Raw genomic sequence first — 57,357 nt, 5'->3', positions numbered from 1 at the left:
TACTCGCCCAAGCACATCGCCTCGGTGTGGGGCTACTACGACTTCCTCAAGGGACCACTGGCCGGTCTCAACACCGGCCTCGGGGTGCGCTACCACGCCGATATCCAGGCCGACCGCGACAACACCAAGTCGGTCCCGGACTACACCCTGGTCGACGCCACCCTGGGCTACGACTTCAGCCAGGTCGGGCTGACCAACGTCAGCGGCCGCCTCAACGTCAGCAACCTGCTGGACGAGGACTACGTGGCCTCCTGCAACTCGCTCGAATTCTGCTACTTCGGCGCCGAGCGCAGCGTCAGCGCTACCCTGAGCTATCGTTTCTAGCCACTGACCCAAATGAAGGAAAAGCGCCCCGTCCATGAACGGGGCGCTTTGCGTTTCGGCCCGACCGCTATCCTCGCCTGCTGCTGCATCGGAATCCGCTGCAAGGCCTTGTTGGAGGGCAGCCCACCGCCCCTACTCCCAACGGGCAAGCTGCCTCAGATGGTCATCGCGGGCACGCTCCGGCGACTCCGGCACCAGGCGCACCTCGGTGCCAGGCAGGCACTGGGCCAGATGGGCGCAGGCCAGCGGGGTCAGCGCCCCCAGGCGCGGGTAGCCGCCGATGGTCTGGCGGTCGTTCATCAGAATGATCGGCTGGCCGTCCGGCGGTACCTGCACCGCCCCCAGCGGAATGCCCTCCGACACCATACCGCTCATGCTGCCCTCAAGCTGCGGCCCGGTCAGGCGAATCCCCATGCGATCGGCGCGCTGATCCAGCGTCCAGACGTCATTGAAGGCGCGATACAGGCTGGTGCCCGAGAAGCTCGCGATCTGGGCCCCGGGCACCAGCGACAGCGCCAGTGGCCCGTCGCTTGCCGTGACCAGAGCCCCCTGCTCTCGATCAGCGTCCCGCTGCCCATTGTCGGCGTCCCGCCGTGGCAGGCGACGATCGCCGCCCGAGGGCCGATCCTGCTTTGGCGTCAGCACGTCGCCCTGGGCCAGCGGCTTGCCGAAACCGTCGAGGCCACCGAGCCCTTCACGCACGGTGCTCGTGACGCTGCCCATGATGGCGCTCGCCTCGATCCCGCCCGGCAGTGCCAGATAGGCGCGCAGGCCACTTTTCGGCCTCTCGAACACCAGCCGCTGACCACGCTTGAGCGTTACCGGCTCTGCCAAAGTCATGGGTTCGCCGTCCAGAGTCGCGCCCAGGTCGGCCCCGGCCAGCGCCACACTCATGTCGGCCTCGGCCACCAGCGCAAGGCCGCCCACCATGATCTCGATGCCGGGGGCGTCCGGGGTATTACCCAGCAGCCAGTTGGCCCAGCCCAGCGCCACCCAGTCCATGGCACCGCCCTGGGTCACGCCCAGATGGCGCACACCCTGACGGCCACCATCGACCACCAGCGCCAGGGGACCTGCGCGTTCCACCTTGAGACTCATGCGCCGCTCTCCTCGGCCGGTGGTTGGGGAGTGGTGTCGCCACCCTGCGCCTCGAAGGTGGCACGGTCGATGGCCACAAAGCGCACGCGATCGCCGGGCTTGAACAGGGTGTAACCCTCGCGCTCGCGATCGAACAGCCGGGTGGCGGTGCGTCCGATCAGGTTCCAGCCGCCAGGCGACGGCGCGGGATAGACGGCGGTCTGGCGATCGGCGATGCCGACGCTGCCCGCGGCCACCTTCTGGCGCGGTGTCTTGAGTCGAGGCGTAGCCAGGGCGTCCTCGACCAGCCCCATGAAGCCGTAGCCGGGGGCAAATCCCAGCGCGAACACGCTGTAGTCGTGGGCGCAGTGGCGCTCGATGACCTGGTCGGCGGTGATGCCTGCGCGCTGAGCGATCAGCTCAAGCTCAGGGCCGACGCTTGCGTCATACCACACCGGGATCTCGTGCAGGCTGCCGTCCTCCGTCGCCCGGGGCGAAAGGTTCGTCAGGGCCTCGCCGAGGCGCGCTCGGGCCTCGCCAAGCGACAGTCTGCGGATATCGAGCTGCACCAGCACCGTGGTGTAGGACGGCACCACCTCCAGGGCATCCTCGCCCAGCCGTTCGCGGATGGCGTCCACCGCCGCCAGCACCCAGGGCATATGCGACTCGTCGATGGCGTCGAACAGCCGCACGATCAGGCTGTCGAAGGCGACTGTCTCAAGACGTGGGCTCGGCGTCATGCCCCCTCCAGCTGGTCGAAGGCCTCACGGATGGCGCGCACCGCCGCCACCGAACTCTCGTTGTCGCCGTGCACGCACAGAGTATCGGCGGGAAGGACCAGTTTGGTGCCGTCGCGGGCGGTCAGCGCCTCGCCCCGGGCCAGGGTCACCGCCTGGCCGACGATGGTGTCCTCATCGTGATGCACCGCGTCTGGCTCACGCCGGGACACCAGCCGACCTTCGCCGTCATAGGCACGGTCAGCGAACACCTCGAACCACAGGCTGACGCCCTCCTCCTCGGCAAGCGCCCTCACACCGGCGGTGTCGGCGGTGGACATCACCAACAGCGGCAGGCTTTCGTCATAGGCCTTAACCGCGCGCATGGTGGCGCGCAGCAATTCCATGTTGGTGGCCATGTCGTTGTAGAGCGCGCCGTGGGGCTTGACGTAGCCGACCCTGGTGCCCTCGGCACGACAGACGCCGTCGAGGGCACCGATCTGGTAGAGCAGCAGGTTCTCGGCTTCGCTCGGGGACACCGCCAGGCTGCGCCGACCAAAGCCCACCAGGTCGGGATAGCCGGGGTGGGCGCCGACCAGCACGTCATTGGCCACTGCGTAGCCTACGGTGCGTCGCATCACGTCAGGGTCGCCGGCGTGGAAGCCGCAGGCGATGTTGGCGCAGTCGATATAGGGCATCACGTCGGCGTCACGGCCCATCTTCCAGGCACCAAAGCTCTCGCCAACGTCGCAGTTGAGTCGGGGTATCGGCATGGGGGCAGCCTCTGTTGTCGACGTCCTTTGGTGAACCTTCGCCAACGGACGTCAGGTGGTTAACGAACCTGTTATTGTCGTCTTCCGCTGTCTTCTGTCGCCATCGTGGCGTCCAGCGCGCGCTCCGAGCACTTGCCTTCGAGCCCTTTCGCGGATGCTTCGATCGCGTTGCCGGGGCGCCACACAATATTCTCTTGTCAGTTGAATCTAACGCCCGAGTCGATTCCCGACAAATTCGGCAAGAAGATTGACGCCACGATCCTCCCCGGCCAAGAATCAGTGATATACCCCTTCACCTACTCCGGAGTTTCCCCATGGCCGTCAGCGACCCCTTCCATCTTGCCATTCAGGTCCGTGATATCGACGAGGCCCGCGAGTTCTATGGCAACTTTCTCGGCTGCCCCGAAGGCCGCAGCTCCGAGTCCTGGGTCGACTTCGACCTCTACGGCCATCAGTTCGTCTGCCACCTGAACCCCGGTCTCAAGGACGCCGCCGACGCTGCCCACAAGAACCCGGTGGACGGCCACGGTGTGCCGGTGCCGCACTTCGGCGTGGTACTGGAAATGGACGCCTGGGAGGCCCTGGCCGAGAAGCTCAAGTCCCATGGCGTCAAGTTCGAGATCGAACCCTACATCCGCTTCAAGGGCGAGCCCGGCGAGCAGGCCACCATGTTCTTCAAGGACCCGTCCGGCAACGCACTGGAGTTCAAGGCGTTCAAGGATCGCGAAAGCCAGCTGTTCAAGAAGGCCTGAGAGCCCAGCGGCATCGGCAAGGCGGCTTGATCTTCAACGCCATCCTGCCCGATGCTGCATAGTCAGACTGATACCTCCATCACGACACGTCGTTTTCACCGCCACGTTTCTACAACAACAAGGTAGGCATCATGACTCGATACTCCTCCCTGGGGCTGGCCGTTGCCGTGGCCACGCTCTCCACCGCCACTGCGTTCAGCAGCGCCCAGGCCGCCGAATGGAATCTGGCGACGCCCTACGGGGATGCCAGCTTCCACACCGAGAACACCAAGCAGTTCGCCGAGGACGTGCGCGAGGCCACCGAGGGCGAGCTCGACATCACCGTGCACTCCGGCGGTTCGCTGATCAGCCACGGCGAGATCAAGCCATCGGTGCGCCGTGGTACCGTTCAGGCCGGCGAGATCTTCATGTCGATCCTGTCCAACGAGTCGCCGGTGTTCGAGCTGGACACCCTGCCGGGGCTCGCCGGCAGCTACGACGAGGCCTGGGAGCTGTGGCAGGCGAGCAAGCCGGTGATCGAGGAGCTGTTCGCCGAGCAGGGCATGAAGCCGCTGTACGCGGTGCCCTGGCCGTCACAGGGTATCTACACCGACTTCGAGTTGAATGACCCCGCCCAGTTCGAGGGGCTCAGGGTAAGAGCGCCCAACATCAATACCCAGCGCCTGACCGAGAACCTCGGCGGCCTGCCCACCGAGACCGAAGAATCCGATATCCCCACCGCCTTCTCCACCGGCCGGGTCGACGCCATGATCACCTCGGTGTCCACCGGCGAGTCGATGGCGGCCTGGGACTATGTCTCCCACTTCTCCGACGCCAACCTGTGGATTCCGAAGAACATCATCTTCGTCAATCAGAAGGCCTTCGATCGCCTGGATGAGGCGACCCAGCAAGCGCTGATGGAAGCGGCGACCGAGGCCGAAGAGCGCGGCTGGGAGGCCAGCAAGGCCGATATGGAAGGCAGCGCCCAGGCCCTGGAGGAAAACGGCATCACCATTGGCGAGCCCAACGAGGCAGTGGCCGGAGCCCTTTCCGAGGCCGGTGACAAGCTCTTCCAGGACTGGGAGAGCCGCGCCGATGACCGGGCCAAGGCGCTGATCGAGGACTACCGCGCCAATACCGAATAGCGCTCGGGACGAGCGGTGAGGGGTGTCCTCGCCGCTCGTTCGTTGTCCCGTTCACGGCCTGTCTTTCGCAACACGCCACGTCGCGACGCCGTGCAAGAAGGGTGCGGTCAACGACTCACGGACAACGTATCGCTCCACTGACGCCAAGGATCGCCCATGAAGTTTCGCCTGATGCCGCTTTACCGCCTTGGTGGGCTGGGTGCGGCCGCCTCCATGGTCGCCATCTGCGGCCTGATCACCATCCAGGTGCTGTTTCGCCTGCTGGATGCCCTGCTGGTGCTGTTCGGCAGCGCGCGTCTTGGCCTCGAGATCACCGGGGTGTCGGAACTGGCGTCCTTCCTGCTGGTGGGCGCGACCTTTCTCGGCATGGCCTACACCTTCAGCCACCACGCCCACATCCGCATGTCGCTGGTGATCCAGCGCCTGCCGGCGGCTGTGCGCGCCTTCACCGAACTGTTCTGCCTGGCGGTGGCTTCGGCGCTCAACGCGCTGTTGTGCGTATCGCTGTGGCAACTGATGCACGAGAGCCTCGAGTTCGACGACGTCTCCTCGGGACTGCTCGCCGTTCCGCTGTGGATTCCCCAGCTGGCGTTGCTGGTCGGCATGGCGCTGATGAGCCTGGCCCTGGCCGAAGCGCTGATCCACACCGCCAGACAGGCGCTGACGGCGCCGCGCCGCTTCGAGGCCCCGGACGAGGAACCCAGCCATGACTGACTCGAGGATTCCTGTTCGCCTGCAGCGCCTGTCTCGCCAGGAGGGCTTGCCGAGATGCTGACGATCAGTCTGGTCACCCTGCTGGCGCTGGCGGTGCTGCTCGGCAGCGGCGTGTGGATCGCCTACGCCCTGCTCGGCACCGGCTTTATCGTGCTGACGCTGTTCTTTCCGCTCGAGCCCGGCCCGATCCTGGCCTCGGACTTCTGGGGCGCCAGCTACGGCTGGGACCTGACCGCGCTGCCGATGTTCGTGTGGATGGGCGAGATCCTGTTTCGCTCGGGGCTCGCCAACAACATGTTCCAGGCGCTGTCACCCTGGCTCGGGCGTATTCCCGGACGCCTGTTGCATTCCAACATCATCGGCAGTGGGCTGTTTGCCGCGGTCTGCGGCTCCTCGGCGGCGACCTGCGCCACCGTCGGCAAGATGACCCTGCCGGAGCTTGAAAAGCGCGGCTACGACAACGATCTGGCCATCGGTACCCTGGCCAGCGCCTCGACCCTGGGGCTGTTGATTCCGCCGTCGATCATGATGATCGTCTACGGCGTGGTCACCGAACAGTCGATCTCTCGCCTGTTCATCGCCGGCGTCGGGCCGGGACTGATGCTGCTCGGTCTGTTCATGACCTACGTGATCGGCTGGTCGCTGCTGGTGGGCAATCGTCGTGGCGCGGTGGGCAAGCGCGACAGCGACATGCCGCTGCGCCAGAAGCTGTCGGGAAGCCTGCAACTGCTGCCGCTGCTGGCACTGATCGGCGGCATCCTCGGCAGCATCTACGGCGGGCTTGCCTCGCCCACCGAGGCCGCCGCCTCGGGGGTCGTGCTGTCGATGCTGATCGCTCGAGCCAACGGCCACTTCAACAGCACTATCTTCAAAGACGCCCTGTTCGCCGCGGTGCGCACCTCCTGCATGATCGCCTTCATCATCGCCGGGGCCTCGTTTCTGTCCTCGGCCATGAGCTTCACCCAGCTGCCCATGGACCTGGCCGAGAAGATCGGCGCCATGGGTCTGTCACCGGCCTGGCTGCTGGTGGTGCTGACCCTGTTCTTGCTGGTGCTGGGCTGCTTTCTCGACGGTATCTCGCTGATCCTGCTGGTGACCTCGATCATCATGCCGGTGATCGAGACCGCCGGCTTCGATCTGATCTGGTTCGGCATCTACCTGGTCATCGTGGTCGAGATGTCGCAGATCACCCCGCCGGTGGGCTTCAACCTGTTCGTGATCCAGGGCCTGACCGGGCGTGACATCATGTCGATCACCCGCGCCACGCTACCCTTCTTCCTGCTGATGATCGTGGCCATCGTGCTGATGAGCCTGTTCCCGGGCATCGCCACCTACCTGCCCCAGGCGATGAGCGGCTGATAGACTAGTTGACAAGATGCTAGGCAGACAGGGGTACGCTACATGAACAGCAAAGTTGAAAAGTACGGCCTCCAGGCCGTGGAACGCCCGCGAATCAAGGCGACCAGAAAATTGGACCTCTCGGGTCCCGAGGGGCAGCAAATCGTCAAGTCGGAGACCAAGCTGGCGTTACGCACGCACAGAAATACCTTCCGGAAACTGGCCGACATGTAATGGAGATCATCCAGTTTCCATTTGAAAGAGTCATTGAGATCAACACCTTGATTCTGGCCACCGAGCCAGGGATGCAAGGTTCTGTGGATGTTGGAAAACTTCAGGGAGCACTGGGTCGTATTGACAATGCCATCGTCTACAGCGGGCTTGATGATGTGTTCGAAATTGCTGCCAAATACACTGCAAGTATCGCTGTCGCCCACGCGCTCCCCGACGCCAACAAGAGAACCGGCCTTGCCGTGGCATTGGAGTATCTTTCACTCAACGAATACGAACTTACGGCAGATAACGACCTTCTGGCGGACGCCGTCAGAGATCTGGTTCTCGGAAGCATCACCGAAACCGACTTCGCCGATGTCCTGTACGCCCAGTACGTGAAAGAGGCTCATGACTCTCCGTCTTGAGTGCAATAGCTCTCGTTTACCTCTTCTACGGAGATTTTCCAGACAATCGCTCCACCTCGCCACGCTACCGTTCTTCCTGCTGATGATCGTGGCCATCGTGCTGATGAGCCTGTTCCCGGGCATCGCCACCTATCTGCCACAGGCGATGAGCGGCTGAGGCCTACGACTGCCCTACCCATCAGGCCTGGTGGCGCTGCCTGAGCGTCTCGATCACCTCTCCCAGACGACGCCTGGCCTCGCCGTCTGGCTGCTCGGCGACCAGATCATCCAGCACCTGGACCACGTCGGCATCACGGCGAGCCCGCGCCGCCTTGCCAGTCTTGTCGCCCGCGTCATTTGCCAGCAAGGCGCAGATCACCCGGTCCAGGGTGCCGAACAGAAAATCGATGCTGTAGCCGGCGAGAAAGCCCAGGGCGGCGCCGCTCAGCGCCACCTGTGCGCCCTGATCGGTGGGAATCTGGGAAACGAACAACACGATGGCGCCACCGGAGAGCGTGCCCAGCACGATGCGATTGACATGTTCACCGATCCGCGCGGGATCGAAGGTGCGACTGTACAGCCGGGTCGCGGTCACCCGCAGCACAAAGGCGAAGGCCCCGAGGGCACCATAAAGAAAGGGCTCGGTGTGGCGAAGTCCCTCGTAGATAAAGTCGAGCGCGGTATTCCAGTGGGTCCAGTCGAGCCCAGAGGACGGCCGGCCCGTATCGATGGCGTACATCAGCACGTTGGAGCCGATCACCGCCATCACCACCGCCCCGGTCCACCACCAAAGGCGAATCAAGTACTTGCCGGTGCGGCTGTCGCGCATTCGACCATCGCTGTCCGGGCGCGTCGCCGCCAGGGTACGTGGCGAGATACCTGGGTAGAGCCGAGACAGGCGCCGGTAGCAATCCACCACGCCGGCCAGTTCTTCGGTGGTCAACAGCTCCTTGCGATCGGTCTTTTCCTTGGCCACGAAGTAGGCAGTCAGGTCGATCTCCGGCGGGTAACCTTCGAACTCCTGGGCGTAGTCCAGCAGCGCCGTGGTGTCGTCGAGCAACTTGCGGATACGCTCTCCGCAGCCATCTTCACTGCCGCTGCCGCTGCCGTTGCCGTTGCCGTTGCCGTTGCCGTTGCCGTTGCCGTTAACATTGTCACTATCGCTGCCGCCGTCGGCATCATCGTCCCTGCGATCGCGACGAGGCCCCTCCTGCTCTGAACTGCTCATCGACAGTGTCCTCCCTCGCTTGCCTGGGTGCGCTCGTCCACCACACAGATCAGGCCGTTGATGGTGTAGCTCTCGCCATCGGTGTGAACGACGATGTGGCGATTCTCGACGTAGGCCCCCAGGTAGCTTCCACCTTCGCCCTGGCGCGTCTGGAACAGCAGCGGTGCCGGGCTGAGCTTGGCCAGGCGATCCAGCGGAGCCTGACGCGGCAGGCGATAGCGTAGGTTCACTCCGCCATCGCCGACGCTGAGCACGGCCACCTCGGGTCTCAGCGTCTGCACAAAAGTGTCGCTGGTGCTGGTGTCGGAACCGTGGTGATTCAGCTTGAGCACGTCGACGTTGCCCACCTGGGCGGCGACGAAGGCTTCCATGGGTACGCTGCGAGCGCCGCCGCCGGTGAGGTCGCCGCCGGTGAAGTAGCGAAAGCGCCCGTGCTCGATGATCAATGCCACGCTGCGGGCGTTTTCACGCCGCGGATGAAGTGACTGCTCACCGACCTCGCAGAAACCGATATCCCCGGCCAGGTGCCTGCCGCCGGCAGCAGCCACCTGGATACGGGTGTCGGCGCCCAGTCGCAGCTGGGGATGATCGGGACGACAGTCGGGGATAAGCTCGACCAGCCGCGCCCCCACGGCCCGGGCCGCCGCCAGGTACTCGCCGTACTGGGTGTCGCGGCCGGTGGGAGACAGCACCTCGGGCTTGATACCGGGTCGCTCCAGCACCGTCTCGACGGTGACGCCCGCCTCGATGAGTTCATCGAAGCCACCGATATGGTCGGCGTCATAGTGGCTGGCGAGAAAATAGTCGAGTCGATCGATCCCCAGTGCGATCAGGGCCGGCGCCACCACCCTGCGGCCATCACCGCGATTTCCCGCATCGATCAACAGACTCTGACCGCTGCCGGTATCCACTACCAGGGTGGCGTCACCCATGCCCACGTCGAGGTGCAGGATGCGCAGGTCGGCGAGGGCCGGTGTCGTTGCCAGGCAACCCAGCAGCATAGCGGCCCGGACCAGGGCACTCGGACGCCAAGCCGCCAGTAAACAAGCCGCCTGTAAACAAGACGCCGACACTCGCAAGGCCCGCATCGCCAAGGCAGGTGCAGCCATGCCCGGTACAACAAAGCCCGGTACAACAAAGCCCGGTACGACAAAGCCCGGTACGACAAAGCCCGGTACGACAAAGCCCGGTACGACAAAGCCCGACAGCAGACGATGGAACGCCCGGCGACGGACTCCGCCCCCGAGCAGTACGCAGCTCATCCTTCACGCCTCATGCAGCATAGGAAGTTACTACTTACTTACCCTAGACTGCACAGACGGCGCTGGCGAGCCGTATCCTCCACACCGGAACCGGTTCCGGGGCCGATCCCGGGGCCTGTTCATGGGCCGGCACCGGGCCCGCGGCCAAGCCCCGCGCATCGCGACAGGTCAGGGCGACAGGTCAGTGCGCCAGGTCAGGGCGACGTGGCTGCCACCGTCGCCGCCTCGCCGGTCTGCACCTGCCACTGGGCGGCGTAGCGCCCGCCCCGGGCGATCAACTCGGCGTGGTCTCCACGCTCGACCACCTGCCCCCGCTCCATCACCACAATCTGGTCGGCGTGGACGATGGTCGAGAGCCGGTGGGCGATCATGATCACGGTACGCTCACCGCCGATACGCGACAGCGAGCGCTGGATCGCCGCCTCGGTCTCGTTGTCCACCGCACTGGTGGCCTCATCCAGCACCAGCACCGGGGGGATCCTTGAGCAGCGCCCGGGCCAGCGACAGACGCTGACGCTGCCCGCCGGACAGGCGCACGCCGCGCTCACCGACACGGGTATCGAGGCCGTCCGGCAGACGCTCGATGAACTCCCAGGCTTCGGCGGTACGTGCCGCGGCGATGACCTCCTCGTCACTGGCCTCGGGACGAGCATAGGCGATGTTGTCACGCACGCTGCCCTCGAACAGGTAGACGTCCTGGCTGACCAGGCCGATGGCGTCGCGCAGCGCCCCTTGGCGAAGCTCCGCCACCGGGGCGGCGTCGAGCTCGACCTGCCCCTGGTCGGGGTCGTGAAAGCGCAACAGCAGCTTGATCAGGGTCGACTTGCCGGAGCCGGTGGGCCCGACCAGCGCCAGGGTGCTGCCGGCGGGTACCGCCAGCTCCACAGCATCGATGCCGGCGCCGCTGCCCGGGTAGTGAAAGCTCACTTCTGAAAAGCGCACCTCGCCACGCACCGGCGTCTCGAGCTCACGGCGTCCATCGTCGCGCACCCGGATCGGGGTAGCGATCAGATCGAGGATGCGCCGGGTGCTGGCCATGGCCCGCTCGAACAGGTCGATGACCTGGGCCAGTCCGGTCAGCGGCCACAGCAGCCGCTGGGTCAGGAACACCAGCACGCCGTAGGCGCCGACGTTGAGCTCACCGGACAGCGCCTGCATGCCGCCGACGATGAAGGTGGCCAGAAACCCGGTGAGGATCGCCATGCGGATCACCGGAATAAAGGCCGAGCTGATACGAATGGCACGGCTGTTGGCGTCCACGTAGGCCTCGCTGTCGGCCTTCAGCCGAGCCGCCTCGCGGGCCTCTGCGGTAAAGCTCTTGATGGTGGCCATGCCCTGAATATTGTTGGACAGCCGGCTGGACAGCACCCCGACCTTCTCACGCACGTCGGCATAGAGGGGACCGGCCTTGCGCTGAAACACGAAGGCACCCCACAGGATCAACGGCACCGGGGTAAAGGCCAAAAGCGCGATCAGCGGCGACAGCACGAAGAACACCGCCCCCACCGCCACCACGGTGACGGCGACCTGGATCAGCGAGTTGGCACCGCCGTCGAGGAAGCGCTCGAGCTGGTTGACGTCGTCATTCATGGTGGCGACCAGCTCACCGGACGAGCGCGACTCGAAGAACCCCATGTCCAGGCGCTGCACGTGCTCGTAGGCGTCCTGACGCAGGTCGGCCTGCAGGCGCTGGGCAAGGTTGCGCCACAGGATCTGATAGAGGTACTCGAACAGCGACTCGCCGGCCCAGATAAAGAAGGTCAGCACCCCCAGCACAATGATCTGGGAGCTGGCCGAGACGAAGCCGAGCCCCGCCACGAAGCTCTGCTCCTGGTTGACCACCACGTCGATGGCCACCCCGATCAGGATCTCGGGGGCGATATCAAACAGCTTGTTGATCATCGAACACAGGGTGGCGGCGACGATCCGTCGACGATAACCGCGGGCGTAGCGCAACAGGCGCCCTAGTGCCTGCAGGCTGGATGAGCGGGACACGGCGTGAACTCCTTGCTGTCGCACCACAAGGGCGACGACCAATCCAGACGGCGCCCCAGCCGGGGCACCAACGAAAAGCGCCGCGGCCCTGGGGGCCGCGGCGCGGGTCTTGCGCTAGCACGGATGACGTCGAGACATCGACGTCAGGCCGGCTTCGCTCAGGCAGTGGCGGCCTGGTAGCGACGCTCGACTTCGTCCCAGTCCACCACGTTGAAGAAGGCGGCGATGTAGTCGGGACGCTTGTTCTGGTACTTCAGGTAGTAGGCGTGCTCCCACACGTCCAGACCCAGCACCGGCGTGTTGCCGTGCATCAGCGGGCTGTCCTGGTTCAGGGTGTTTTCCACCACCAGAGCACCGTCCGGAGTGACGGAGAGCCAGGCCCAGCCAGAGCCGAAGCGGCCCAGCGCGGCCTTGGTGAAGGCATCCTTGAAGGCGTCAAAGCCGCCCAGTTCCTTCTCGATGGCCTCACCGACCTTGCCCTTGGGGTCGCCACCACCGTTCGGGGACATCACGGTCCAGAACAGCGAGTGGTTGGAGTGGCCGCCGCCGTTGTTGATGACCGGCTGGCGCTTGTCTTCCGGCAGACGCTCCAGGTTGGAGATCAGCTCGTCGACCGGCAGGTCCTCGAGACCGGTGCCTTCCAGGGCGCCGTTGAGGTTGGTGACGTAGGTGTTGTGGTGACGAGAATGGTGGATCTCCATGGTCAGCGCATCAATGGAGGGTTCCAGTGCGTCGTAGGCGTAGGGCAGTTCCGGCAGAGTATGTGCCATGGTGATACCTCCTTCCTTGTCTAAATTGGGCTGGGTTCAGGGGGGATAATCGTATCCCACTCACCAGCTTACGTCATCGTGGGCCTCATACTATAGGCAAGACGCGTTCTTCTCGCTAGCGTGCTCCACGCCAAACGCATTGCCCGCCTGGCGGTGTCGGCATCCCTGCCGCCGTTGAAGAGGCCCGATGTCGTGGACCACAGGGTGTCATCCTTTACGCCCCTTCTACAAGGGTTGATCAATAGTCTTTCAGCGCAACGCCTCCCTGACGTGCATCATTGACAATAACAAACAAATTGATAACCATTCCTATCCATTGTCTTTCCTGCCCGGTCGCCCGGACCAGCCTGCCCGGACCAGCCAGCCCAAGCCACCCTGCCCCAGTCACCCAGCGGAGCCGTCTTCATGTTCGATCTTCAGTCCGCTTCCTTCGCGATCCCGGGCAAGACCCTGCTGTCGCCGACCAGCCTGAGCTTCGATGCCGGCCGGGTCCACGGACTGATCGGCCACAACGGCTCGGGCAAGTCGACCCTGCTCAAGCTGATGGCTCAGCAACAGCCGGCCAGCGAGGGGCGCATCCTGTTCAACGGCCAGCCGCTCGAAGCCTGGGGTCGCCGCGCCTTCGCCCGCGAAGTGGCCTATCTGCCGCAACACCTGCCCAGTGCCGAAAGCCTGACCTGTCGCGAGCTGATCGCCTTTGGTCGTTACCCCTGGAAGGGGCTCCTGGGTCGCTCGCGGCGCGACGATCACGAACACGTGGCCCGAGCCATGGCGCTGACCCACACCGAGGGCTTTGCCGATCGCCTGGTGGACACCCTGTCCGGCGGCGAACGCACCCGGGTGTGGCTGGCCATGCTACTGGCCCAGGGCAGCCGCCTGCTGCTGCTCGATGAACCGCTGGCGGCGCTGGATATCGCCCATCAGGTGGAAGTGATGACCCTGGTACGCAAGCTGTCGCGGGAGCTCGACCTGGGCGTGGTCATCGTGTTGCACGACATCAACATGGCCTCACGCTTCTGTGATCGCCTGGTCGCCCTGCACAGCGGCCGCGTCATCGCCGAAGGCGACCCGCAGACGCTGATGACCGGCGACCTGCTCGAGGACATCTACGGCGTGCCGATGCAGGTGATGCCCCATCCCTCCGGCGAACACGCGGTGGCGCTGGTGCAATGAGGTTGTCCTTGAATGTCCGCCGTGCTCTGACTGTCCGCCCTTCTCTGGTGTCCCTGGCTTCCCTGCGCTTGCGTTCTGGCCTTTTTCGCTCGGGTCGTTGCCATAGCCTGGCGTGGCTGGCGCTGTCGGCCTGGCTGCTGGCGTCTCCGGCCAGTGCCGCGCCGCGTATCGCCAGCCTGGACTGGACCCTGGCCGAGACGCTGATCGCACTTGACGCGCCACCGGTGGCGCTGGCCCAGGTCGACGACTACGAAAGCTGGGTGGGGCTCGAGGCACCGCCAGGTGCCACCGACATCGGCCTGCGTACCCAACCGAACCTGGAACTGCTGTCCGAACTCGACCCCGACGCCATCGTGATCTCGCCGATGTTCGCCAACCTGGCGCCGCGCCTTTCATCGATCGCCGAGGTCAAGCAGCTCGCCATGTACAGCGGCGAGGGCACCTTCTGGTCGCAGTCGCTGGCGCTGACCCGACAGCTCGGCGAACTGGTGGATCGCGAAAACGCCGCCGAGGCGCTGATCGAGGAGACCGAGGCCTACATCGCGGACATCGCCGCTCGACTGCCCGAGGACACCCGCCCGCTGTTGCTGCTCCAGTTCATGGATGAACGCCACGTGCGCCTGTTCGGTGAGCACAGCCTCTACCAGGCGGTGCTGAAGCGCATGGGCCTGACCAACGCCTGGCAGGGCACCACCAACGCCTGGGGCTTCAGCCTGATCGGCATCGAACAGCTGGCCAACTATCCCGAGGCCCGCATCGTGGTGGTCGAACCCTATATCGCCGGGGTCCGCGAGGCGCTGGCCGACAGTGGCCTGTGGCGCCATCTGGGCAGCGTCCAGCGCGACGACGTCGTCACCCTGCCACCGGTGTGGAGCTTCGGCGCCCTGCCCTCGGCCAGGCGCTTTGCCACCCTGCTGGGTGACGCCCTCTCCAGCAACATGCCAGATACCAGCGCTCCCGATTCCCACACCCCCGACACCAGCGCTCCCGATACCAGCGCCCTCGACACCAACGAAAAGGCCACCACACCGGATCAGGCACAAGGAAATACCGATGCTCGCCGCTGAATCCCGCGTCCGCCGTACCTCCGCGCTGGGCATCACCGGCCTGGTGCTGGCGCTGGCCTGCATGCTGGCCGCCTTCTACTCCCTGGCCGAGTTGGGCGGCCCACAGGCGGCGCTTGCTGCTCTGATCGATTCGGGGGCGCTCGGCGCCAATGAACCGCCAGACCCGGATACGCTGGTGCTGCACTACAGCTGGTGGCCGCGCCTGGTAATGTCGCTGAGCGCCGGCGGCGCCCTGGGGCTGGCCGGGGTGCTGATGCAGCAGGTGCTGCGCAATCCACTGGCCGCCCCCACTACCCTGGGGGTGGCCAGCGGCGCCAACCTGGCACTGATGGTCGCCACCCTGATGGCGCCTGGCCTGCTGGTGCTGGGCCGCGAGTGGGTGGCGCTGGCCGGCGGTGGCCTGGCCATGGGACTGGTGTTCGCCCTCGGCTGGCGCCGTGGCCTGTCACCCGGCGTCGTGGTACTCGGCGGCCTGGTGGTCAACCTCTACTTCGGCGCCCTGGCGGTGGTGCTGCTGCTGTTCAACCAGGAGGCGCTCAAGGGCGTGCTGGTGTGGGGCGCCGGCTCGCTGGCCCAGAACGGCTGGGACGGCGTGCTTTACCTGTTGCCGCGTCTGGTGATCGCCGGCGCCCTTGCCATCTGGCTGCTGCGCCCGCTGGCGCTGCTGGAGCTGGACGACGCCAGCGCACGCAGCCTCGGCGTCTCGCTCAAGTGGCTGCGCCTGGGCGGGCTGGGTCTCGCGGTCTTCATCACCGGCTGTGTGGTGGCGGTGGTCGGCATCATCGGCTTTATCGGCCTGGCGGCGCCCAATATCGCGCACATGGCCGGCGCCCGGCGTCTGCCGGCGCGGCTGGGTTGGTCGATCGCGTTCGGCGCGCTGCTGCTGGCGATCACCGACCTGGTCCTCCAGGGCGGCGTCGACGCCCTGCCTACCCTGCTGCCCACCGGGGCGACCACCGCCGCCCTGGGGGCACCGCTGCTGCTGTGGCTGATCCCGCGCCTGCGCCTGACCGCCCGGCGTCCACCGCCCAGCTCGAACCCGCAGGCCCTGCGTGCCGAGGCACCCGGGCGCCTGCTGCTGGTGCTCGCCGTGCTGCTGGCCCTGGCGGCCCTGGTCGGCATTCTGATCGGCCAGTCCAGCAGCGGCTGGTCGTCGAGCCTCGACGGCGACGTTCTCGACTGGCGCTGGCCGCGCATCTTCGCCGCCGCCGGCAGCGGCGCCCTGCTGGCCATCGCCGGCACCCTGATCCAGCGGGTCACCGCCAACCCCATGGCGAGCCCGGAACTGCTGGGCATCAGCGGTGGTGCGGCGATTGCGCTGATTCTCACCATCTTCCTGGTGCCAGCACCGAGCAACCTGACGCTGGTGGGCGCCGGCACCGTTGGCGCGCTGGTCGTGCTCGGCGTGCTGGTGACGCTCAATCGCGCCAGCGGCTTCCAGCCAGAGCGCCTGCTGCTCAGCGGCGTGGCGATCACTGCGCTGTTCGACGCGGTGCGCTCGATCGTGCTGGCAGGCGGAGACCCACGTGGTCAGCAGGTCATCGCCTGGCTGTCAGGGTCGACCTACTACGTCGACCCGGTCTCGGCGCTGGTGGTGCTGGGTATCGGGGCGCTGGCCGCCGTCGCCGCCCAGGCGCTGGCTCGCTGGCTGGATATCCTGCCGCTGGGCGCTGCCACCGCCAAGGCGCTCGGGATCCACGTCGAGCGTGCCCGCCTGGGCCTGCTGGCGACGGTGGCGATACTGACCGCGGTGGCCACCCTGATCGTCGGTCCGTTGTCCTTTGTCGGCCTGCTGGCGCCTCATATGGCGCGTCTGATGGGGCTGTCCCGGGCTCGCGCGCACCTGGCCGGGGCAGCGCTGATCGGGGCGCTGCTGATGGTGCTGGCCGACTGGGTCGGCCGCCAGCTGCTGTTTCCCCAGGAGATCCCGGCAGGCCTGGTCGCCTCGCTGATCGGCGGCAGCTACTTCATGTGGGGGCTGCGAAAGTTGTAAGCTAAAGGTGTCTTCGGTGACAAAACCGCTCCGCCAACGAGGGAATCCCGATGCACGACAGCCTGCCCCTGCTCCGTCCTTCCCTCGCCCGTCTGGCCCTCGGCGGTAGCTGCTACTGGTGCCTGGAGGCGGTCTATCAGTCGCTGCGCGGGGTCGAATCCGTCCACCAGGGCTGGGTCGCCGCCGACGGCGAGCACTCCGACTTTCATGAAGCAGTGGTGGTGGACTATGACCCCTCGCGACTGCCCCTGGACGTGCTGATCGAGATACACCTTTACACCCACCGGGCCACCGCAGACCACCAGCGCCGCGACCGCTATCGCTCTGCGGTCTATGTGCTGACCGAGTCTCAGGCAGCTTCTGCTCGAGACACCCTGGCCCAGTTGCAGGATGACTTCGACGCGCCCCTTCTCACCCGAGTACTGCCGCTGGTGGACTTTCGCGCCTCGAAGGAGGACTACCAGGACTACTTCTACAGTGACCCGTCGCGGCCCTTCTGCGAACGCTGGATCACCCCAAAACTCAAGCTGTTGCTCGAGCGCTTTAGCGACGTCGCCGACGACGAGCGCCTGGCCCGGGCCGGGGTAACGGCGGAGGGCGGCCGGGGCCTGGGCTAGAGAGCTAGAGAGATAGAGAGATAGAGAGATAGAGAGATATGGCTATAGAAAGACAGGAATAGCGATAGCACTCGGCCCGCCTAGGCCCGCAGCCCTTCTACCGGCAGCCTCCATACCAAGACGCCCGACCGGGAAAACCGGTCGGGCGTCTCGATTCAGAGAGTTGGTCAGCGGGCCTGAAAGCCCGCCACTGGATCAGAAGCGGTACTTGATGCTGCCGACCACGCTGCGCTCCTCGCCGTAGTAGCACCAGTAGTCGCAGCCGGAGACATACTCCTCATCGGTCAGGTTGTTGACGTTGACCTGGGCGGTCCACTGGGGCGTGATGTCATAGCTGACCTTGGCGTCCCACAGGGTGTAGGAGTCCACCACAGTATCAGAGTTCTGCGGCGTATCGACTGTCTCGCCCACATAACGCACACCGCCCCCCAGGTTCAGACCGTGCAAGGCGCCGGGGACCGCGTAGTCCAACCACAACGAGGCCTGATTACGCGGGATCAGGCCAGCGCGCAGGTTGCGCTCCTCACGACTGATATCGACGCGTACGTCGGTATAGGTGTAGGCGGCGGTGACCTTGAGGTCGTCGGTGACATAGCCCACCCCCTCGATCTCGAAACCCTGGGACTCGCGCTCTCCCCCCTGTCGTTGACTGGAATCACCGCTGGTATAGAGGGTATCGCTTTCCTCAAGGTCGAACACCGCAGCAGTGATATAGCCATCCAGCCAGTCCGGGGCATACTTGACGCCGACTTCCCACTGCTCGCCTTCACTGGGACGATAGGCGCGACCGTCCGGATCGGTGCCAACTTGTGGCGAAAAGGACTCGCTGTAGCTCAAGTAGGGCGAGATGCCGTAGTCGCCCAGGTACATCACGCCACCGGAGAAGGTGGTCTCGTCCTCGCTGCCGCCACCGTTGTCTTCACCGTCGATGCGGTTGGTCACGTCCACGCTGTCATGACGCAAGCCGGCCAGGAAGATCCAGCGATCATCCAGACGAAGCTGGTTCTGGGCATAGAAGCCGAGCTGTTCCTTGCCTTCCTCGTGATCGGTTCCGCGTCTGGAGCTCGGGGTAAAGTTGCCGTGATCCTGATTAAAGATATCGAAGGGGCCACCAAAAGGATACTGACCGAGAAAGCTATTCTCATATACGTCATTGTTTTGATAGTCGATATCAAGGTCCTGGTAGTCGACGCCGACCAGCAGGGTGTTCTCGGTGCGATCGCTGTACCAGCGGCCGATGGCGCGGGTATCCACCGTGACCGCGTCGAAGTCGCCGTCGCGATAGGTCAGGCCTCGTGGAACTTCACGATAAACATCTGGCTCAGGGAAAGGTTTCAGTACAAAGACGTCGCGCTCGAGCAGGTCCAGGTGGCTGTAGCGGAAGTTCTGCTCGATGTCCCAGGTATCGTTGAGACGGTGGGACAGTTCGTAGCCCAGCGCCCACTGCTCGTGTTCCTGGCGCTCGTAGTCCGGCTCTCCCAGGTTGTCCTTGGGGTCGAGCTTGCCGAAGGGCGTGTTATCCACGGTGCCGTAGGGCAGCTTGAAGCCGTTGGTAGGCGTGCCGTGGTCCTTCAGGTAGCTGGCCAGGAAGGTGACGCTGGTATCCTGCGACAGATCGAGCTCCAGGCTCGGCGCCAGATAGACCCGCTGATTGTCGGTGTCCTCGATCTGGCCATCATTCTCGCGGAACAGTCCGACCATGCGATAGCGCACATCATCGCGCCCTGCCACAGGCCCCGAGACGTCGACGCCCACCTGCTCGTGGTCGTCGCTGCCGTATTGCAATTCGATCAGCCCCTGAGGCTCGTCGGTGGGACGCTTGCTGATGGCGTTGATGACACCCCCGGGAGGCGCCTCGCCATAGAGGATCGAGGCCGGCCCCTTGAGCAGTTCGACGCTCTCGAGGCCGAAGGTCTCGGTGCTCCACCAGAAGTAGCCGCCCTCACGAAACTGACGCAGGCCATCCTGGTACAGTGAGTCCTCGCCATTGAAGCCGCGAATATAGAACCACTCGGCCTTGTTGTCCTGGCCGAACGGCTGGGATACCACACCACTGCGGTATCGCAGCACCTCGTCGTACTTGTTGACCTGGCGGTTATCGAGTTCCTCGCGGGAGACCTGGGAGGTAGCACGAGGCGTCTCGAGCACCGGGGTCTCGACCTTCAGCGCCGAGGTGCTCACCACCATGGTGTCGCTCGTCACCTCGGTGACAGCCTCCTCCTGGGCAAACGCCATCCCCGCCCCGGCAAGTGGGGCCAGCCCCAGCGCGAGGCGCACGGCGATGGCAAGCGGACGGCGGGAGACAGGACTGCCGGGCAGGGAGTCGGTGAACCGTGGGCTGGCGGAAGGACGGGGACTGGCGGGTTGCATGCGGTGGGCCTCGGAGCGCATCGAAGACGACAACAAACGGCGTTGAACGTTCGTAAAACATCTTCGGCATGCTAATTGTTTTCATTTTTACACGCAATCAAGACCAGCTTTCGTTTATAGAAATCCCGCCAAAGGCCGATGTCGATCAAGGGCTGCGAAACCACCTCGCGCCATCAGCGACACCAGAGCGTCCCGTCAACCGCAGGCAGGCGAAGGCCCGAGCCAGTCATGGACGGGGCCCAAGGATGTCAGGCAGGGGTTGTGGACGAATCGCTGAATGGGAAAGGAGGCAAGGGCAGCGGCTGCATCGCTGATGAACTGATCCATTCGAAGGGCGGCCGCCGGATTGTCCTCGGCAATATAATCGACGGCGTGATGCCGGTCGGCCTCGGCCTCAGGCGTCCAGACGACCCTCACTCACTGGACTCGTCGGCCTGCTGCAGCAGGTGTTTTCGACGCAAGACAGCGTCGGCTTCGACCTCCTCGTTCGAACGACCATGCCCTGCCCGCCTGGAAGCCCGCGCCGCTTCCACCTTGCTGCGCAGAAAGTCGTCATGCTCACGCACTTGACGTTGGCGCTCGATGAAGTCGCGCATCAGCTCTCGCGCCACCTGAGACGCCGGCCGGTGCACCGCCGCCGCCTCGGCCATGAAGGCTTCGTGCAGTTCAGCCTCAAGCTTCATGGTAAACACGGCTTGCTTGGTCATTGTTGTGTCCCCTTCATTGCCACTTCGTACTGACCAAGTATATACAAGGTCAACACCCGAGACACCGTGAGGCTCCGGATGTGCAGACCACCGCCCGCAAAGTCGAGGAGCGCAGGCATTTTTCGGACAAGCCCTACAGCGGATCGAGCCGGGCCACCGCATCCCGACTGGCGGCCTCGCGGCTGGACCCGGTGAGTTCGACAAGCTGCCCCGAGCGCATCTCGAACAGGCGGTCGGCGTGCTGAAAGTAGTGGTCGTCGTGGCTGATGGCGAACACCGTCTTGCCCATGTCCTTGAGTCGCGGCAGTAGCTCACGATAGAACACCCGCCGGAACTGCGGGTCCTGATCGGCGGCCCATTCGTCGAGCAGCAGGATATCTCTCTCCTCGGCCACCGCCATCAACAGCGCCAGCCGCTTGCGCTGCCCCTGGGACAGCTCCGGGTTGGTGACCCGCTGGCCGTCGAAGTGAAGCTTCTCGCGCATCGCCAGGTACTCGAGCCAGTCCTCGACCAGCGCGGGGTCGGCCTTGTCACCGCCAGGGCCTATCAGGGTGTCGAACTGGTGGAAGTCGGTATACACCGCGGAAAAGCGCTGGCGATAGGCGCCCAGCTCATCGGCCCCCACCTCCTGGTCGTCGATCAAGAGACGCCCCTGGTGGGGCCGGTAGAGACCGGTCAGCAGCTTCGCCAGGGTCGACTTGCCGCTGCCGTTGCCGCCGATCAGAAATACCAGCTCGCCACGCCGCAGGGTCAGGTCCAGCGGCCCCACGGCGAAGCCCGGGCCTTTCGACGCTCGCCCTGCCCCGTCTTCTTCGTCGGACGCTTTAGCGGGCTCGGGGTAGCGAAAGGCCACGCCTTCAAGGTGCAACCGCTGCCAGCGCTCGCCATCTGCCTCCTGCACCCCGAAGTCGCCCTTGGCCTCGGCCAGATCGAGTCCACGCAGTTTGTCGAAGGCCACCTGGGCGCTTAGCAGCGTCGGCAGTGCGCCCACCGCCGAGATCAGCGGGGTGCGCAGGAACAACAAGGTCAACGAGAAGGTTGCCGCCACCTCGGTGGTGGCCCAGCCAAGCCCATTGGCCAGATAGAACACCACCCCGATGGCGCCGAGCATCATGATATTGGAGACATTGACCGCGCTCAGGTGATAGGTGTCGGCGCGGATGACGTGGTGACGATAGCGGCGGGCATCACGATCGTAGGTGTCCTCGAACAGGGCTCGCGCCCGGGCGCGATTGAGCGCCAGCTCCTTGCGTCCATCGATGACCGCCTGATAGTGGCGATAGAGCGAATCCTCGGTCGCACGAACCTGGGCCAGATGGCGGTAGACCCGCCCTACCAGCCAGGCCCCTCCTGCCATGGTCAGCGTGACCCACAGCGCGGTGACCAACAGCAGCCCGGGGGACAGCCAGCCGAGATACAACGCCGAGCCCAGCGTCAGCACGATGCCCTGAACCAGCTCGGGCAGACGTACGAAAGCGATGGTGATATTGCGGATATCGCTGGACAGACTGGCCAGTAATTCGGCGCTGCCCAGGCGTTCGAGGCGCTCGATATCGGTATCGAGGATCTGCTTGACCAGACGGCCTCTCAGGCCATAGACAAAGTGATGGCCCAGGGTGGTCAAGGCCAGCTGAGAGGCCAGAGTCACGGCCAGCAATGCCACGATCACCCCGAGAAACTGCGGCAGCACGCCGAGCGCATCTCCGGACACCTCGATCAAGCGGCGGTTGATAAAGGCGATGGCGCCGATACCCAGTCCGGCACTGGCAAGGCTCAGCAGCATGACGCCGATAAAGGGCCAGCGATAATGACGAAAGACGACGCTCAACAATTCCACGAAACAGGACCTCGAGGGGCGGGCCGGACGGCGCTTTCGCACCGCTTATACGGTGTCGATCGTCGCCCTGGCCATGATAATGCGGGCAAGGGGCCGGTATTGTCCCAGAGGCAACACACCATGGAAAGCCGCATGCGCACCTGACTTTTCAAACAGGGATCATCCCTGAAATAGCGCCAGGTCGGCTCTCTCGAGCACGTTTGAAACAAGCTCTGTGGTGGCGTCATCGATAGGCAACAGAGCCTTGCATGTTTCTTTCACAAGACTGGCTTGAAATCTTGTACATAACCTCCACAATGATTCGTGCAACATCGCAAGTCGCAGCACAGGAACCCGCTGCGACCGATGACATCGCTGGAACCATCCGCGAGAAGGAGAAATGGAATGATCCGCAAGAATCTGCTGACTACCGCTATCGCAAGCACCGTCTTCGCCGGCACCATGGCCGTGGGCACCAACGCCTTCGCCGAGCAGAACACCGCTCAGAATAATGGCGCCGGTAACCAGCAGCAGGCTCAGGGCCTCTACTCCGCCGATGAGCTGATGGACGCCGACGTTTTCGCCAAGGGTTCGAGCGAGGATGAAGTGGGCGAAGTCGAGGACATCCTTCTCGACAATGACATGAAGGTCCGCGCCATCGTCGTCGAAGCGGGCGACCTGCTTGACCTCGGCGGCAGCGAGTATGTGGTCGAAACCGGCAACTTTACCGTGCAGACTGCCAACGGCGACAGCCTCGACAACATCGAGTACAGCGTTCATCTGGACATGACTCAGGACGAGGTGTCCCAGCTGCCCGAATACACCGATACCTGGTGGAACCAGACCAAGTCCAGCGTTCAGCAGGCCTGGATGGACACCAAGGAAGGCGCCCAGAGCGCCTGGCAGACCACCAAGTCTGCTACCGCCAACGCCCTGACCAGCGCCGGCAACGCCATCGAAGGCGCGGGCGACAATGCCCAGGACGCCGCTCAGGACGCTACCAACTAAGAGCGATCCGAAGCTGACGGGCAGCGCCCGTCAGCCAGAGTACACACCCGGCCTTCGCGCCGGGTGTGTTGCGTCTGGCTCCCCGAATTCGCTTCCCTAAAGGCCTGCATACCCGTTCGGCCCCGCCGACCAGGACCTGGCGACTAGGCCTCGCCGACTAAGCCTCGCGCCAACCAGGCCCTGCCGACCAAGACCTGGCGACTAGGCCTCGCGCCAACTAGGCCCTTCTGACCAAGACCTGCCGACCAAGACCTGCCGACGATTAAGCTCTCCGACTAAGCCCGGCCAGCAATGGCTTGCCGGTCAGCGGGTCTTCCACCAGCGAGCAGTCCACGTCATAGAGTTGCCTGACCAGTGCCGGCGTCACCACCTTTTCCGGCTCGCCCTCTGCCACCAGGCGCCCATCGCGCATGGCGACCAGGTGATCGGCGTAGCGGCAGGCGCTGGAAAGATCGTGGACCACCATGATCACCGTACGCCCTCGTTCCACCAGCCGATGCAGCAGTTCGAAGACCTCCAGCTGGTGGCCCAGATCCAGCGCCGAGGTGGGCTCGTCGAGCAGAATGATCGGCGTCTGCTGGGCGATGGTCATGGCGATCCAGGCGCGCTGGCGCTGACCGCCGGACAGGGTATCGAGGGCGCGTTCGGCCAGGTCCTCAAGCCCCGCCGCGGCGATGGCGCGCGCCACCACCGCCTGGTCCTCCTCGCTCCACTGGCGATACCAGGCCTGGTGGGGCTGGCGCCCGAAGCGAATCAGGTCGCTGACGCTCAGCCCCTCCGGGGCCGACGCTTCCTGGGGCAACAGGGCGATGCAGCGGGCCAGCTTGCGCGCCGCAAACCGCTTGAGGTCCTGGCCTTCGAGCCAGACGCGCCCGCCACTTGGTGCATGCAGGCGGGACAGCCCGGCCAGCAGCGTCGACTTGCCGCAGCCGTTGGGGCCGACGATGGCGGTGAGCTTGCCCCGCGGGATCGTCAGGTCGAGACCATCGATGACCTTGTGACGGCCGTGGCAGAGCACCAGATCCTCGACCACATAGGGATGCGGCACTGCGGTGTCCCGCTGCTGGCCCGAATCCGGGTGCGAAGCCACCTCGGCCCGGGGAATCCCATCGGATCGTGAAGACAGCGTCAGTGACATCAAGGTCCCCTTGCACAAGCGCCCCCGGCCGCCATTGGCCCGGGAGCGGGTCAATATGAATTCAGCGGCGAATCAGTATCCACAGAAGCCAGGGGCCACCGACCACGGCGGTGACGATGCCCACCGGCAGCTCCAGCGGCGCCAGCATCAATCGTCCCGCCAGGTCGGCCAGCACCATCACCGCCGCCCCGGCCAGGGCCGCAGCGGTCAGCGGGACCTGCCGGTTGCCGCACAGATGGCGCGCGATTTCCGGACCCAAAAGCCCCACCATGCCGACCGGCCCCGCCACCGATACCGCCAGCGCCGTCAACGCCACCGATACCACCAGCACCTGCAGCCTGCGACGCTTGAGCGGCGTCCCCAGGCCGAGTGCCACGGCATCGCTGAAACGCATCAGGCTAAGCGAGCGCGACAGCCACAGCGCCACCGGGGTGAGCAGCGCAAGACCGATGGCGAGAACGACGACGGCTCCGGCCGGCCGTGAGTTCAGGGTGCCCACGGTCCAGGGGTAGGCGGCGTTGGCCGCATCGATGGCGGCACGCGACAGTATCAGCTGGGTCACCGCGGCGAAGATCGCCCCGACGCCGATGCCGGCGACGATAAAGCGATAGCCCTTGGCACCGCCCCCGGCGGCCAGACCGAAGGTCAGGGCCGCTGCGGTGGCGGCCCCGGTCAACGCCATGGCAGAAGGCGCCAGGCTCAAGCCCATCCCCACCACCGAGGCCACCGCAAAGGCGGTGGCGCCGTTGTCGATGCCGATGATGCCGGGCGTGGCCAGACGGTTGCGCGCCAGCGTCTGCATCAGGCACCCCGACAGCCCAAAGGCGGCGCCGCTGGCAAGCGCCGCCAACAGCCGTGGCAGGCGTAGCTGTTCCACCACGAAGGTATCGAGCATCGCGCCCTGTCCATTGATGACCGCCCAGATTTTACCCGGCGACAGCGGTTTCTCGCCGAGGCACAGATAGGCCAGGCTCGCCCCGACCAGCAAGACAGCGAGCAACAGGGCGCCAAAAAGCTGGCGTCGATCGACCAGCAGGCTGAACCGCCCACCGCGCAGCAGCCACATGCCGTCGGGGGTGGCGCTGGCATCGCGGCGGTCGTGACAGTCGCGATATTCATCCGGCGAGCGGGTGGCGGCGGCAGACAAGGAACGATCATCCAGCATGGTCACAGGCTCGGCAGACGGCGGGCGCGAACGACGCTGATCAGCACCGGCGCCCCGCATAGCGCGGTCAGCACCCCCAGCGGCATCTCCGAGGGCGCCACCAGGCGGCGCGAGATCACGTCGGCGGTCAGCACCAGCAGAGGCCCCAGCGGCAGGCACAGCCACAGGGTGCGACGCAGCTCCGGGCCGGCGATGGCACGGGCGATAAAGGGCACCACCAGGCCGACGAAGGCGATCGGCCCGGCGATAGCGGTAGCCCCGCCCACCAGCAGGGCGACGATCAGGATGGCCAATAGCCGCAGTCGCCCCGGATGGTGACCGAGACCGGCGCTGGCGCGCTCGCCCAGCGCCAGGCTGGCCAGCGGCCGCACCACCATCACCAGCACCAGCGCCGCCAGCGCCATGCTTGGCAGTACCGCCAGCAGGTCGTCGAGCCGCCGTCCCGACAGGCTACCCACCACCCAGAAACGAATCTCGTCGGCGGCGCGCCGGTCGGTGATCAGGATCAACGAGGTCATCGCGCCAAGCAGCCCCGAAAAGCCTGCCCCCGCCAGCACCAGGCGCACCGGATCGGCGCCGAGCCCACGGATGCGGCTGACCCCGAGCACGCACAGACAGCCGAGCAAGGCCCCCAGCTGGGCCACGCCGATGCGCAGCTCCAGCAGGCTGCCACCCAGCAGCAACATCAGCGCGACGGCAAAGGCGGCGCCGGCGCTGACGCCGAGCAGGCCCGGCTCGGCCAGGGGATTGCGGGTGATCGACTGCAGCAGGGTACCGGAGACACCCAGCGCCACCCCGACCACCAGGCCGACCAGGGTCCGCGGCAGCCTCAGGTCCCACACCACGAAGCGTGCCTCCTCGTTGCCCAGGCCCAGCAGCGCCTGAAACGACGGCACCGGACCGATCTCCCCGGCACCCACGACAAGGCTCGCCATGATGGCGAGCCCAAGCAGAACGACAAGGCCGAACAGGATTCCTGCGGGTACGCTGCGCTCTGCACTCACGGTGTCACGACGCCCTCCAGGGCCTGCTCGATGTCATCGAGCACCGCCTGGGCAGCGATGGGACCGCTGGCACTGGTCCACAACTGGCCGTCCACCGCCACCACACGGTCGTTGCCGACCACCGCCAGACGCTTGAAGGCGTCGCTCTGCATCGCCTGATCCAGCGCCTCGGCCCCGTTGGCGTCCAGGGTCGCGACGAACAGCCAGTCACCGTCGACCCGGGACAGCGCCTCCAGGCTCAGCGGGTCGCTGTGGGGCCGTCCCTGCGGCACCAGCTGATCGTCCTGGACGTCGAGGCCGGCGGCGGCGAGCAGGCCGGTGGTGAAAAGCTCGGTGGACATCACCAGCGGCCCCTGGGGCATCCAGCGAATCAGGAAGGCGTTGTCCTGGGACGTCTCTGCCTCGAAGGTAGCGGCGAGCTCGGCGGCGCGCGCTTCGACCGTCTCGATGGCGCGATCGATCTCGCCTTCGTGGCCCAGCGCCCTGCCGAACAGCCGCGCCTCGTCCTTCCAGGCCTCGGGGGCGAAGCCCTCGGTCGCCGGTACCACGGTGGGGGCAAGCTGCGACAGCAGCGCGTAGGTATCCTCGGACAGTCGCGAGGAAGCCAGGATCAGGTCCGGCTCGAGCCCGACCACCGCTTCCACATTGACCTCGCCGGCGGTGCCCACGATCTGGATATCGGGGACCTCATCCTTCAGGTAGTCGGCCACGTCCTCGGCGGCGCGGGTCGCCACCGCGCCCAGTGGCGTCACCCCGGCGGCCAGGGAGGTGTCCAGTGCCCCTTCGTAGAGCGTAACAACCCGCGCGGGCTGGCCCTGGATCTCGACCTCACCGAAGGCGGTGTCGAGGATGCGAGGCTCCTCCTGGGCGCTGGCCACCCCCAGGGTAGCCAGGCTGAGTCCGAGTGCCAGGCCAATCCCCGGGCCTACTTTCTGGCCCAGCGCGAAGGCGCCTCGGGCCAGGGGTGACATTCCACGCATGCTCATCTTCCTTGTCGGTTCCCCCGCACCAGGGCGGGGCATCACTATTGACGCTTATAGTAATCAATCTCGTTTGAGAATGCCTGCCCTTCTCGTCCAGGCTCGCGCAACGATGCGTTCGATCATGGCGGACAGGCATTCCCATTTCTGCCCTTGGTCCCTCCGAGGATCAGAAATCGACGTTCAGGCCCAGCCACAGCCGGCGGCCATCCTCGACGTAGCCATACTCGTCGTAGTCGATGTCTTCATCGAACAGGTTGTAGATGCCGACGTTGACGCGGGCGGCGTCGGTCAACTGATAGCCGAGGCCGGTGTCGACGAAGGTGTAGTCCGGCGCGACGATTTCACTCTGGGACGGGCCGGTGGTGGGCTGACTCTCATCGCCACGGTAGGTGACCCGGGTCCACTGGGACAGGCGATCGTTGATCTCCCAGTCGAGACTGGCCGAGAACTCGTGCTCCGGCAGCTGGGTCAGGGGCTCGCCCTCGTACTCGCCACTTTTCTGCTCGGAGTCGGTGTAGGTGTAGCTCGCCGACAGCTCGAGCGAGTCGCCAAGCGGCGTCGACAGCGACAGCTCCACCCCCTGGGTGACCGCTTCGTCGACGTTGACCCGATAGGTGGGGTTGCTGCCGAACTGGTTGGGGCCGTCGGTACAGACGTCGGCCGGACACTCGATCCGCGTGATCTTGTCGTCGAAGTCGTTGTGGAACAGCGTGGCGCTGGCCGACAGCCCGCCAGCCCCGTTATAGAGAAGGCCCAGCTCCTTGTTGAGCGAGGTCTCCGGCTCGAGATCCGGGTTGCCGTAAACGTCACCGCCGCGGCTGACCTGGCCCCAGTCCGGGGTGATTTCCCTGAGGTCCGGCGAGCGATAGCCGGTGGACACGCCACCCTTGAGGGTCCAGTCCTGGGTCATGTGCCACACGCTGTAAAGCCGTGGGCTGATCTCGGAGCCGTAGTTCTCGTCATGATCCATGCGCACGCCACCGGTCAGCGACCAGTCATCGAGCAGCATCCATTCGTCCTCGGCGAACAGCGCCCATTGGCTGTTGCGGACATTGGTGAGATCCGAGATCTGGTTCGAGGTACGATCGTCCAGCTCCTCTTCCTCGAAGCTTGCGCCGACGGTGACGATATGGGCACTGAGCGGCACCACCAGGCTCGACTTGGCGTTGGTGTTGGTGATCTCCATCTCGCGTGTCTCGTTCTCGGACACCTCGCGCTGGACATAGGTCTCGCTGGTGCCGAAGGAGAAACGCCCGGTATGGGTCAGGGCGACGTACTCCTGGGTGTAGTCGTCGAAGCTGTCCTCACAGCCGCCACGACAACCGTCCGGATCGACGCTGTTGCCCACCAGCGCCTCGCGCTGCTGCTCGGTGCGACTGGCCTCCAGCGCCAGGTCGTGGTTGACGCTGGGTGTCAGCGACAACCTCGCGGTCAGGCTCTGGACCTGCTTGTCCTCGTAGCCATAGAGGATATTGTCTTCATCGCGCTGGGTCGCACGGCCGTAGAGGGTCAGCCCGGCCAGCCCCTCGACCAGCGGACCAGAGGTATAGAAGTTGGCCTGGCGGCTGTCGCCGGACGCGCTGTCTTCCTGCAGCATGGTGTCGAGTTGCAGGTTGCCGTGCCACTCATCGGCCACCTTGCGGGTGATGACGTTGATCACCCCACCGATGGCATCGGAGCCGTACAGGGTGGCCATGGGACCACGGACCACCTCGATGCGCTCGATGGCCTGCAGCGGCGGCAGCCAGTCCTGCTCGAAGCCGGCGCTGCCGTTGGGGCGGGTCTCACGAGTACTGACGCGGCGCCCGTCGATCAGCAGCAGGGTGTACTCCGCGGGCATGCCCCGCATGCTGATGTCGTAGCCGTTGTCGCCACCACCGCCGCCGGTCACGATCACCCCGGGCACGTCACGCAGGGCGTCGGTGACGTCCTGGTAGTAGCGCTTCTCCAGATCCTCCCGGGTCACCACGCTGATCGAGGCCGGCGCATCGGCCACGCTCTGATCGAAGCCTGAGGCGGTGACCACCACGTCATCAAGCGCCATGTCTTCGGCGCCGAGCGCCGGCACTGCGCCACACAGGGCGATCCCCGACAGCCCCGCCGCCAGGCGGCGAATGTGAAGCGACAGAGGGTGAAGCGACAGGGAACGAGGTGACAGGCTGCGAGATGACAGAGGTTGAGCTGACAAGCGCTGAGGCAACATCTTCTTCATGACTCCGAAAAGGGGTGGCAAGCCACCCGGTGGCACGCGCAATGGCTGGCGTTTCAGGACCGCCGCCCTGGGTCGAGACGACCTGCGCACAACGATGAATGTGAATATTTATCATTTAGATTCTTCCATCAAAGTTGCACAATTGCTCGTGAACGTGACGTTGCAACTCTCGCAACCCCCTCCCGAAGCTGGCTTGCCTGTCTTGTCTGTCTTGCCTGTCTTGCCTGTCTTGCCTGTCTTGCCTGTCTTGCCTGCCTTGCCTGCCTGATTCGCCCGCCCCTACTCGCCTTGCCCGCCTGCCCTCCCGGCTTGCGTCGCTCCACGCGCAGGAAGTGCACGGCTGGCATGCGGTAGAGGCCATCAGCACAAGGGAGAATGATTTTCATCCGCACGATCCCGTGGCATACTGGCGGTTCGTGTTGCCCCTCTTCCCGCTTGCGTGATGCCATGCCAGATCTCGACGAACTGCTTGCCTTCAACCGCGTCATGGAGACCGGAAGCCTGACCCAGAGCGCCATCCAGCTGGGTCTGGCGAAGTCGACCTTGAGCCGGCGAATCAGCCAGCTCGAGTCGCGGCTGGGCCAGCCGCTGCTCAAGCGTCAGGCCAACCAGCTCCTGCCCACCGAGGCCGGACAGCGCTACTACGTGATCAGTCGGGAAATCCTGGAACTCGCCGAACAGGGTCAGCGCACCCTGGACAGCCTGCGCGAGGACGTCAGCGGCGAGCTTCATGTCGAAGCCCATCGCACCCTGACGCGAAGCTGGCTGGGCGGCGTGATGGAGACCTTTCTGGAACGTCATCCGGCGATACGCCTGACGCTGAGTACCGGCGAAACGGCGCCACGGGATCCCGACTTCCAGGGCATCTGCGTATGGCTTGGCGAGACCGACGAGGGCAACCTGCGCCAGGAGCGCCTCGGCGCGCTGGAGCGCGGCATCTACGCTCATCCGGACTATCTGGCGAAGCACGGTACCCCGGAGGCACCCGACGCCCTTGGCCATCACGCCTGGATCGACCTGATGGGCGACAGTCAGGGCGGCATCACCCTTTCCCACCGTCACGGCGGCACGGTGCACTTCCAGCCACCGGCGTCACGCTTTCGCGTCGACCAGTCGATGCTGCATATCGACGCCATCGCCCGGGGACGCGGGCTCGGCATCCTGCCGGTGTGGACCACCGAAGCCCGCGAACGCCATCACCCCGGCGAACTGGTGCGCTGCCTGGAAGACTGGTCGCTGGCACCGCTGCCGGTGACCCTGCTTTACGGTTTTGGCCATCAGCCGCGCAAGGTCAGCGCCCTGCTCGACCATCTGCGCGACGCCGTGCCGGACGCCTGGCGAGCCCTGGAGACCACCGCCCTGCCCCGCCGTCAGGTGGGGTGAGCCCCTCCCGCCTTGCTTGCATGTTTGCTACGCTTGGTCTCGGTTACACGATTCACAACCGCACGGTTGAATCCCGGGGAGGCCCAGCATGGCGCTCAAGGAAGTCGCGCTTGGCGGTGTCTATTTCAGCCCACTGCTGGTCTACGCCCTGATCGGACTGCTGCTCGCCGCAGTACTGCGCTTCGCCCTGCACCGCCTATGCGGCACCTCTCGGCTGTGGTACGAGGCGTGGCTGGACACCTCTCTTTTCGTTCTGTGCACCGCCGGGGTCGCCTGGTGGGGTGCGCTTGCCAGCGGAGGCGCCTGAATGCGCAAGACCCTGCGCGTGCTGATCACCCTGGCGGTGGTCGCCGCCGCCGTGGCTGCCGGACTGTGGCTATGGCGCTACTATCTGTACAGCCCCTGGACCCGTGACGCCCGAGTCGGCGCCGACATCATCACCGTGGCACCCGACGTCTCGGGCCGGGTGATCGCCCTTGCGGTCGACGACAACGACCACGTTGAAAAAGGCCAGGTGCTGTTTCGTATCGACGATGCTCGCTACCAGGCCGCCCTGGCCAAGGCCTCTGCCATCGTCGCCCAGCGTGAGGCCGAGCTTGCACTGAAGGAACACGAGGCGTCGCGGCGAGAGCAACTCAGCCGCCAGGCGATCAGCGCCGAGAATCGCGAAAGCGCCAATCGTGACCGCGATGTCGCCGCCGCCGCCCTCGACCAGGCCCGCAGTGACCTGACCAGCGCCCGCCTGGACCTGGAGCGCACCGAGGTCACCGCCCCGGCCTCGGGACACCTGATCAACCTCAAGCTCACTCAGGGCAACTACGTCAATCGGGGCACCTCGGTCATGGCGCTGGTGGTGGAAGATTCCTACTACGTCACCGCCTACTTCGAGGAGACCAAGCGCCCTGCCCTGGCCGTGGGCGATCCAGCCAAGGTCATTCTGATGAGCGGCAACCTCGAGCTGGATGGCCACGTCGACAGCATCGGACGAGCCATCGCCAATGACAACGCCACCCCCAACGACCAGCTGCTGCCCCAGGTCGAGCCCACCTTCAGCTGGGTGCGCCTGGCCCAGCGCATCCCGGTACGCATCGCCCTCGACGAGGTGCCGACGAACCTCGACCTGAGCGCCGGCATGACCGCCACGGTGCGGGTCCGGCCCGAGCCTCGCTAATGCCTTTTTCGGTATGGTGGCAGGCCTACCTGACGCCGCCGGCCAGTGCGGTCAAGTTCGCCATCAAGGCCACCCTGGCCATGGGTCTGGCGCTGTACATTGCTCTCTGGTGCGACCTCGATCGTCCCTACTGGGCGCTGATTTCCGCCGCCTTTCTGCAGATTCGCCCGATGAGCGGCATGGTGCTGGAGAAAGGCATCAGCCAGATCACCGGCACCGTCGTCGGCTGCCTCGCCGGCATCGCCATCATGTCGCTGTTCGTGCAGTCGCCGACACCTGCACTGATCTGTCTGACCGCCTGGATCATCCTGTGCGCCTACGCCGCCTCGGTGACCCGCAACAACGCCTCCTTCGGCTGCATCATGGCGGCCGTCACCGCCATGCTGATCGTGGTCATCACCGCCAGCGCCCCCACGGGTCTGTTCGCGGTGGCCGTGGCGCGCCTGTCGGAGCTAGCGCTGGGGGCCATCTGCGCCACCCTGGTCAGCGCCTTGCTGTGGCCGATTCAGGTCCGTGATCATCTCGCCGGCCTGGCCGATCAGGTGGTCAATCAGGCCTTCCTGCACGGCGCCCTGCGCCTGGACAACAGCGCCGATATCGCTGCCCTGCAAGCCACCCTGACCGCCAGTCTGCAACCCCTGACCCAGCTGGAAACCGACAGTCAGGCGGCACGCTACGAAGGCCCGGAAGGCATCGGCCGGCTACGCGCCAGCCATGTGCTGACGGTGCGCACCGCCCGCCTGCTGGCGATCCTCCACGCGCTCCAGCAACTGCTGCGCTCCCACGGCGGCGAGCTGCCATCGCCCACCCGGCGCCTGATCGAGGACATGGCCAGTGACCTGCGCCGCAGCGCCGAGGGCAGCGGTGTGGCCCAGGCCCGCCAGCGGCTGCAGGCGCTCAGGCATCGGGCCCTTCAGTGCATGGCCGCAGACTTGGACGAGGGCGTAGCCCCGGACTTAGACCAGGCCCCAGACCTGGCCTCGGACCAGGCCTCGGACCAGGCCGCAGGCCAAACCACAGCCCGGTATGGGCAGAGTCCCAGTGGGCCCATCACCAGCGACCCCGCTACGACACGCACTACCGAGTCACCAGAGGCGCTGCTGCAACGGCGCATCCATCTCGGCCTGCGCGAGGCCCTCGGCCACGCCCTGGTCATCCTCGATGCGCGGGAGGCGATCCACACCCCCGGCAAACGCCGCCTCAAGGCGCCGGCGCTGGCCTTTCACCGGGATCATCTGGAAGCCGCCCTCAACGGACTGCGAGCCGGACTGGTGTTCGCCCTGCTGGCTATCGTCTGGCGCTACACCGCCTGGGACAATGGTCAGATCGCGATGCTGGTCGGCACCCTGTTCTCGGCCTTCTTCGCGACCCGCGACAATCCGGCAGCGGTCGCCGCCACCTTCCTCAAGGGCATGCTGGCGGCGGTACCCAGCGCCTTGCTGTTCGGCCATGTACTGCTGGCCCAGGCCAACGACTTCGTCACCCTCGCGCTGGTGTTCATGCCGCCCTTGTTCCTTGGTCTGCTGGGCGCCGCCAACCCCCGCTTGATGGGCTATTGCCTGGCCTTCACCATCGGCAACATCCTGCTGACCATGCCCGGCAATGGCATGGACTTTTCCGTCGACGGCTTCCTCGGCCGCGCTATCGCCCTGCTGCTCGGGCTCTCCACCGTGGTGATGGCCTTTCGCCTGGCGCCAGGCCTCCCCACCACCATTCGCAAGCACCGGCTGGCCAGCGCCACGGTGAACGACCTCCACGGGCTTCACCGGCGCAGCCTGCATGAAGCCGAGTCACGCTTCGGTGGTACCATGGCGGACCGCCTACTCAGGCTCGCCCAGCACGACGACAGCCTCCCGGAAGAACGCCGCTATCTATTTTCGCTGGGCCTGGTGGGGCTGGACCTTGGCTACGCCAGCCTCAATCTGCGGCGACGCCTGGGCGGGCGCAGTGACGCGCTCGACCTCGCCCTTGACGAGCTCGCCGCCGCCCTCGCCGACGACTACGGCGCCAGCGCCAGAGGCCACGCACCAGATAGAGCTCGTGAATACGGCAACCGGCTGCTGCAGACGCTTGAACGACAGGCGGATGACGGCGCCGAGTACCGGCTGATGGCGGGTCTGATAGAGCGCTTGACGATGTCGCTGGAGCACCAGGCCGCTCGCTCTCGACAGGCCCGGCAAGCCGCGCCTGCTGTCGGCGTCGCTGGCCGGCAGCGTACTCCAGACCGACAGGGTGCCAAGGCCCCGGGTGTCGACCGATAAGGAGATAGATCCTCGCATGTTTGCCCAACTCTTCGCCGTGATGGCGCCGGTGATCACCGGCGCCGGTCTCGGATTCTTCTGGATCCGCCGCGGTTTCGACTATCCAGTGGCCTTCGTCACCAAACTGGTGTTCAACATCGGTACGCCTGCGTTGGTGATCGCCTCGCTGGCGGGCGCCGAGATCGACGCCTCGAGCTTCGGTCGCACCATGCTGGCAGCCGCCCTGGTGCTGTGCGCCATGGCCGCGCTGGCCTTCGTGCTGGCGCTGGTGCTGCGCAAGGACTGGCGGGTACTGCTGGCTCCCACCATGTACCCCAACACCGGCAACATGGGGCTACCGGTGATCCTCTACGCCTTCGGCGAGGCAGGTTTCGCCTTCGGCATCACGGTGATGGTGACGGTGTCGCTGTTCCAGTTCACCCTGGGCACCATGCTGGCCAGTCGCGGCAATCCGCTGAAGTCGCTAGTCAAGACGCCCACGGTCTACGCCATCCTGATCTCCATCGCGCTGTTGTTCACCGACACCGAACTGCCGCTGTGGCTGCAGAACAGCGTCGATCTGATTTCAGGCTTCACCGTGCCGCTGATGCTGATCACCCTGGGGGTGTCGCTGGCCAGCATCCAGGTCAGAAGCCTGCGCTCGGGCGTCTGGTTCAGCCTCTTGCGCATCCCCCTGGCGGCGGGCGTGGCCTGGGGCATAGGCATCTGGCTTGACCTGCCCCCCATGGCACTGGCGATCCTGGTGCTGCAGATGAGCATGCCGGTGGCGGTGTTCAACTATCTGTTTGCCCAGAAGTCCCAGCGCGAGCCCGCCTATGTGGCGAGCCTGGTGTTCTGTTCCACACTGCTATCCTTGATCTATCTACCGGTGCTGCTGGCGCTGCTGCTGTAACGCTTGTTGACCTTGGCAGGAAAAGCGTCTCCGTCGACCTGGCACGCCATCGCCGCTCGGCGTGCCCGGGACTGGGAAGCGGTCCGCCACCGGAAACCCATACTTGCCGTGCGGAGTCTCCATGTTGCGAAGCCTCACCCTCGCCCTGCTGACATTGTCATTGCCTGCAGGCGCCCAGGCGGCGTCGTTGCCCGAGCAGGTGCCGGGGCTTCATCACCCGGTCGCGCTCGAGCTGATCACCGATGAGCTGGACACCCCCTGGTCGCTGGCCTTTCTGCCCGATGGGCGCATGCTGGTCGCCGAGCAGCCCGGGACCCTGGCGCTGGTGGATGACGGTGATGTCCAGAGACTCGACGGCCTGCCCCAGGTCTCACACCGCGGCCAGGGTGGGCTCTTTGACCTGGCGCTGCATCCGCAATTCGGCGATGGCACCCACGACTGGCTCTACTTCAGCTGGGCGCAGCCCGGCAAGGACGGCGACTCGGACGACGCCACGGCGGTATCACGGGTCAGGTTCGAGGACGACGCCCTGGGCGCGATAACGCCAATTTTTGTGCAGAATCGCTTTTCCACGCCAGGCCGCCATTACGGTGGCCGCCTGCTGTTCGACGACCAGGGCCTGCTGTGGCTGACCATCGGCGATCGCGGCGTCAGCAAGAGCCGCGCCCAGGACCCGGCAGACCACGCCGGCAGCCTGCTCAGGCTGACCGCAGACGGCGATCCCGCGCCGGACAATCCGGGCTTCGACGATGACGCGGCCCCCGAGGTCTACTCGATCGGCCACCGCAACCCTCAGGGCCTTGCCCAGGCTGCCGACGGCACCCTGTGGTCGACCGAGCATGGCCCGCGCACCGGCGACGAACTCAATCGTATTCTGCCCGGCGAGAACTACGGCTGGCCCGAGGTGACCCGCGGACGCGACTACGCCACCAATCTGCCGCTGGGTGTCGACAGTGCCCCGGGCATGCGCGATCCGGTGCATGTGTTCGAAGGACGCTTTGCGCCGTCCGGGCTCGCCGTGGTCAGCGGTGAAGAATTTCCCGCCTGGCAGGGCGATCTGCTGGCGGGCGGGCTTCGCGGCGAGCGACTGCTGCGCCTGCGCCTCGAGGGCGACAGCATCATCGAGCGCGAGGTGGTGCTGGATGGCGAGGTCGGCCGCATCCGCGACGTGCGGCTCGGCCCCGACGGCGCCATCTACCTGCTGACCGACAGCGATCCCGGTCGTCTGATCCGGCTGACGCGGGTGCGCTGAGCGGCGCCGATACGGAGCGCGACAGGGAAATAGCTCCCCTTGCCCATGCCGTTCCGGCATGGGCTTCTCCCCCACTTCTACCCAATACCGCACCCATCGGGGCTTTCTCGATTCAGTCAACGTGCGCCCATGCTGAATTTGAATGATCTTTCAAAGACCTTTAGGGTATTGCACCTTTCTGCGCCTCAACGGTGAAAGCTGGCATGCTGTTCAGCCGTGGGGATGCGGCAAGGAGTGCCGCCCCTGACGCAGCCGCGCCAGCGCTGGACGATGAACGCCGACGCCAGGATGCACGTGACGTCGACCTTCATCGTTCGACCGGCTGGACGTGTTTACGCAACCCAACAAGGCACCCCTACCCATGAGCGAGAACCGATCCGTCAAGATCAAGGTTCGCGGGCTGAGCAAGGTCTTCGGCGACCAGCCGAAGAAGGCACTCAAGCTACGCGATGAAGGGCTCAAGCGTCCTGAAATCCTGGACAAGACCGGCCAGACCCTGGGCCTGTCGAACATCGACTTCGACGTCCATGAAGGCGAACTGCTGGTGATCATGGGCCTCTCAGGCTCGGGCAAGTCGACGCTGATCCGCTGCCTCAATCGGCTGATCGAGCCCACCGAAGGCGAGATCATCATCGACGGCGAGGACATTCCGCAGCTCTCCGACAAGGCGCTGCTGGAGTGCCGTCGTCGCCACTTCTCGATGGTCTTCCAGAACTTTGCCCTGTTCCCCCATCGGACCGTGCAGCAGAACGCGGAGTTCGGGCTGGAGATTCGCGGCATCGATGCCGACACCCGCGCCAAGACCGCCCGTGACGCCCTGACACAGGTCGGGCTGAATGGCTGGGAAGACGCCTACCCCAATCAGCTGTCCGGCGGCATGCAGCAGCGTGTCGGCCTGGCCCGTGCGCTGGCCAATGACTCCACCGTGCTGCTGATGGACGAGGCCTTCTCGGCGCTCGACCCGCTGATCCGCAAGGATATGCAGCAGGAGTTGCTGGAACTCCAGCACCGCATGAAGAAGACCACGGTGTTCATCACCCACGACCTGGACGAAGCGCTGAACATCGGTGACCGCATCGTCCTGCTCAAGGACGGTGAGGTGGTGCAGATCGGCACGCCGGAGGAGATCCTGACCAAGCCGGCCGACGACTACGTCGAGCGCTTCATCGAGGGCGTCGACATGTCCCGGGTGCTGACCGCCGAGAGCGCCATGCGCCCGGTGCGCGCGACCGCCCGCGAGGACGACGGCCCGCGTACCGCACTGCGCAAGATGAAAGAAAACGCCATGGACTCGATCTACGTCACCAGCCGCGATCGCAAGCTCAAGGGACTGGTCGAGGCCGACGCCGCCAACAGCGCCATCCAGAGCGGACAGGACCGACTGGATAGCGTGATGACCCAGGACTTCCGCACCGTGGGTCCCGACGAGCCGCTGCACAATCTGTTCGCGCTGTTCAACGAAAAGAGCTTCCCCATCGCCGTCATCGACGACGAGCGACGCCTGCTGGGCGTGGTGGTCAAGGGCGCGGTACTGGATGAACTGGCACAGGCAGGAGACCACTAATGGCGATCGAGATTCCTCGCATTCCCCTCGGTGACTGGATCGAAACCGGCCTGAGCTGGCTGACCACCGAATACTCTGCCGTCACCCGCGGCATCTCGCGGATTACCCAGACCGGTATCGACGGTCTCAATGACGCCCTGATGTGGCTGCCCGACTGGGCCCTGCTGCTGATCATCGCCGGCCTGTGCTGGAAGATGGCAAGCCCCAGGCTCGCCATCGGCGCGGTCTTGGGCCTTGGCCTGATCTGGAACCTCGATCTATGGGACCCGATGATCGAGACCCTGACCCTGGTGGTCATCGCCACCCTGGTGGCGGTGGTCATCGCCTTGCCGGTGGGTATCGCCGCGGCGCTGTCCGATCGACTCTATCGTCTGATCATGCCGGTGTTGGACTTCATGCAGACCATGCCGGCCTTCGTCTACCTGATCCCGGCGATTCCGTTCTTCGGTATCGGCTCGGTGTCGGCGATCTTTGCCACCGTGATCTTCTCCATGCCGCCGGCCATTCGCTTCACCACCCTGGGCATCCGCCAGGTACCGGTGGAGCTGATCGAGGCCGCCGATGCCTACGGCGCCACCCGCGGCCAGAAGCTGGTCAAGGTGCAGCTGCCGCTGTCGCTGCCGACGGTGATGGCCGGCATCAACCAGACCATCATGCTGGCCCTGTCGATGGTGGTGATCGCCGCCATGATCGGCGCCGATGGCCTGGGCAGTGAGGTCTGGCGAGCCATCCAGCGACTGCGTCCGGGCGATGGTTTCGAGGCCGGCATCGCGGTGGTCATCCTGGCGATGCTGCTGGATCGCCTGACCCAGTCCCTGCGCAAGGAGCGCAAGCAGTAAACGCTCGACGCGGGCTCCCTCGGCCGGGGGAGCCCGCGGGGCGGCATTTGCAAGACACTGTCGCCTGCTTCACGCTAATACCTCTTATCGCAAGGAGAGTCGCACCATGTCACCCAAGGCAACTCGTTCTCTCGGTCTGGCCCTGGCCATCAGCGCCGCCGCCACCAGTGTTCACGCCCAGGACAAGGGCTCCGTGCACCTGGCCTACGTCGAGTGGTCGTCCACCGTGGCGTCGACCAACGTGGTTCGTGCTGTGCTCGAACAGGCCGGCTACGAGGTCGAGACCTCCGCACTGTCTGCCGCGGCCATGTGGCAGTCCGTCGCCAGCGGCGACGCCGACGCTCTGCTCGCGGGCTGGCTGCCGACCACCCACGAGGACTACTACGCGCGCCTCCAGGACCAGCTGGTCGATGCCGGCGTCAACCTCGACGGCACCAAGCTGGGCCTTGCGGTCCCGGCAGATTCCGAGGTCGACTCGATTGATGAGCTCAATGAACACGCCGACCAGTTCAACGGCGAGATCATCGGCATCGATCCCGGTGCCGGCCTGATGCGTCTGACCGAGGAAGTGGTCGACACCTACGAGCTCGACCTGGACCTGCGCACCGGCAGCGGCGCCACCATGACCGCCGCACTGGGAAGCGCCATCGACCGTGGCGAGCCGATCGTGGTCACCACCTGGACCCCGCACTGGATGTTCGCCCGCTGGGACCTCAAGTACCTCGAGGACCCCCAGGGCGTCTACGGTGGTGCCGAACAGATCCACACCATCGTCCGTCAGGGCCTCGAAGAGGACATGCCGGAGGCCTACGCCATCCTCGAGAACTTCGAGTGGACCACGGAAATGATGGGTGAAGTCATGCTGATGAATCAGGAAGACGACACCGATCCCTACGAAAACGCCCAGAAGTGGGTCGAGGACAACCAGGACGTGGTCAAGGAGTGGCTCGGCGAGGCCTGAGCCCGATAGATGCCACGCCACCGTCATGATGCTGTGGCAATGGTCAGGGGTGCCACGGGGTGCCCCTGCTGTCGTTGCGGCCAGCACCTGCGTCGCCCACGCGGTGCAAGCGGTCGCCGGCAGAACCTCGAGTCTCGGACGATCGTGGCAAGCTGACCCAGGCGTGCCCGGGCGGCCTTGGAATAGATGCCGTTGACGGCACAACTGGCAAGCTGGCTCAGGCAGGCCACACTTCAGGCAGGCTGGACCGTACGGTATCGATGACAGACGAGCCAGCCGCGACCCCACTCCGAGTCGATGGCGTGACGCCACAGTTACCATTTTTAAACGCAAGGGAGATCGCACGTGGAAAAAGACCCCAACCACAAGCCTTCATCTGCCGACACCGGCAGCGAGGGTATTCCGGCCCCGGATGGGCCAGCCAACCTGATCGATACCGATTACGTCATCGGTCAGGACAATATCGTCACCAAATCCTTCGGCGTGGACGTGGACCTGCACGGCAAGGTGTTCACCGTCTCGTCGCTGCTGATCCTGGTCTTCGTGATCCTGACCCTGGCCTTTCAGAGCGGCGCCGAGCCGTTCTTCAACGGCGTCCGCGGCTGGCTGACCAGCAACCTGTCCTGGGTCTTTCTGCTCGGCGGCAATATCTTCGTGCTGCTGTCGCTGGTACTGATCTTCACCCCGCTGGGCAAGGTCCGCATCGGTGGCGCCGAGGCCACACCCGACTATAGCTACATGGGCTGGTTTGCCATGCTGTTCGCCGCCGGCATGGGCATCGGTCTGATGTTCTATGGCGTGTCCGAGCCGATGACCCACTTCTCCACCGCGCTGGGTGGCACCTCGGTCGGCGAAAACGGCATACGTACCGACTGGGCACCGCTGGGCGCCGCCGCCGGTGACGAGCAAGCCGCGGTCAGTCTCGGCATGGCGGCGACCATCTTCCACTGGGGTCTGCACCCCTGGGCAGCCTACGCCATCGTCGGCCTGTCACTGGCCATCTTCGCCTTCAACAAGGGTCTGCCGCTGACCATGCGCTCGGTGTTCTACCCGATCCTGGGCGAGCGCGTATGGGGCTGGCCGGGCCACCTGATCGACATCCTGGCGGTATTTGCCACCCTGTTCGGTCTGGCCACCTCGCTGGGGCTCGGTGCCTCCCAGGCCGCCGCCGGCCTGAACGAGCTGTTCGGTACGCCGAATACCGACACCACCATGGTGCTGCTGATCGCCGGCATCACCGCCGTTGCGCTGTGTTCCATCATGCTTGGCGTCGACAAGGGTGTGCAGCGCCTGTCCCAGGTGAACATGGTGCTGGCCTTCCTGCTGCTGGCGTTCGTGATCCTGGTGGGCCCGACTCTGGCCATCGCCACCGGCTTCTTCACCAACCTGGGTCACTACCTGGCCGAGCTGCCGGCGCTGTCCAACCCCTTCGGTCGCGAGGACGCCAACTTCGTTCAGGGCTGGACCGCCTTCTACTGGGCCTGGTGGATCTCCTGGTCTCCGTTCGTCGGCATGTTCATCGCTCGGGTCAGCCGTGGCCGCACCGTGCGTGAGTTCCTCACCGCCGTGCTGCTGGTCCCGACCCTGGTATCGGTGCTGTGGATGACCTCCTTCGGCGGTACCGCCATCGAGCAGTACATCACCGATGGTTTCCAGGGCGTCCAGGACGCCGCCCTCGAGCTCAAGCTGTTCGCCATGCTCGGCGAGCTGCCGCTGGCCTCGATCACTTCCTTCATCGGCATCGTGCTGGTCATCGTGTTCTTCGTGACCTCCTCGGACTCCGGTTCGCTGGTCATCGACTCGATCACCGCCGGCGGCAAGGTCGACGCACCCAAGCCGCAGCGCGTGTTCTGGGCCATCATCGAGGGCGCCATCGCCATCGCCCTGCTGCTGGGCGGCGGTCTTACCGCCCTGCAAGCGGCGGCGGTCTCGACCGGGCTGCCGTTCACTCTGGTGCTGCTGGTGGCCTGCTACGCCATCATCAAGGGCCTGATGAGCGAGCCCAAGGCGGTCTAGGCCAGCCTTACGCAGACAGCAAGTGCATGAAAAAAGCGGCAGCCCTCGGGCTGCCGCTTTTCTTTTGGCGAGATGGCTGACGTATCGACGGGCAACTCAACTCCCTTATTCAGCTCCACAGCATGCCGATGGGCGTCTCCGGGCCGTAGTTGCCGGCTACTTGCGCCTGCAGCAGCTCCGCCGTGGCGATGGCGTCGGTCAGGGCGTGGTGCCCATGATAATGTGGTAGCCCGTAGCGCAGCCGACTGTCGTGCAGGCGGATCGACCTGGGTGGTCGGCCCATCCAGCGACGAAAGCGCGCCATGGTCGACTGACGGTGGATGCGCGCCTCCAGCGACATGGTGTCGATCACCGGGAAGCTCAGTGACTCCTTCCAGGCCGCGCGTACCGCGGCGTCCAGAAAGGACCTCTCGATATGGCGAAAGTGCACCACCAGCAGGTGGCCGGCCATGGCGCGGAAGACATCGGCGAGCACCTCCTCGATCCGCGGAGCCCCCTGGATATCGGCGTGGGTGATGTGATGAAAGGTCACCGACTCGGCGTTCAGGGTGCGATGGGGACGCACCACCCAGTAGCGCCGCTCGGCGAGCCGAATACGCGACAGCGAAAAGGGCACCAGGCCAATCGAGACGATCTCGTCACGCCTGGGATCGAGCCCGGTAGTCTCCAGGTCCAGTGCCATCAGCGGCGCCTCCTGAATCGGCAGGATCGGCGACAGGTCGGCCCCGGCGAAGAAGTCCACCAGCGCCTGCTGGCGGCTCTTCTGACGTCGGGCGACCAGGTAGTCGTGCCAATCCGGTGCCGAGCGAGTCTTGGGGCGAAGCAACGGCATGGCGGCTACCTGCTGGTCATGGGATAACGGAACTTGAGGAACTTCTGGGCGTTGCTGAGCGCCTGGAAGGCATCCTTGAGATTGTGTCGCTCCTCGCTGGAGACGTTTTCCGGCTCGATATTGTTGTCGGGCTCGTGCTCGTGCTCCAGATCGATGACCTGGTGACGAATCCGCGACATGGACAGAAACTCGAGCGCGTAGCGCAGCTTGTCACTGACCCCGGGCGCCAGCAACTGGGTGCGATCGATATCGTCCAGGCGGTCAAAGCTGTTCTGGGCGCGGGAACCACAGGCCAGGGCATGGATACGGATCAGGTCCACCATCGGCGCCGTGCCGCGACGCTTCAGATTGATCGAGTTGTTGTGCTTGCCGTCCTTCTCCATCACGAAGGTGCGGAAGATGCCCAGCGGCGGCGTCCGATTCAGCGCATTACGCGCCATGGCGGAAAGAAAGCGCTTGTGCTTCGACGCCTTGGTGGCGACAAGGTCCTGCAACTCCTCCACCAGCGGATTGTCACCGTGGACCGTGTCCAGATCGAAGAAGATCGAGCTGTGCAGCAGCCCTTCCGGTGACGGCCGCTCGATCCATTCGGTGAAGTAGCCCTTCCACACCGACAGCGGCTGGCGCCACTTCGGATTGGTGGCCATCACGTCCCCCTTGCAGTAGGTATAACCACAGGCGGCCAGGCCATCGCTGACCCGCTTGGCCATGGTCGCGAAGTACTCGTCGTGCAACGCTGGATCGAAGTCATCGGACAGTACCAGAGCATTGTCCTGGTCGGTGACGATGCTCTGCTCGTTGCGCGCCATCGAGCCCAGCGCCATGAAGCAGTATGGCACCGGTGGCGGCCCGAGCTCCTCTTCCGCCATCTCCAGAAGTCGCCGGGTGAAGCTGCGTCCGATGGTCGACAGCGCCTTGCCCACCATCTGCGAGTCGGCACCGTCGTGAACCATGCGCACAAAGGCGGCCTGGACGTCCGGCGCCAGCTTGGCCAGACACTCCACCGACGGTTGATGGAAGATGTTGCTGACCAGATAAAGGCTGCTCTGGGTCTCGTAGCGAATGATGTCGGAGAGGTGCACGATGCCCACCGGAGAACGACGGTGCATCACCGGCAGGTGGTGGATATTGTTGCGCAGCATGCACAGCATCGCCTCCTGCACCGACTCGTCGGACTGCACCGCGATCAGGCGGCGGCCGGCGACCTCGCCCACCGGAGTATCCGGCGACAGTCCCTCGGCCACGACCTTGGTGCGAAAGTCGCTGTCGGTCAGGATCCCGGTGACCTGCCAGTAGCCACCTTCACTATCCTTGAAGGTGTAGCGCGGGTTGTTCTCGGGCTTGTCCAGCACCAGCACCGCCGAGGCCTGGGACTCGCTGATCTGGCGCGCCGCCTCCTGCACCGTGGCCCGCGCCTCGACCATGACGGGATAGCGAGTCAGCAGCTTGCGGATCCGCGTCACCATAATGTCGTTGTTCTTGCGCTGACTTTCCACCGCCGTCTCGAGCCGTGGGCGATCCACCTCGACGAACTCGGCGAACTGCTCGTCGGCTTCGCACAGCTGATGAAACATCGCCTCGGGGATGAAGTAGATCAGGCTGTCTTCCAGCGCCTTGGCCGGGAAGCGCACACGACTGTGGCGCAGCAGGCTGAAGTGGCCAAAGATGTCGCCCTCCCCCAGCAGGTTGTAGAGCTCTCCGTTGCGCCGGGTGACCTCCACCGCGCCGCTGCGGATGTAGCAGAACTCCTGATGCACGGCATCAAGCTCGAGAATGGTCGAGCCGGCCTTGAAGTAGCTGACCTGCACCTGTCCGGCGACCTCGTCCAGCAACTCCTCCGACAGCCCGTCAAAGGGCGCAAAGCGCCCCATATGCTGGCTGATTTCCAACAGTTCCGCTTCCATGGTGTCCTCCGCGCGGTCGCCGTGGCTGGCAGCAGGACGCTCCCTGGTCCCCCACCCTCTGACTATCGGAAGCATGGAGCCGAGGCCAGCGGCTGTAAAGCATTAGCAGTATCTTGATCGGCCTCTCGCCAAACGCCGCAGAAGCCATCGAGCGTGGCCCGGAGAGCCAGGCATTGCTGACACTGCGACCTGATGACCGATCCATCCTTCGTTGATCACGACTTCACACCCGACCGGCCGCTCGAATCCTCGCCCTGTGCAAACATCTTCAGCACTGCAAACAACAACGCCCGCCGACCTCGAGGGCGGCGGGCGTCGATCTAGGCGGCCAGTCTCTTTGACTGGCGAGTGTGGCGGTCAGCTCACGACTGCGCCATCTCCTGTACGCGCTTCATCATGTCCGGGTTCTGCTGGATAGCCTGACCGATAGCGTTGAAGGTCTCGACCTCGAGCCCGCTCTGCTGGACGGCTTCGACCATCTTCTGGTTGGCCTCGGTGCGCACATCCTGCTGGGCCTGCTGGCCTTCGGCTTCCTGCAACTGCTGGGTGTAGTCCTGGGAAATCGCGGCGATCTCCTTGGAAGCGTCGGCGAATTTCTCGAGCTGGGCATCAGAGAAATTCTGCGCCTGAGCGGCAGCCTCGACGTCAGCGTTGCCTGACGCCTGCGCGTTTGCTTCCTGGGCATGGGCGGTGGCGCTCATCAGACCAGCAGAAAGCAGGGCGGCGGTGATCAGGGCGGTGAATCGTTGCATGAAGTCCTCCAGGAGGTGGTTGAGAATTCGTCAATCGCTCGCACAGTGTGACGACGCAGTTGCATGAGGGTTCCCCACAATCGTGTTACGAAATGCAAGCCATTTTCGCCTCCGCGTCGCCGGTCGGCGACAACCGCCAGAGGCCACGGCAGGCCATGGGGATAAGCGTCATGATACGCCACGCAATTCTTCGGCGAAGCACCGAAAAAGGCGTGTTGCCTGCCACTGCTGAACATCTTGCAAAAACGCCTCCGGCCGAGTCGGCCGGAGGCGTTGTCATGACACCGCCCGACTAGCCGTAGGCCAGGTTGGGCAGCCAGGTGACCAGTGCCGGGAACATGATCACCAGCAGCAGGCCCAGCGCTTGCAGCGCAAGGAAGGGAAAGGACGAGCGGAAGATCTGGCCCATGGTGATATGCGGCGGACACACCCCCTTGATGTAGAACAGCGCATAGCCGAACGGCGGGCTGAGGAAGGACATCTGCATATTGACCAGGTAGATCACCCCGAACCACAGCGAGACGTCGGCGGGGTCCACCCCGGGCAGGCCAAATACCCCGGTGAAGTCCAGCCCCTTGATCAGCGGTACGAAGATCGGCACCGCCAGGAGCAGGATACCGACCCAGTCCAGGAACATCCCCAGCGCCACCAGCAGCACCATCATCAGCGCCAGCACCGCGTAGGGGCCAAGCCCTGCCCCGGCGATCAGCTCCTGCACGAAGGTCTGGCCGCCCTGCAGGATGTAGAAGCCGACGAAGATGCTGGCACCGAAGATGATCCACATGACCATGGCGGTCGCCACCAGGGTGGTCATGCAGGCGGCGTGCAGGTTGGGCCAGGTCAGCCGCTTGTGCATCGCCGCCACCACCAGCGCACCGAAGGTGCCGATACCCGCCGCCTCCACCGGGGTCGCCACCCCGGTGAAGATGATGCCGAGCACCAGCAACACCAGGGCGATAGGCGCCAGCATATTGCGCAGCAGGCGCAGCTTCTCGGCGGTGGAGACCCGGTCTTCCTCCGGCATCGGCGGCGCCACCTTGACGTTCAGGGTGCCCCTTAGCCAGCAGTAGAAGGCGTACATGCCGGCCAGCAACAGGCCGGGAATCAGCGAGCCCAGGTAGAGCTCGCCCACCGACTGCTGGGCGATGACGCCGTAGATGATGGCCAGGATGGACGGCGGGATGAGGATACCCAGGGTGCCCCCGGCCATGATCGATCCCAGCGCGATCTCAGGCTGGTAGTTGCGCTTGAGCATGGCCGGCAGCGCGATCAGGCCCATGGTCACCACCGCCGCGCCGATCACCCCGACCATGGCGGCCAGCAGCGTCGAAGCGATGATGGTGGCGATCGCCAGGCCCGCCTTGAGACCGCCCATCCACTTGTAGACCACATCGAACAGCTCTTCGATGATGCCGGCCTTCTCCAGTACCGAGGCCATGAAGATGAACAGTGGAATGGCCGAGAGCTGGTAGTTGGTCATCATCGGGAAGATGCGCGAAGGCATCAGGTTCAGCATGTGCTGATCGCCCACCAGGTAGAGGAACACCACCCCCAGACCGCCGGTAACGAAGGCCAGCGGTAGCCCCGCTACCAGCACCACCATCAGGGTGCCGAACATCAACAGGGTCAGCGCTCCGATACCTACCGTGGACAGCGAGTTCTCAAGGCTGAGCGCCAGGCTCTCGTAGTCGGTCAGGGCGATATTGACGATTTCGTGGATGGTGTAGGCGCCGAGGATCACCGCCAGCACCACCAGAATGCTGGCAAACACCGTCGAGCCTTCATGGTGCTCGCGGTGGTGACGATAGGCCTGGAGGTCCTTGATCAACTGCGCGATCCCCTGCAACAGCAGCAGCAAGGCACCGAAGAACAGCATGAACTTGACCGGGAAGTACTGCACTGCCCATTCGGTGAAGGACACCTCGTTGGCGTAGCTGTCACCGAACCACCAGACGTCGCTGACCGACTGCGAGAAGAAACGCCAGCCGGTGGTCAACAGCGCCAGGGTGAAGATGAAGAAGAAGATCGAGGTGACCAGGTCCAGCGCGGCCTTGTTGAGCGGCGCCGCCCGCTGGTAGAGGATATCGACGCGCACATGCCCGCCCTCGCGCAGCGCGAAGGCACCCGCCAGCAGGTACTGCATACCGAACATCAGGGTCATCGACTCGTGAGCCCAGTTGGTCGGCGAGTTGAAGGCGTAGCGCAGCACCACCTCGTAGGTGAACACGAAGGGCGCGATCAGCGACCAGTAGGCCACGTAGCGCCCGGCAAAGCCGGAAATGCGGTCGATGCCGCGGGTCACCACATTGCCAGGCGCTGCGTAGGCCTGTTCGCTCGTCGCGACGGGGGTCTCGGCAGTATCGCCACCGCTCACCTCGCCACCCCGGCGGAAGCTTCGATCCACCAGCAGCATCACGATCAGCGGCAGTCCTGCCAGCACCGCCCAGTAGAGCCAGTGCGGCAGAACGAAATCAATCTGTAGATTCATTGACGCTCCTCCGCTGGTCGCCTGGCGTTTCGCCAGGCGACCACGGAATATTCATCGACGTCGACCGGGTCGCCCCGGTCGACACGTGCAGGCCTAGGCGTTGAGCTCGAAGTCCTTGATGTCCTCTTCGGTGATCAGTGCCACCGACGGATCGAGCATGGTGTTGAGGTGGGCACGGAACAGCTTGGCCGCGTCCGGATCCTTGTTGGCCCATTCGAACCACAGCGGGATCGCGGCGTCGCGGAAGCGGTCGGCGTCGTCCTCGGACAGGTGGATGATCTCGACGCCCTTCTCGCGGTACTTGGGCCAGGCCTCGGCGTTGGCCTTCTGGATGGCGGCGTAGTGCTCGCGGGAGTAGGCCGCGACCAGGTCATGCATCAGGTCCTTGGTCTGGTCGGACATGCGCTCGTAGACCCGGCGATTGACCGCGATATCCATCAGGTCGACCGCCTGGTGCAGACAGGGAGTCGAGGGCGGGCCCATGATGATGTAGTCGGTCACCTGCCAGAAGCCCAGCTCGAAGTTGACCGCCGCACCGGTGTAGTCGGCGGCGTCGATGGTGCCCTTCTCCAGCGCCGGATAGACCTCGGAGCCCGGCAGCAGCGTGGTGCGCGCACCGATCTTGGCGAAGGTCTCGGCGACGATGCCGCCGGGCATGCGGATCTTCACCCCTTCGAAGTCATCGAAGCTTCTCAGCGGTACCTTGGAGTGGATCAGGTTGAGGTCGTGGTGGACGTAGCCCAGAAGCTCCTGACCCTGCTTGCGGTAGAGGTCCTTGGCGATGCCGAAACCGCCGTAGGCACCGAACATCATGTCCCACTGGTGGGGTACCGACAGGCCCATGGGATAGGCGGTGAGAAAGACCCCGGCGGGCATCTTGCCCGGCCAGTAGACGGTGAACCAGTTCTGGCCGTCGAGCACGCCGTTGCGCACCGCGTCGGCTACCTCGAAGGCACCGGCCACGGCTCCGGCCGGGAACGGCTCGATGGTGACCTCGCCGCTGGTGGCCTCGGCGACGCCGGCGGCCCACTCCTCGAAGATGCGGTAGCCGGTGGTGCCGGGCTGCCAGGATGACTGCATGCGGATGCGGATGCCCTGCTGAGCCTGGACGTTGCCGACCCAGGGTGCCGCCACCGCGGCGGCGGAACCAACCGCAGCAGCCTTCAGAAAGCGGCGGCGGTCCGGGGTCGCGATGCGTTCGGACAGGGAGGCCGTTGGCGAGGCCGTATCAAGGTCTTGCTGGGGCTTGTCTAGCCGGGACATGGCATAACTCCTGGTGGATCGGTGCGGTCTCGATCTGCCGCACCCGGTGTGTTTTTGTTGTCGATCCATGGCATCGTCATGAGCGCTCGAGGCACTTTCGCAGCAAGCGAGGCCCGCCTGTTGCAAACGATTTGCGCCGCTGCGCTCTTGAGCCGGGCGTTGCCCGTGCGCGTCCTTGCGAGGACCTCCTCGGGGCATGAACGGGACATCGCTTCGATGCAAGCGAGGCGTCCCCCTCCCGGGGCGTCATCGAAAAGAAAGCTAGCGAAAAGGCCCCCGGCGGCCAACGGCCCCATTCAACGCAACCTGCCTGCATTATTGGTCTGACCAGCGGCCATTTCGCCTATAAACTGCGCAAAAACAAGCACCGGCGTGGTCAGACCAATCTCACTCTCCCTCCACGACCTACGACCAAAGCACGAGAGCAACGCTTGGCAATCCCCTCCTTGAGGGAGGCTGGATAGGGCATCATGATTGGGCGATCGCCCTGCCGATGACATGAACCACAAGGAAGTCCCCGCGATGCCACCCTTAGTGATCACCGCCCAGCCCCCGCTTGCCGCATCGTGTGTCGGGTGGCCGCTTACCGCAGCTTTTGTCGGGTGCCCGCTTACCGCACCTTGTGCGAGGTGCCCGTGAGTCGCCCCGCCCTGCCGTCCTGGCTGTTGCCGGCCATGCCGCTGGTGTTCGTGGTGCTGTGGAGCACCGGCTTCATCGGTGCCAAGTTCGGCCTGCCCTACGCCGAGCCCTTCACCTTCCTGAGCATTCGCTTCGCCGCCACCCTGGCGCTGCTGGTCCCCATCGTCTGGCTGACCCGCTCGGCCTGGCCGTCGAGTCCCCGTCTGTGGGGGCATGTGGCGGTGTCCGGCTGTCTGGTTCACGGCGGCTATCTGGGCGGCGTGTTCTACGCCATCAGCCTGGGCATGCCGGCGGGACTGGCGTCCCTGCTGGTGGGGTTGCAACCCTTGCTGACCGCTGCGCTGGCGGGCCCCCTGCTGGGCGAGCGGCTGTCTGCGCTGCAGTGGATGGGACTGGCCCTGGGGCTGGCCGGGGTCAGCCTGGTGCTGGGAGGCAAGATGGACCTGTCGGCGCTGTCCTTCGAAGGGTTTGGCTGGCCGGCGCTGGCCTGCACCCTGGTGGCGCTGGTGGGGATTTCGCTGGGGACGCTGTACCAGAAGCGCTATTGCAGCGGCATGCCGCTGCTCGGCGGCACCGTGGTGCAGTACCTCGGGGCGCTGGCCTTGCTTGGCGCCGGCAGCCTGCTGCTCGAAACCCGCGAGGTGGAGTGGTCGCTGACCTTTGTGCTGACGCTGGGCTGGCTGGTGCTGGTGCTGTCCATCGCCGCCATCATGCTGCTGATGATGCTGATCAAGCGTGGCGAGGCGTCCCGCGTCGCCAGCCTGTTCTACCTGGTGCCGCCGGTTACCGCGGTGGAGGCCTGGTGGCTGTTCGATGAAGGGCTGCCGCCGGTATCCCTGATCGGCATGGCGCTGGCCATTGCCGGCGTCGCCCTGACCGTGCGGGCCAAGAAGCCCCGGGCGTCCTGAACGGCCGCTTAAGGCGCTACACTTTCACCTTGCGAAAGCGGGCATTGATGACGCAGTAAGTACCGTAGTTCATCAGTCCACCGGCCACGGCGGCGAGCAGCCAGGGGCCGAAGGGCTGGGCGGCCAGGGTATCCAGGGTGCCGCCGAGCCCTTCGGCCTTGGCGGGATCGACCTGCCAGGCGGCCACCAGCAGGAAACTGCCGATCAGCGCGAACACCAGCCCTCTGGCGGCCAGCCCCCAGCGGCTGAGGCCCGAGGCCAGATCACGCTGGCGTTGGCTCATGTCCTGCTGACGCCAGCGATTGAGATAGCTGCGCGCCAGGGCGCGCCACGACTGGCGCAGCCCCACGCCGATAAAGATCGCCCCCAGGATCGCCACCAACCAGACGCCGCCGGGGTGCGACATCAGCATGGCGGTGCGCTCCTCTGCGCCGCCGGTGGTCTCCTGGGGATCGTCGAGCAGCTCGACACCATACCAGCCGAGACTTGCGTAGATACCACCGCTGATGACCAGCGCCAGGCGGGTACCCAGGGCCTTCCAGCTACGCCCGCGGTGCTCGACATCGAACAGCCCCTGCAAGCCCCGCCAGGCGGCGTAGGCATAGAGCCCCAGCACCAGGGCCCCCAGCATCAGGGTGCCGAAGGGCTGGCGAGCCAGGTGCGCCAGCGCCTCCTTGGTGCCGACGTTGTCGCCGCCAAGGCCCGCAGCGCCGAGTGCCGCCAGCACGCCGATCAGCAGGTACACCAGCCCCTTGGCGGTATAGCCCAGGCGGGCGATGATGACGATCAGTCGGCGCCGGTGGCGCAGCAGGCACTGCAGCGAGGGCATGGGGGCTCCTGTCGGGATTAGGGTCCCCCATCCTCCCCAAAAATGCCTGATTCGGCAAAGCCTATCGTGCCGAATCCTCAGCCGACAGACGCGTCAGGGCGAACCCGGCGATGGCCGTGTCCTGGACACCGGTACCGGTCAGGTCGCATACCGTGATGGTGGCGTCCGACAGCCGCAGACGCTCGCCGCGGGCAATGACCGCACCCAGTTCGTGGACCTTGAAGGGCACCTCGCGACCGGCAAGGGCCTTGAGCTCGCCGTTGGACTCGCTCTGGGGCCGGGTATCGCAGACGAAGGCGTCCGCGCGGGTCAGCACGCTCTCGGCCAGTTCACGCTTGTCGGGACTGTCGGAGCCCATGGCGGTGACGTGGACGCCCTCCGGCAGGTCCGCCGCCTCGAGGATCGGCGTCTGCGACGGCGTCGTGGTGACGATGATGTCGGCCGCTCGGCAGGCCTCGCGCACGCTGTCGTGGACGGTGACCTCGAGACCCGCAGCGCGCATGCGGGTAGCGTATTCCTCGGCGGCCTGGGGCCTTCGCGCCCAGACGTCGATGGCGGTGATGTCGCGCACCAGCCGCAGCGCCTCGACCTGCTTGACCGCCTGCTCGCCGGCCCCCATCACCGCGACCCGGCGGCTGTTCTCCCGCGACAGGTGCTTGGCGGCGATGGCGCCGGCCAGGGCGGTGCGCACCATGGTCAGGTAGCCCTCGTCGAACAGCACCGCATCGACCAGCCCGGTGCGCGCGGAGAACACCATCATCAGCCCGTTGAGGCTTGGCAGCCCCAGCTTGGGGTTGTCGAAGAAGCCGGGGCTGACCTTGATCGCGAAGCGCTCGTTGCCACGAATATGGGCGGTCTTGACGTCGACCTCGCCGTTGGCCTCCTCGATGGCCATGGACAGGATCGGCGGTTGCACCACCTCGCCACGCCCCAGGGCGGCGAAACCGGCTTCCACCGCCGCCAGCGCGTCCTGGTCGATGGCGACCGCCTGGCTGATCTGCTCACGCTTGTAGAGTTGCATCCTTGGCTCCTGATCGGGTTGTTGCTGGGCTTGTCTGTCGGTTGGTGGCCTTGACGGTCTATCGCCGGCCTTGACTGGCGCAATCCGCCGCCAGGCGGCGCGACTGATCGAGGGTATCCAGTGACACCCCATTGCCGGAAAGCACCAGCACGACGCGCTCGCCCTTGACCTCGAGGTGGCCCTCGGCCAGTGCCGCCAGTCCCACGGCGGCGGCGCCTTCGACCAGCAGCTTCTCGCTTTCGAGCATGTCCACCATGGCCTGGGCGATGGCGCCTTCCGACACCTGACAGTGGTCGTCCATCACCGCTTCGACCAGCGCCAGGGTGCAGCGGTTGTCGAGGCCGATGCCGCCGCCCAGCGAGTCGCCCAGGCTCTCGACCTCTTCCACCGCCACCGGCTTGCCGGCCTTGAGGCTCTCGCACATGGCCGCTCCCGCCGACAGACTGACCCCGCTGATTCTGGCCTGGGGTCGAACGCCCTTCAGCGCGGCGCCGATGCCGCCGAGCAGACCACCGCCGGACAGCCCGACGATGACCCGATCGACCCGCGGCAGGTCCTCGAGGATCTCGATGCCGATGGTGCCCTGCCCCGCCGCGATCAGCGGATCATCGAAGGGGGGAATCAGCGTCATGCCCTCTTCCTGCACCAGCCTTGCCACCTCCTCGAAGGCCTCGTCCTGGCTGGCGCCGACGCGACGCACCTCGGCACCGAGCGCCTCGATGGCAGCGACCTTGTTGGCCGGCACCAGCCGCGACAGGCAGATCACCGCCGGCACCCCCAGGCTGTAGGCGGCGTAGGCCACGGCGCGGCCATGATTGCCGGTGGACGCGGTGGTGACGCCCTGGGCCAGGGCCTCGCGTCCATGGCGCTCGATCAGTGCGGCGATCATGTTGGTGGCACCGCGCAGCTTGAAGGCGCCGGTGGGCTGCAGCGTCTCGAGCTTGAGATAGACCTCGGCGTCGAAGCGTTCGGACAGGGCCCGCGACAGCACCAGTGGCGTGCGCGTTACCTGACCGGCGATGCGTCCCCGGGCCTTGAATATCTCGTCCAGGGTCACGCCGTGACTCGGGCAAGGGGGTGAATCCACCTTCATGACCTTCTCCTTGAACTCATATCGTGAAGACCGGTTGCCAATGCCGGGAGGGCAGGCCCTGTCGGCGGTTCGGCGCTCGCCTACCTGTTCCGCGCTCGCCTATCTGTTCCGCGCTCGCCTACCTGAATGAAAACCGACAGGGGCCGCCTCCTTCAAGGAAGCGGCCCCTTTTGCACCTGCCAAGGTGCGGGCGTCAGGCCAGACACCGGCCTGGGCTTGGACCAACCATCGGACCAGGCATCAGGCCAATCATCGGACCAGGCATCAGGCCGTCTGCAGTACGCCTTCCTTGACCAGCTCGTCGGTGACCTTGTTCACCGCACGCTCGGCGCGGGCAACGATCTCGTCGACCTCGTCACGGGTGGTGACCAGCGGCGGCGCGAAGCCGAGGATGTCCCCCTGGGGCATCGCCCGGGCGATCAGGTTCTGCTCCAGCGCAGCGGCGGCGATGCGTGCACCGACCTTGTGGCTGGGATCGAAGGGACGGCGAGTCTCCGGGTCCACGGCGAATTCCAGCGCCGCCAGCATGCCGACGCCGCGGGTCTCGCCGACGATCGGGTGATCGCCGAAGGCGGCCTGCATGCGGCTCTGCAGATAGGCGCCGGTATCACGGGCGTTGCCGGTCAGGTCCTCGCGCTCGATGATCGCCAGGTTGGCTAGGGCAGCGGCGCAGCCCAGGGCGTGACCGGAGTAGGTCCAGCCGTGGCCGATCGGGCCAAGCTCGCTGGTGCCCTGCTCCAGCACCTGCCACACGCGATCGCCGACGATCACTCCGGACAGCGGCTGGTAGGCGCTGGTCAGGCCCTTGGCGATGGTGATCAGGTCGGGCTTGATGCCGTAGGCATGGCTGCCGAAGTCGGCGCCGATACGGCCGAAACCACACACCACCTCGTCGGCGATCAGCAGGATGTCGTACTTGTTCAGTACCGCCTGGATCGCCTCCCAGTAGCCTTCCGGCGGCGGCACGATACCACCGGTGCCGAGCACCGGCTCACCGATGAAGGCCGCCACGGTGTCCGGGCCCTCGGCCAGGATCATCTCTTCGAGCTTGGCCGCACAGTGGGCGGAGAACTCGCGCTCGCTCATGTTTTCCTGCTCGGCGCTGCGCTGGTAGTAGTGCGGCGCTTCGGTGTGCAGGATGCCGGCCATGGGCAGGTCGAACTGGTCGTGGAAGGCCTTGAGCCCGGTCAGCGAGCCGGTGGCGAGACCGGAGCCGTGATAGCCGCGCTGACGCGAGATGACCTTCTTCTTCTGCGGACGGCCAAGCACGTTGTTGTAGTAGCGCACCAGCTTGAGCTGGGTCTCGTTGGCATCGCTGCCGCCGAGGCCGTAGTAGACCTTGGACATGCCGGGGCCGGCGAGCTTGAGGATCTGCTCGGACAGGGCGATCTGCGGCTCGTTGGAGTGACCCACGTAGGTGTGGTAGTAGGACATCTCCAGCGCCTGCTGGTAGATGGCCTCGGCCACCTCGGTACGGCCGTAGCCGATGTTGACGCAGTACAGCCCGGCAAAACCGTCGATGAACTCGCGACCGTCCTTGTCGACGATGTTGATGCCCTTGCCGCCGGTGATCACGCGACCCGGTGCGTCGCCATGGGCGAAGTCACGCAGGTGGGTGGAGGCGTGGAAGGTTACCTTGCGGTCGCGGTCGATCAGGTCCTGATGGGTGCTCATCTCGTTTCCTTTTTTCCTTGGACCGCCCTCGCCGGGAGGGCGGCGTCATCTGTTCATCGAAAGGTGGCCGGCCGCTGTCGGGCCGGCGATCACTGCGGCTCAGGGCATCAGCTGCCGGAGACGGAGCCCAGGGCGCCGAGGCAGTAGTACTTGGTTTCCAGATACTCGTCGATGCCGGTGGCGCCGCCTTCGCGGCCAAGGCCGGACTGCTTGACGCCGCCGAAAGGCACCGGCGGGCCGGTCATCTTCACCGAGTTGACCGATACCATGCCGAACTCCAGCGCCCGCAACAGCTTCCAGATGCGGCGAATATCGTGGGTGTAGACGTAGGCGGCAAGACCATACTCGGTGTCGTTGGCCAGGGCGATCACCTCGTCGTCATCGCGATAGGCGGTGACACCGGCCACCGGCGCGAAGCACTCCTGACGCCACACCTGCATGTCCTGGGTCACCCCGGTCAGCAGCACCGGCATGAAGAAGTTCTCGCCCGGCGCCTGGGACTGGTCCCCGGCCACCAGGGTGGCACCCTTCGACAGGGCGTCATCCACCGTGGCGCGGGCATTTTCCACCGCCCGGCGGTGAATCAGCGGGCCGAGATCGACTTCACTTTCCATGCCGTTGCCCACGGTCAGCGCGGCCATGCGCTCGGTGAAATGCTCGATAAAGGCGTCGTGGATCGACTCGTGGACCAGGATGCGGTTGGCCGCCAGGCAGTCCTGACCGGCGGTCTGGAACTTGGCCGCCACCGCGGCCAGGGCCGCTTCCTTGGGGTCCATGTCGGGGCCGATGATAAAGGGCGCATTGCCGCCAAGCTCCATGGACACACGCTTGACCGTGGGCGCCGACTGTTCGAGCAGCAGTCGGCCGACCCGGGTCGAGCCGGTGAAGGATACCGCCTTGACGCGATCCTCGGCGCACAAAAGCGAAGACACCTGGGCGGCGTCACCCAGCACCACATTGAAGATGCCCGCCGGAATACCGGCACGCTCGGCCAGCTCCGCCAGCGCCAGCGCCGAGAACGGGGTCTCGTTGGCCGGCTTGACGATCACCGGACAGCCGGCGGCCATGGCGGCGGCAGCCTTGCGGGTGATCATCGCCAGCGGGAAGTTCCACGGCGTGATCAGAAGCGCAATGCCCACCGGCTCCTTGATGGTGCCCAGCGCCGCATTGGGGATGTGGCTGGGGATGGTCTCGCCGTAGGTACGCTTGCCTTCCTCGGCGAACCAGCGCACGAAGCTGGCGCCGTACTCGACCTCGCCACGGGCGTCGGGCATCGGCTTGCCCTGCTCCAGCGTCATGATGGTGGCCAGATCCTCGCGATGGGCCTGCAGCAGGTCGTACCAGGCCAGCAGCCGCTCGCAACGCTCGTCGGCGCGCAGCGCCCGCCACTGGGCAAAGGCCTCGTCGGCGACGTCGACACTGGCGCGGATCTGCTCGGGCTCGAGCAGCGGGATATGGCCGATCACCTCGCCATTGGCGGGGTTGACCACCGCTTCCTCGCGGCCTTCGTCACCGTGGGTCCACTTGCCGCCGATGTAGGCGTACTGACGGAACAGGCGCGGATCGCTGAGTTTCATGACACTACCTCCCCAAGTGTGTCCCGCCGCAAGGTCAGGGGTGCGGAACACGAAAACGACGTCATGGCCAGCGCCATGTACTGCCGTCATGGTAA

General features: G+C 65.4%; 49 protein-coding genes and 1 pseudogene (1 of these 50 running past the window's edge). 24 read left to right on the top strand and 26 right to left on the bottom strand.

Going from position 1 to position 57,357, the window contains the following annotated elements:
- Positions 1 to 324: the 3' end of a TonB-dependent siderophore receptor gene (locus tag KUW00_RS22185; protein WP_222570146.1), read on the top strand. The gene continues 1,851 nt to the left of window position 1, outside the view; 324 of the gene's 2,175 nt are visible here — the last part of the coding sequence; its start codon lies beyond the left edge, outside the window; it ends in the stop codon at positions 322 to 324.
- 132 nt (positions 325 to 456) lie between these two features.
- On the opposite strand, the gene KUW00_RS22180 is transcribed toward KUW00_RS22185, so the two are convergent.
- The 3 genes from KUW00_RS22180 to KUW00_RS22170 are packed head-to-tail and all read right to left on the bottom strand — an operon-like array spanning position 457 to position 2,890.
- Complete coding sequence (locus tag KUW00_RS22180) at positions 457 to 1,422, bottom strand: biotin-dependent carboxyltransferase family protein (RefSeq protein WP_222570145.1); 966 nt, start codon at positions 1,420 to 1,422, stop codon at positions 457 to 459.
- The gene (gene pxpB / locus KUW00_RS22175) at positions 1,419 to 2,141 is read right to left on the bottom strand and encodes a 5-oxoprolinase subunit PxpB (RefSeq protein ID WP_222515932.1); all 723 of its coding nucleotides are present in this window, start codon (positions 2,139 to 2,141) and stop codon (positions 1,419 to 1,421) included. The genes KUW00_RS22180 and pxpB overlap by 4 nt, the downstream gene beginning before the upstream one ends.
- The gene (locus KUW00_RS22170; protein WP_222570144.1) at positions 2,138 to 2,890 is read right to left on the bottom strand and encodes a 5-oxoprolinase subunit PxpA; all 753 of its coding nucleotides are present in this window, start codon (positions 2,888 to 2,890) and stop codon (positions 2,138 to 2,140) included. The genes pxpB and KUW00_RS22170 overlap by 4 nt, the downstream gene beginning before the upstream one ends.
- A gap of 314 nt (positions 2,891 to 3,204) precedes the next feature.
- Between KUW00_RS22170 and KUW00_RS22165 the strand changes: the two genes are divergently transcribed.
- From KUW00_RS22165 to KUW00_RS22135, 7 genes are all read left to right on the top strand, one after another.
- Positions 3,205 to 3,642, top strand: coding sequence for a VOC family protein (locus KUW00_RS22165; RefSeq protein ID WP_045992313.1), 438 nt, complete (start codon positions 3,205 to 3,207; stop codon positions 3,640 to 3,642).
- A gap of 131 nt (positions 3,643 to 3,773) precedes the next feature.
- Positions 3,774 to 4,766, top strand: a complete 993-nt coding sequence (locus KUW00_RS22160; RefSeq protein ID WP_108448301.1) for a TRAP transporter substrate-binding protein — start codon at positions 3,774 to 3,776, stop codon at positions 4,764 to 4,766.
- A gap of 156 nt (positions 4,767 to 4,922) precedes the next feature.
- On the top strand, positions 4,923 to 5,480 hold the full coding sequence (locus KUW00_RS22155; protein WP_108132497.1) for a TRAP transporter small permease: 558 nt from the start codon (positions 4,923 to 4,925) through the stop codon (positions 5,478 to 5,480).
- Positions 5,481 to 5,534: 54 nt separating this feature from the next.
- Entirely contained in the window at positions 5,535 to 6,839 is a 1,305-nt protein-coding gene (locus tag KUW00_RS22150; RefSeq protein ID WP_045992316.1) for a TRAP transporter large permease, read from the top strand.
- A gap of 42 nt (positions 6,840 to 6,881) precedes the next feature.
- The gene (locus KUW00_RS22145) at positions 6,882 to 7,052 is read left to right on the top strand and encodes an acetyltransferase (protein WP_108132496.1); all 171 of its coding nucleotides are present in this window, start codon (positions 6,882 to 6,884) and stop codon (positions 7,050 to 7,052) included.
- Positions 7,052 to 7,456, top strand: coding sequence for a type II toxin-antitoxin system death-on-curing family toxin (locus KUW00_RS22140; protein WP_222570143.1), 405 nt, complete (start codon positions 7,052 to 7,054; stop codon positions 7,454 to 7,456). Before KUW00_RS22145 ends, KUW00_RS22140 begins: the two co-directional genes overlap by 1 nt.
- Positions 7,440 to 7,613, top strand: coding sequence for a hypothetical protein (locus tag KUW00_RS22135; RefSeq protein WP_156088603.1), 174 nt, complete (start codon positions 7,440 to 7,442; stop codon positions 7,611 to 7,613). Before KUW00_RS22140 ends, KUW00_RS22135 begins: the two co-directional genes overlap by 17 nt.
- A gap of 21 nt (positions 7,614 to 7,634) precedes the next feature.
- Here the strand turns inward: KUW00_RS22135 and KUW00_RS22130 are convergent, their stop codons facing one another.
- The 4 genes and pseudogenes from KUW00_RS22130 to KUW00_RS22115 all read right to left on the bottom strand — a co-directional run bounded on the left by KUW00_RS22130 (position 7,635) and on the right by KUW00_RS22115 (position 12,690).
- The gene (locus tag KUW00_RS22130) at positions 7,635 to 8,663 is read right to left on the bottom strand and encodes a hypothetical protein (protein WP_222570142.1); all 1,029 of its coding nucleotides are present in this window, start codon (positions 8,661 to 8,663) and stop codon (positions 7,635 to 7,637) included.
- Positions 8,660 to 9,925, bottom strand: a complete 1,266-nt coding sequence (locus KUW00_RS22125) for a ComEC/Rec2 family competence protein (RefSeq protein WP_222570141.1) — start codon at positions 9,923 to 9,925, stop codon at positions 8,660 to 8,662. Before KUW00_RS22125 ends, KUW00_RS22130 begins: the two co-directional genes overlap by 4 nt.
- A gap of 194 nt (positions 9,926 to 10,119) precedes the next feature.
- Positions 10,120 to 11,920, bottom strand: a pseudogene (locus KUW00_RS22120) (ABC transporter ATP-binding protein).
- 158 nt (positions 11,921 to 12,078) lie between these two features.
- Positions 12,079 to 12,690 (bottom strand): superoxide dismutase, encoded by a 612-nt coding sequence (locus KUW00_RS22115; protein ID WP_045992322.1) that lies wholly within the window; start codon positions 12,688 to 12,690, stop codon positions 12,079 to 12,081.
- 405 nt (positions 12,691 to 13,095) lie between these two features.
- Here KUW00_RS22115 and KUW00_RS22110 point away from each other — a divergent pair, with 405 nt between their 5' ends.
- The 4 genes from KUW00_RS22110 to KUW00_RS22095 all read left to right on the top strand — a co-directional run bounded on the left by KUW00_RS22110 (position 13,096) and on the right by KUW00_RS22095 (position 17,540).
- Entirely contained in the window at positions 13,096 to 13,863 is a 768-nt protein-coding gene (locus tag KUW00_RS22110; RefSeq protein ID WP_045992323.1) for an ATP-binding cassette domain-containing protein, read from the top strand.
- A gap of 68 nt (positions 13,864 to 13,931) precedes the next feature.
- Positions 13,932 to 14,930 carry an iron-siderophore ABC transporter substrate-binding protein gene (locus KUW00_RS22105; RefSeq protein WP_261392314.1) on the top strand — a complete coding sequence of 333 codons (999 nt, stop codon included), beginning with the start codon at positions 13,932 to 13,934 and terminating at the stop codon, positions 14,928 to 14,930.
- The gene (gene fhuB, locus KUW00_RS22100) at positions 14,917 to 16,923 is read left to right on the top strand and encodes a Fe(3+)-hydroxamate ABC transporter permease FhuB (protein ID WP_261392313.1); all 2,007 of its coding nucleotides are present in this window, start codon (positions 14,917 to 14,919) and stop codon (positions 16,921 to 16,923) included. Before KUW00_RS22105 ends, fhuB begins: the two co-directional genes overlap by 14 nt.
- A 50-nt stretch (positions 16,924 to 16,973) precedes the next feature.
- Entirely contained in the window at positions 16,974 to 17,540 is a 567-nt protein-coding gene (locus KUW00_RS22095) for a peptide-methionine (S)-S-oxide reductase (RefSeq protein ID WP_222570139.1), read from the top strand.
- Positions 17,541 to 17,735: 195 nt separating this feature from the next.
- Here KUW00_RS22095 and KUW00_RS22090 read toward each other — a convergent pair whose 3' ends face one another.
- The 4 genes from KUW00_RS22090 to KUW00_RS22075 all read right to left on the bottom strand — a co-directional run bounded on the left by KUW00_RS22090 (position 17,736) and on the right by KUW00_RS22075 (position 22,454).
- On the bottom strand, positions 17,736 to 19,910 hold the full coding sequence (locus KUW00_RS22090; RefSeq protein ID WP_315901224.1) for a TonB-dependent siderophore receptor: 2,175 nt from the start codon (positions 19,908 to 19,910) through the stop codon (positions 17,736 to 17,738).
- Positions 19,911 to 20,105: 195 nt separating this feature from the next.
- A complete protein-coding gene (locus KUW00_RS22085; RefSeq protein WP_222570138.1) occupies positions 20,106 to 20,327 on the bottom strand; it encodes a type II toxin-antitoxin system RelE/ParE family toxin in 222 nt (73 codons plus the stop codon).
- Positions 20,324 to 20,617, bottom strand: coding sequence for an antitoxin of toxin-antitoxin stability system (locus tag KUW00_RS22080; protein WP_222570137.1), 294 nt, complete (start codon positions 20,615 to 20,617; stop codon positions 20,324 to 20,326). The genes KUW00_RS22085 and KUW00_RS22080 overlap by 4 nt, the downstream gene beginning before the upstream one ends.
- A 133-nt stretch (positions 20,618 to 20,750) precedes the next feature.
- Positions 20,751 to 22,454 carry a multidrug ABC transporter permease/ATP-binding protein gene (locus tag KUW00_RS22075; protein WP_222570136.1) on the bottom strand — a complete coding sequence of 568 codons (1,704 nt, stop codon included), beginning with the start codon at positions 22,452 to 22,454 and terminating at the stop codon, positions 20,751 to 20,753.
- Positions 22,455 to 22,838: 384 nt separating this feature from the next.
- Here KUW00_RS22075 and KUW00_RS22070 point away from each other — a divergent pair, with 384 nt between their 5' ends.
- Entirely contained in the window at positions 22,839 to 23,441 is a 603-nt protein-coding gene (locus tag KUW00_RS22070; protein WP_052704314.1) for a hypothetical protein, read from the top strand.
- A 262-nt stretch (positions 23,442 to 23,703) separates the two neighbouring features.
- Here the strand turns inward: KUW00_RS22070 and KUW00_RS22065 are convergent, their stop codons facing one another.
- The 5 genes from KUW00_RS22065 to KUW00_RS22045 form a co-directional block, all read right to left on the bottom strand.
- Positions 23,704 to 24,579, bottom strand: coding sequence for an ABC transporter ATP-binding protein (locus KUW00_RS22065; protein WP_083970345.1), 876 nt, complete (start codon positions 24,577 to 24,579; stop codon positions 23,704 to 23,706).
- Between the two features lie 61 nt (positions 24,580 to 24,640).
- The gene (locus KUW00_RS22060; RefSeq protein WP_261392343.1) at positions 24,641 to 25,645 is read right to left on the bottom strand and encodes a FecCD family ABC transporter permease; all 1,005 of its coding nucleotides are present in this window, start codon (positions 25,643 to 25,645) and stop codon (positions 24,641 to 24,643) included.
- A gap of 101 nt (positions 25,646 to 25,746) precedes the next feature.
- A complete protein-coding gene (locus tag KUW00_RS22055) occupies positions 25,747 to 26,748 on the bottom strand; it encodes a FecCD family ABC transporter permease (protein WP_409996310.1) in 1,002 nt (333 codons plus the stop codon).
- Entirely contained in the window at positions 26,745 to 27,728 is a 984-nt protein-coding gene (locus tag KUW00_RS22050; RefSeq protein ID WP_261392311.1) for an iron-siderophore ABC transporter substrate-binding protein, read from the bottom strand. Before KUW00_RS22050 ends, KUW00_RS22055 begins: the two co-directional genes overlap by 4 nt.
- Positions 27,729 to 27,897: 169 nt before the next feature.
- A complete protein-coding gene (locus KUW00_RS22045; protein ID WP_409996311.1) occupies positions 27,898 to 29,775 on the bottom strand; it encodes a ligand-gated channel protein in 1,878 nt (625 codons plus the stop codon).
- Between the two features lie 615 nt (positions 29,776 to 30,390).
- Here KUW00_RS22045 and KUW00_RS22040 point away from each other — a divergent pair.
- The 10 genes from KUW00_RS22040 to KUW00_RS21995 all read left to right on the top strand — a co-directional run bounded on the left by KUW00_RS22040 (position 30,391) and on the right by KUW00_RS21995 (position 42,282).
- Positions 30,391 to 31,326, top strand: a complete 936-nt coding sequence (locus KUW00_RS22040; RefSeq protein WP_045992011.1) for a LysR family transcriptional regulator — start codon at positions 30,391 to 30,393, stop codon at positions 31,324 to 31,326.
- Positions 31,327 to 31,414: 88 nt separating this feature from the next.
- Positions 31,415 to 31,633: a DUF1656 domain-containing protein gene (locus KUW00_RS22035; RefSeq protein ID WP_045992012.1), complete on the top strand. Its 219-nt coding sequence runs from the start codon at positions 31,415 to 31,417 to the stop codon at positions 31,631 to 31,633.
- Positions 31,634 to 32,497, top strand: a complete 864-nt coding sequence (locus KUW00_RS22030) for an efflux RND transporter periplasmic adaptor subunit (RefSeq protein ID WP_045992013.1) — start codon at positions 31,634 to 31,636, stop codon at positions 32,495 to 32,497.
- Complete coding sequence (locus tag KUW00_RS22025; RefSeq protein ID WP_222570134.1) at positions 32,497 to 34,758, top strand: FUSC family protein; 2,262 nt, start codon at positions 32,497 to 32,499, stop codon at positions 34,756 to 34,758. The genes KUW00_RS22030 and KUW00_RS22025 overlap by 1 nt, the downstream gene beginning before the upstream one ends.
- A 16-nt stretch (positions 34,759 to 34,774) precedes the next feature.
- Complete coding sequence (locus KUW00_RS22020) at positions 34,775 to 35,650, top strand: AEC family transporter (RefSeq protein ID WP_045992015.1); 876 nt, start codon at positions 34,775 to 34,777, stop codon at positions 35,648 to 35,650.
- A gap of 121 nt (positions 35,651 to 35,771) precedes the next feature.
- Positions 35,772 to 36,902: a PQQ-dependent sugar dehydrogenase gene (locus KUW00_RS22015; RefSeq protein ID WP_213229219.1), complete on the top strand. Its 1,131-nt coding sequence runs from the start codon at positions 35,772 to 35,774 to the stop codon at positions 36,900 to 36,902.
- A 361-nt stretch (positions 36,903 to 37,263) separates the two neighbouring features.
- Positions 37,264 to 38,466 carry a glycine betaine/L-proline ABC transporter ATP-binding protein gene (locus KUW00_RS22010; RefSeq protein WP_045992017.1) on the top strand — a complete coding sequence of 401 codons (1,203 nt, stop codon included), beginning with the start codon at positions 37,264 to 37,266 and terminating at the stop codon, positions 38,464 to 38,466.
- A gap of 5 nt (positions 38,467 to 38,471) precedes the next feature.
- On the top strand, positions 38,472 to 39,305 hold the full coding sequence (locus tag KUW00_RS22005) for an ABC transporter permease (protein ID WP_045992040.1): 834 nt from the start codon (positions 38,472 to 38,474) through the stop codon (positions 39,303 to 39,305).
- Between the two features lie 106 nt (positions 39,306 to 39,411).
- A complete protein-coding gene (locus KUW00_RS22000) occupies positions 39,412 to 40,266 on the top strand; it encodes a glycine betaine ABC transporter substrate-binding protein (RefSeq protein ID WP_222570133.1) in 855 nt (284 codons plus the stop codon).
- A gap of 345 nt (positions 40,267 to 40,611) precedes the next feature.
- Positions 40,612 to 42,282, top strand: coding sequence for a BCCT family transporter (locus KUW00_RS21995; RefSeq protein ID WP_222570132.1), 1,671 nt, complete (start codon positions 40,612 to 40,614; stop codon positions 42,280 to 42,282).
- Positions 42,283 to 42,391: 109 nt separating this feature from the next.
- Here KUW00_RS21995 and KUW00_RS21990 read toward each other — a convergent pair whose 3' ends face one another.
- From KUW00_RS21990 to dctP, 5 genes are all read right to left on the bottom strand, one after another.
- Complete coding sequence (locus KUW00_RS21990) at positions 42,392 to 43,114, bottom strand: 3'-5' exonuclease (RefSeq protein WP_045992020.1); 723 nt, start codon at positions 43,112 to 43,114, stop codon at positions 42,392 to 42,394.
- 5 nt (positions 43,115 to 43,119) lie between these two features.
- Positions 43,120 to 45,018: a DUF294 nucleotidyltransferase-like domain-containing protein gene (locus tag KUW00_RS21985; RefSeq protein ID WP_222570131.1), complete on the bottom strand. Its 1,899-nt coding sequence runs from the start codon at positions 45,016 to 45,018 to the stop codon at positions 43,120 to 43,122.
- A gap of 362 nt (positions 45,019 to 45,380) precedes the next feature.
- The gene (locus KUW00_RS21980; RefSeq protein WP_108132478.1) at positions 45,381 to 45,770 is read right to left on the bottom strand and encodes a DUF4168 domain-containing protein; all 390 of its coding nucleotides are present in this window, start codon (positions 45,768 to 45,770) and stop codon (positions 45,381 to 45,383) included.
- Positions 45,771 to 46,062: 292 nt separating this feature from the next.
- Complete coding sequence (locus tag KUW00_RS21975) at positions 46,063 to 48,258, bottom strand: TRAP transporter large permease subunit (protein ID WP_108132477.1); 2,196 nt, start codon at positions 48,256 to 48,258, stop codon at positions 46,063 to 46,065.
- Between the two features lie 93 nt (positions 48,259 to 48,351).
- A complete protein-coding gene (dctP, locus tag KUW00_RS21970; protein ID WP_083970293.1) occupies positions 48,352 to 49,521 on the bottom strand; it encodes a TRAP transporter substrate-binding protein DctP in 1,170 nt (389 codons plus the stop codon).
- A gap of 674 nt (positions 49,522 to 50,195) precedes the next feature.
- Between dctP and KUW00_RS21965 the strand changes: the two genes are divergently transcribed.
- A complete protein-coding gene (locus tag KUW00_RS21965; protein ID WP_108448279.1) occupies positions 50,196 to 51,068 on the top strand; it encodes a DMT family transporter in 873 nt (290 codons plus the stop codon).
- Positions 51,069 to 51,084: 16 nt separating this feature from the next.
- Here KUW00_RS21965 and KUW00_RS21960 read toward each other — a convergent pair whose 3' ends face one another.
- From KUW00_RS21960 to KUW00_RS21940, 5 genes are all read right to left on the bottom strand, one after another.
- On the bottom strand, positions 51,085 to 51,897 hold the full coding sequence (locus KUW00_RS21960) for a DUF1206 domain-containing protein (RefSeq protein WP_108132476.1): 813 nt from the start codon (positions 51,895 to 51,897) through the stop codon (positions 51,085 to 51,087).
- 61 nt (positions 51,898 to 51,958) lie between these two features.
- Complete coding sequence (locus KUW00_RS21955; protein ID WP_222570130.1) at positions 51,959 to 52,918, bottom strand: cyclodeaminase; 960 nt, start codon at positions 52,916 to 52,918, stop codon at positions 51,959 to 51,961.
- Positions 52,919 to 52,976: 58 nt separating this feature from the next.
- Positions 52,977 to 54,011, bottom strand: coding sequence for a hydroxyectoine utilization dehydratase EutB (gene eutB, locus KUW00_RS21950; protein WP_222570129.1), 1,035 nt, complete (start codon positions 54,009 to 54,011; stop codon positions 52,977 to 52,979).
- 264 nt (positions 54,012 to 54,275) lie between these two features.
- Complete coding sequence (locus tag KUW00_RS21945; RefSeq protein ID WP_045992026.1) at positions 54,276 to 55,685, bottom strand: aminotransferase; 1,410 nt, start codon at positions 55,683 to 55,685, stop codon at positions 54,276 to 54,278.
- Positions 55,686 to 55,792: 107 nt separating this feature from the next.
- Positions 55,793 to 57,262: an NAD-dependent succinate-semialdehyde dehydrogenase gene (locus KUW00_RS21940; RefSeq protein ID WP_108448275.1), complete on the bottom strand. Its 1,470-nt coding sequence runs from the start codon at positions 57,260 to 57,262 to the stop codon at positions 55,793 to 55,795.
- Positions 57,263 to 57,357 lie beyond the last annotated feature (95 nt).

The organism is Halomonas sp. DP5N14-9 (genome assembly GCF_019802175.1).
Taxonomy (GTDB): domain Bacteria; phylum Pseudomonadota; class Gammaproteobacteria; order Pseudomonadales; family Halomonadaceae; genus Halomonas; species Halomonas litopenaei.
This window is presented reverse-complemented; position numbering and strand designations above follow the sequence as displayed.

Bases quoted from the DNA above. Each gene is read 5' to 3' on its own strand.
- KUW00_RS22155 (WP_108132497.1), top strand. From the start codon at position 4,923: ATGAAGTTTCGCCTGATGCCGCTTTACCGCCTTGGTGGGCTGGGTGCG.
- pxpB (WP_222515932.1), bottom strand. From the start codon at position 2,141: ATGACGCCGAGCCCACGTCTTGAGACAGTCGCCTTCGACAGCCTGATC.
- KUW00_RS22010 (WP_045992017.1), top strand. From the start codon at position 37,264: ATGAGCGAGAACCGATCCGTCAAGATCAAGGTTCGCGGGCTGAGCAAG.
- KUW00_RS22145 (WP_108132496.1), top strand. From the start codon at position 6,882: ATGAACAGCAAAGTTGAAAAGTACGGCCTCCAGGCCGTGGAACGCCCG.
- KUW00_RS22180 (WP_222570145.1), bottom strand. From the start codon at position 1,422: ATGAGTCTCAAGGTGGAACGCGCAGGTCCCCTGGCGCTGGTGGTCGAT.
- KUW00_RS22110 (WP_045992323.1), top strand. From the start codon at position 13,096: ATGTTCGATCTTCAGTCCGCTTCCTTCGCGATCCCGGGCAAGACCCTG.
- KUW00_RS22130 (WP_222570142.1), bottom strand. From the start codon at position 8,663: ATGAGCAGTTCAGAGCAGGAGGGGCCTCGTCGCGATCGCAGGGACGAT.
- fhuB (WP_261392313.1), top strand. From the start codon at position 14,917: ATGCTCGCCGCTGAATCCCGCGTCCGCCGTACCTCCGCGCTGGGCATC.
- KUW00_RS21960 (WP_108132476.1), bottom strand. From the start codon at position 51,897: ATGCCCTCGCTGCAGTGCCTGCTGCGCCACCGGCGCCGACTGATCGTC.
- KUW00_RS22115 (WP_045992322.1), bottom strand. From the start codon at position 12,690: ATGGCACATACTCTGCCGGAACTGCCCTACGCCTACGACGCACTGGAA.
- KUW00_RS22170 (WP_222570144.1), bottom strand. From the start codon at position 2,890: ATGCCGATACCCCGACTCAACTGCGACGTTGGCGAGAGCTTTGGTGCC.
- dctP (WP_083970293.1), bottom strand. From the start codon at position 49,521: ATGTCCCGGCTAGACAAGCCCCAGCAAGACCTTGATACGGCCTCGCCA.
- KUW00_RS22080 (WP_222570137.1), bottom strand. From the start codon at position 20,617: ATGACCAAGCAAGCCGTGTTTACCATGAAGCTTGAGGCTGAACTGCAC.
- KUW00_RS22090 (WP_315901224.1), bottom strand. From the start codon at position 19,910: ATGCAACCCGCCAGTCCCCGTCCTTCCGCCAGCCCACGGTTCACCGAC.
- KUW00_RS21980 (WP_108132478.1), bottom strand. From the start codon at position 45,770: ATGCAACGATTCACCGCCCTGATCACCGCCGCCCTGCTTTCTGCTGGT.
- KUW00_RS22065 (WP_083970345.1), bottom strand. From the start codon at position 24,579: ATGTCACTGACGCTGTCTTCACGATCCGATGGGATTCCCCGGGCCGAG.
- KUW00_RS21990 (WP_045992020.1), bottom strand. From the start codon at position 43,114: ATGCCGTTGCTTCGCCCCAAGACTCGCTCGGCACCGGATTGGCACGAC.
- KUW00_RS22165 (WP_045992313.1), top strand. From the start codon at position 3,205: ATGGCCGTCAGCGACCCCTTCCATCTTGCCATTCAGGTCCGTGATATC.
- KUW00_RS22140 (WP_222570143.1), top strand. From the start codon at position 7,052: ATGGAGATCATCCAGTTTCCATTTGAAAGAGTCATTGAGATCAACACC.
- KUW00_RS22160 (WP_108448301.1), top strand. From the start codon at position 3,774: ATGACTCGATACTCCTCCCTGGGGCTGGCCGTTGCCGTGGCCACGCTC.
- KUW00_RS22025 (WP_222570134.1), top strand. From the start codon at position 32,497: ATGCCTTTTTCGGTATGGTGGCAGGCCTACCTGACGCCGCCGGCCAGT.
- KUW00_RS21945 (WP_045992026.1), bottom strand. From the start codon at position 55,685: ATGAGCACCCATCAGGACCTGATCGACCGCGACCGCAAGGTAACCTTC.
- eutB (WP_222570129.1), bottom strand. From the start codon at position 54,011: ATGAAGGTGGATTCACCCCCTTGCCCGAGTCACGGCGTGACCCTGGAC.
- KUW00_RS22150 (WP_045992316.1), top strand. From the start codon at position 5,535: ATGCTGACGATCAGTCTGGTCACCCTGCTGGCGCTGGCGGTGCTGCTC.
- KUW00_RS21940 (WP_108448275.1), bottom strand. From the start codon at position 57,262: ATGAAACTCAGCGATCCGCGCCTGTTCCGTCAGTACGCCTACATCGGC.
- KUW00_RS22060 (WP_261392343.1), bottom strand. From the start codon at position 25,645: ATGTGGCTGCTGCGCGGTGGGCGGTTCAGCCTGCTGGTCGATCGACGC.
- KUW00_RS21985 (WP_222570131.1), bottom strand. From the start codon at position 45,018: ATGGAAGCGGAACTGTTGGAAATCAGCCAGCATATGGGGCGCTTTGCG.
- KUW00_RS22125 (WP_222570141.1), bottom strand. From the start codon at position 9,925: ATGAGCTGCGTACTGCTCGGGGGCGGAGTCCGTCGCCGGGCGTTCCAT.
- KUW00_RS22020 (WP_045992015.1), top strand. From the start codon at position 34,775: ATGTTTGCCCAACTCTTCGCCGTGATGGCGCCGGTGATCACCGGCGCC.
- KUW00_RS22000 (WP_222570133.1), top strand. From the start codon at position 39,412: ATGTCACCCAAGGCAACTCGTTCTCTCGGTCTGGCCCTGGCCATCAGC.
- KUW00_RS22050 (WP_261392311.1), bottom strand. From the start codon at position 27,728: ATGCGTGGAATGTCACCCCTGGCCCGAGGCGCCTTCGCGCTGGGCCAG.
- KUW00_RS22135 (WP_156088603.1), top strand. From the start codon at position 7,440: ATGACTCTCCGTCTTGAGTGCAATAGCTCTCGTTTACCTCTTCTACGG.
- KUW00_RS22095 (WP_222570139.1), top strand. From the start codon at position 16,974: ATGCACGACAGCCTGCCCCTGCTCCGTCCTTCCCTCGCCCGTCTGGCC.
- KUW00_RS22035 (WP_045992012.1), top strand. From the start codon at position 31,415: ATGGCGCTCAAGGAAGTCGCGCTTGGCGGTGTCTATTTCAGCCCACTG.
- KUW00_RS22030 (WP_045992013.1), top strand. From the start codon at position 31,634: ATGCGCAAGACCCTGCGCGTGCTGATCACCCTGGCGGTGGTCGCCGCC.
- KUW00_RS21965 (WP_108448279.1), top strand. From the start codon at position 50,196: ATGCCGCTGGTGTTCGTGGTGCTGTGGAGCACCGGCTTCATCGGTGCC.
- KUW00_RS21955 (WP_222570130.1), bottom strand. From the start codon at position 52,918: ATGCAACTCTACAAGCGTGAGCAGATCAGCCAGGCGGTCGCCATCGAC.
- KUW00_RS22070 (WP_052704314.1), top strand. From the start codon at position 22,839: ATGATCCGCAAGAATCTGCTGACTACCGCTATCGCAAGCACCGTCTTC.
- KUW00_RS21975 (WP_108132477.1), bottom strand. From the start codon at position 48,258: ATGAATCTACAGATTGATTTCGTTCTGCCGCACTGGCTCTACTGGGCG.
- KUW00_RS22040 (WP_045992011.1), top strand. From the start codon at position 30,391: ATGCCAGATCTCGACGAACTGCTTGCCTTCAACCGCGTCATGGAGACC.
- KUW00_RS22015 (WP_213229219.1), top strand. From the start codon at position 35,772: ATGTTGCGAAGCCTCACCCTCGCCCTGCTGACATTGTCATTGCCTGCA.
- KUW00_RS22045 (WP_409996311.1), bottom strand. From the start codon at position 29,775: ATGGCGCTTGATGACGTGGTGGTCACCGCCTCAGGCTTCGATCAGAGC.